A 57671-nucleotide genomic window follows, 5' to 3' on the forward strand; every position below is an offset into this window, starting at 1 on the left:
TGTCCTTCTGTCCGGCAAAGCTCACTTCACGCGCATGAATTTTAAGGAATTTTGCCAAAGCTTCAGCAACAAAACGCGTATTGCAGCCATTTTTCAGAATCCGCACCAACACGTGCTCGCCTTCACCGTCAGGCTCAAAGCCGAGATCCTCAACCACCACAAAGTCTTCTGGGTTCGCTTTTAGCAGCCCCTGAGCCAGCGGTTTTCCATGCAGATAAGTGAGTTCGTCAAACGCAATCATTTGTCAGCCTTACGCAATAGCGCCACCGCTTCACAAGCGATGCCTTCACCGCGCCCGGTAAAGCCCAGCTTTTCGGTCGTCGTGGCTTTGACGTTAACATCGTCCATATGGCAACCCAGATCTTCTGCGATAAAGACGCGCATCTGCGGGATATGCGGCAGCATTTTCGGTGCCTGGGCGATGATGGTGACGTCGACGTTGCCAAGGCTATAGCCCTTCGCCTGAATCCGCCGCCACGCTTCGCGCAGCAGCTCGCGGCTATCGGCTCCTTTAAAAGCCGGGTCAGTGTCCGGGAAGAGCTTGCCAATATCGCCCAGCGCAGCCGCGCCCAGTAGCGCGTCGGTTAGCGCATGCAGCGCCACATCGCCATCGGAATGTGCCAGCAGCCCTTTTTCATAAGGCACGCGCACGCCACCGATAATGATTGGGCCTTCACCGCCAAAAGCGTGTACGTCAAAACCATGTCCAATTCGCATTAAGCCTTCTCCTGGTGTCGGGAACGGGTAAGGTAAAATTCGGCCAGCGCCAGGTCTTCCGGGCGCGTCACTTTAATATTATCAGCTCGTCCGGCAACCAGTTCAGGATGGAAGCCGCAGTACTCCAGCGCCGAGGCTTCATCAGTAATGGTCGCCCCTTCATTGAGCGCGCGCGTCAGGCAATCAACAAGCAGCTCACGAGGGAAAAATTGCGGCGTCAGCGCATGCCATAAATCGTTGCGCTCGACGGTATGGGCGATAGCGACTTTGCCCGGCTCCGCGCGCTTCATGGTATCGCGAACCGGAGCGGCCAGAATGCCACCCACACGGCTGGTTTCACACAGCTGAAGCAGGCGGCTGAGGTCGTCCTGATGTAGACAGGGGCGCGCGGCATCGTGCACCAGCACCCAATCGGCCTCATCCAGCGCCTTCAGGCCCGCGAGGACGGAGTCCGCGCGCTCGGTGCCGCCATCAACGACGATAATTTGTGGGTGATTCGCTAACGGAAGTTGGCTAAAACGCACATCGCCGGGGCTGACGGCGATGACCACCCGCTGCACGCGCGGGTTCGCCAACAGCGCAGCAACCGCGTGTTCGAGAATCGTTTTGTTACCGATTGAGAGATATTGTTTCGGGCATTCCGTTTGCATGCGGCGGCCAAAACCGGCTGCCGGCACCACGGCGCAAACGCCCGGAAAAGTGGCTGCCATGTCGTAATCCTGGGCCTGTCTATCGATTATTCTGCTGTTGTCCCGCCGCCTGGTTGCGTTTTGACGCATCCGGCACCAGACGATAAAACGTTTCGCCCGGGCGGGTCATACTGAGCTCATTGCGCGCACGTTCTTCGATAGCTTCCTGGCCGCCATTGAGGTCGTCAATTTCGGCGAACAGCTGATCGTTGCGTGCTTTTAATTTGGCATTGGTTGCCTGCTGAGCGGAGACATCGTCATTAACCCGGCTATAGTCATGCAGACCATTTTTGCCGAACCAAAGCGAGTACTGCAGCCAGACCAGCAAAGCCAATAATAGCAGCGTTAATTTACCCATCCTGCCCCCTGAAAAACGGCATCATCATCCCATAACTCGCCCGAGTACTCTACTCTGGCGCGCGGACGACGCCGCGTAACGCGGGGACTGTACCACATTTTTACCGTTGATACCCAGGCTAGATTCATTCGTAAAAAGGACTATCCCAGCAGCCAGAGGAACAGCAGACCGAACATCAGTCCGACGGTCAAAATCGTCGCACCAACGCTGTAGCGAAGTTTACCGTCCAATAGGGAATGCAGCGCGATCCCGACCACCACGGCAACCGGCATGATTGCCAGGAAGAAGGGCCAGGTATAGAGGAGGAAAAATAGCGTGTTACCGCCATAGATAAGGAAGGGAATACCCAGCGCCAGCAGCCATGAGATAAAACCCACGGCAGCGCCTGACAGAGACCAGGTGGTCTCATCATTAGCCACGGGGGGCGGTTCTGAACGAAAAATAGTAATGTTCTGGGTATTACGCATATCGAATCCTGTTGACCGGGCGACCGGCACCCATCGATGCCGTCGCCGTTTCAGGATCTGATAATATCGCTCTGTCGGAGCAGGTCTAATAGTTGGTGCACCAAATTTGTTACCAATTGTTCACCGTCGAGATGGATTTCCGCTCTCTCCGGGGATTCATATACTGAATCAATCCCGGTAAAATTACGTAATTCCCCCGCCCGCGCCTTCTTGTATAAGCCTTTCGGGTCCCGCGCCTCGCAGATAGCCAGCGGCGTATCGACAAAAATCTCGATAAAGCGCCCTTCGCCTAGCCGCTCGCGCACCATTTGCCGCTCCGCACGATGCGGAGATATAAATGCCGTCAATACAACCAGCCCGGCATCGACCATCAGCTTCGCCACTTCACCCACGCGACGAATGTTTTCTTTGCGGTCATCATCGCTGAATCCAAGGTCGCTACACAGGCCATGACGCACGTTATCACCATCCAGCAAATAAGTGCTCACACCAAGCTGATGCAGCGCCTCTTCCAGCGCACCGGCAACGGTGGATTTCCCCGAGCCCGAAAGCCCGGTGAACCACAGCACCACGCCGCGATGGCCGTGATGCTGCTCGCGCTGCTCCTGGGTCACCGGATGCGCATGCCAGACGACGTTTTCGTCATGCCGGGCCATTATTTGCCTCCCAGCAGGTCGCGAGCGTCCCAGTGCGGGAAGTGTTTGCGAACAAGCTGGTTCAGCTCAAGCTCAAACGCGCTGTACTGCGAAGCGCCCGTTTGCGCCTGCTCGTTCGGTTCGCGTACCATGCCCGCGCCAACGGTGACGTTAGTCAGACGGTCGATAAAGATAAGTCCTCCGGTCACCGGGTTATCCTGGTATTTATCCAGCACCAGCGGTTCGTCAAAGGTCAAATCCACCAGGCCAATACCGTTCAGCGGCAGCGATTCCACTTCTCGCTGGGTCAGGTTATTGATGTCCACCTGATAACGCACGCCATCGATACGCGCACGGGTTTTCTTACCGGCGATTTTAATGTCGTAGCTCTGGCCTGGGGTCAACGCTTGTTCCGCCATCCAAACCACGTCGATGCTGGCACTCTGCACCGCAGGCAGAGAGACCGCTGCATCAACCAGCAGATCGCCACGACTAATATCGATTTCGTCTTTCAGCACAATTGTGATCGCTTCCCCGGCGCCCGCTTGCGGCAGGTCACCGTCAAAGGTGACGATACGCGCGACGCTGGATTCCACGCCCGACGGCAGCACCTTCAGGCGCTGACCGAGCGTCACGGTGCCGGACGCCACGGTACCGGAAAAACCGCGGAAATCGAGGTTCGGACGGTTAACATACTGTACCGGGAAGCGCAGCGGCTGATTTTCGACCACACGCTGAATTTCAACGGTTTCCAGCACCTCCAGCAGCGTCGGGCCGCTGTACCAGCGCATTTTGTCGCTCTGGTTGGCAACGTTGTCCCCATCCAGGGCTGACAGCGGCACAAAGCGAATATCCAGATTGCCCGGCAGCTGTTCGGCGAAAGTCAGATACTCTTCGCGAATGCGGTTAAAGGTCTCTTCGCTAAAATCGACGAGATCCATTTTGTTCACCGCCACCACCAGGTGCTTGATCCCCAGCAGCGTAGAGATAAAACTGTGGCGACGGGTCTGATCCAGCACGCCTTTACGCGCGTCGATCAGCAAGATCGCCAGGTCGCAAGTCGATGCGCCGGTCGCCATATTACGGGTGTACTGCTCATGCCCCGGGGTGTCGGCGATAATAAATTTGCGCTTCTCGGTGGAGAAATAGCGGTAGGCCACGTCAATAGTAATGCCCTGCTCGCGCTCGGCTTGTAAGCCATCTACCAGCAACGCCAGATCGAGCTTCTCGCCCTGAGTACCGTGACGCTTGCTGTCATTGTGCAGCGAAGAGAGCTGATCTTCGTAAATCTGTCGGGTGTCGTGCAGCAGCCGGCCAATCAGCGTACTTTTACCGTCATCGACGCTGCCGCAGGTCAGAAAACGCAGCAGGCTTTTGTGCTGCTGGGCATGCAGGTAGGCTTCGACTCCGCCTTCATCGGCAATTTGTTGTGCAATAGTGGTATTCATGGCGGCTCCTTAGAAATAACCCTGACGTTTCTTCAGCTCCATGGAGCCTGACTGGTCGCGGTCAATCACGCGCCCTTGCCGTTCGCTGGTGGTGGAGACCAGCATCTCTTCGATGATCTCCGGCAGCGTTTGCGCGTTGGATTCCACCGCGCCGGTCAGCGGCCAGCAGCCGAGGGTACGAAAGCGCACCATCTGTTTTTTGATCATCTCGCCGGGCTGTAAATTAATACGATCATCGTCGATCATCATCAGCATGCCGTCACGTTCCAGCACCGGACGCTCTGCTGCCAGGTACAGCGGAACGATTTCAATATTTTCCAGATAGATGTACTGCCAGATATCCAGCTCGGTCCAGTTGGAGAGCGGGAACACGCGGATGCTTTCGCCCTTGTTAATCTGGCCGTTATAGTTATGCCACAGCTCCGGACGCTGGTTTTTCGGGTCCCAGCGGTGGAAACGGTCGCGGAAAGAGTAGATACGCTCTTTGGCGCGGGATTTCTCTTCATCACGACGCGCGCCGCCGAACGCGGCATCAAAGCCGTATTTGTTCAGCGCCTGCTTAAGACCTTCGGTTTTCATAATGTCGGTATGCTTAGCGCTGCCGTGCACGAATGGGCTAATGCCCATTGCTACCCCTTCCGGGTTTTTATGTACCAGCAGCTCACAGCCGTAGGCTTTAGCGGTACGATCGCGGAATTCGTACATCTCACGGAATTTCCAGCCGGTATCGACGTGCAGCAGCGGGAACGGCAAAGTGCCGGGATAAAACGCTTTACGCGCCAGATGCAGCATCACGCTGGAGTCTTTGCCGATGGAGTACATCATCACCGGGTTAGAGAATTCGGCGGCCACCTCACGAATGATATGGATGCTTTCCGCCTCCAGTTGCCGCAGGTGAGTGAGTCGTTTTTGGTCCATAACCGTTCCTTAAGCCAGATTTACCACAGAAGAGTTAAACCCCTCTGCTGTCGTTGTGTGTTGAAACCAGGCGAGCTGTTGATGTAATTGCACCACTTCACCCACCACCAGCAGCGCGGGCATCGGGGCGTCTTTCGCCAGGTTTTCGAGTTGTTGTAATGTGCCGGTCTTCACTTGCTGATCGGCGCGAGTCCCGCGAGAGATGACCGCTACCGGAGTGTCGTGGTCGCGACCATGGGCGATCAACTGAGCGCTAATTTCCGCCGCCTTCAGGCTGCCCATATAAATCGCCAGAGTCTGACCGCTTTGCGCTAACCGCGCCCAGTCGAGTGGAGAGTTTTCCGCGTTGAAGTGTCCGGTGACGAAGGTCACGCTCTGGGCATAATCCCGATGAGTCAGCGGGATACCGGCATAGGCCGTTGCGCCCACCGCCGCCGTCACGCCTGGGACGACCTGAAACGGAATGCCAGCTTCGGTCGCGGCCTGCAGCTCTTCGCCGCCGCGGCCAAAAATAAACGGGTCGCCGCCCTTCAGGCGAATCACCGTTTTGCCCTCTTTTGCCGCGTCCACCAGCATGCGGTTAATTTCCGGCTGGAGCACAGAATTGCCAGCAGCGCTTTTGCCAACGCAAATTAGCTCCGCATCGCGTCGCACCAGCTCGCGCACTTCCGGAGTAACCAGGTTGTCGTAAAACACCACATCAGCCTGCTGAATCGCCTGCAAACCTCGCAGGGTTAACAGTCCGGCATCGCCCGGCCCTGCCCCAACAAGAATAATTTCTCCAGTGCGCTTTTCCGGCTGTTTAAGTTCTTCTTCCAGCGCCTTTTCCGCTTCGGCTTTGTTGCCTGCAAGCATCAGGCTGGCAAAACGGCCGGTAAACACGCGTTCCCAAAAACGGCGGCGTTCGGCGGTGGTTTTAAGGTGAGTTTTGATATGGTGACGCCAGTAGCTTGCCGCTTCCGCCATCCGCCCCAGGTTAGTCGGCAGCAGCGCCTCAATTTTTTCGCGCAAAATGCGCGACAGCACCGGCGCTTTCCCGCTCGAAGAGATAGCCACCATCAGCGGGGAGCGGTCGACGATTGATGGGAATACAAACGAGCACAGCGCCTGATTATCCACCACGTTGACCAGCCGATAGCGTGCGTTAGCCGCAGCAAAAACGCGCTGGTTCAGCTCGTCGTCTTCGGTTGCGGCAATCACCAGGAAAACATCATCAAGCTGCTGCTCTGCAAATTCGGTTGCCCGCCACTGGATTTCCTGGTGCTCAACCTTCCCGGCAAGTTCCGGTATCAGCGCTTCGGCGACAATCTGCACCTTCGCTGCGGCGCGCAGCAGAAAAGTAATCTTGCGTGCGGCAATCTCGCCACCGCCGATAACCAGTACGGGTCTGTCTTTCAATTCGGCAAATATCGGCAAGTAGTCCACAGCGCAACAACTCTCTTACAATCAGTCATAGAGCGACTATAGGGTGCGGGTTAGAGCAAATGAAATTACGAAATGGAATGAGTTGTTACTCAAAGGAATAACGCCCTGGAAAAGCAAATATCAAAAAGTGCTTAACACGCGGTTTTTCCGGGATTTAAGAGCGATTGAAATTGTTTAACCTCGGTCACAGTTTCATACTACGTGGGTAAAATTGTTTTGATCGTGTAAGGACCCCCTATGTTTTCCGCATTGTGCCGTCGCCTGCTTCCCCTGGCGTTGGGCGCAGTTTTTGTCTTCTCCGCCGCCCCGGCATTGAGCGCCCTGGGCGACACCGCCAATGCGCAGGCTCGTCACATCGCTACCGTTTTTCCCGGAAGAATGACCGGCTCGCCCGCCGAAATGCTGTCGGCAGATTATCTGCGCCAGCAGTTCACACAAATGGGCTATAAAAGCGATATTCGCAGCTTTAACACCCGGTACATTTACACCAACAACGATCAGCGCAAAAACTGGCAAAACGTTACCGGCAGCACGGTTATTGCCGCGCATGAAGGTAAAGATCGCCAGCAGATTATTATCATGGCGCACCTTGATACCTACGCACCGCAGACCGATGCCGACGTCGAAAATAACCTTGGCGGCCTGACGTTGCAGGGTATCGATGATAACGCGCTGGGGCTGGGCATCATGCTGGAACTTGCCGAGCAGTTAAAGAACGTCCCTACCCGTTATGGGATCCGCTTCGTTGCGACCAGCGGTGAAGAAGAAGGTCGTCTCGGGGCGCAGAATATGCTCAAACGCATGAGCGAAGCCGAAAAGAAAAATACTCTGCTGGTGATTAATCTTGATAACCTGGTCGTCGGCGACAAACTCTATTTTAATAGCGGTCGCAGCACGCCAGCCTCGGTACGTAAACTGACCCGCGACCGGGCATTGACCATCGCCCGTAGCAAAGGGATTACCGCATCGAGCAATCCCGGTAAGAACCCGGACTATCCGCAGGGAACCGGCTGCTGTAATGATGCCAGCGTGTTTGATGAGGCGGGGATCCCGGTGCTATCCGTGGAAGCCACCAACTGGTCTCTCGGGCGCAAAGATGGCTACCAGCAGCGCGCGAAATCCCGTTCGTTCCCCGACGGCACCAGTTGGCACAACGTGCAACTGGATAACCAGCAGCATATTGATAAAGCCCTGCCGGGCCGGATTGCGCAGCGCAGTCGCGATGTGATGAAGATTATGCTGCCGCTGGTTAAAGAGCTGGCGAAGGCGGAGAAGAAACTTCAATCAAAATAGGCTGTTATTAAAGCCAGGCCACAAGGATTGTCGCCATGATGCACGCTCGTTTTTTCATGCTGTTGTTTCTTTTACTGGCTGTCAGCGGACATTCTGTTGCCGACAGCCAGGTCTATATCTGGCAGCGGGTCTGGAACGCCGGGCATGAAACAGCGCTGCGCCAAAGCCACGATCTTTTTTCCACTTTGCGCGTACTGGGGCTGCAAATTCATCCCCAGGAAGGTGCGCGCATTGCCCGGGTCGACACACCATTATTACAGCAGGATGGCCGCCCGGTGTGGCTGGTGGTTCGCCTCGACGGTAGCCTGACGCAGCTGGATACGGCGGCGATTTTGCCGCAGATTCAAAGCATCATCGACCGCTGGCGCAGCGCTGGCGTGAACCTCACCGCGATAGAAATAGATTACGATGCGCCCACCTCGCGCCTCGTCGAATACCAGCGTCTACTTGCTGCATTACGCCAGGCGCTGCCTCCAGACATCAAGCTCAGCATCACCGCACTGCCTACCTGGCTCGCTTCATCTCAGCTTCCTGCCCTGCTGGCCGCGGTCGATAGCTCCGTGCTACAGCTGCACAGCGTGCTGTCGCCGCAGCAGGGTTTGTTTGACCCGGTGCAAGCGCTGCGCTGGAGCGGGCAATATGCACTGATCTCCCCACATCCGTACTACCTGGCGCTCCCGGCCTATGGTTCTGCGCTGGTTTCCACGCCCGGACAGCCCGCCCGGGTAGAAAGCGAGTCGCCGCTGGGCATCGCGGGCGAGAAACAAGAACTTAGCGTATCGCCGCCGCAAATCGACGCCTTTACCCGCGAACTCGAACAGCATCCGCCCAAAAACTTTGCGGGCATCGCCTGGTTCCGCCTGCCGCTGGAGAGCGACAGCCGCGCCTGGTCGCTTTCCACCCTGGAAGCGGTTATCCACCACCGGCCATTAAGCTCCCGCTGGCAGTGGCTGGCGGTTCCTGACCAAACGAGCGCCAGCGCAGACTCCACGCTCTACGAACTGGCGATAAAAAATGCGGGCGATATTGATGCGCAGCTCCCGGCAAGCATTACGTTACAGACTGAAGATTGTCTCGCCGTAGACGGTGTGGGCAGCTACCGCTTTGACGAGCAGACATTTTACCTGACCTCCCCGGCACTGCTGCGCGCCGGGCAGACGCGGGCCATCGGCTGGGCAAGATGCCCATCGCCACCACAAGGAGAGTTTCATGTTAACCCGTAAATTACCTCTGGCCGTGCTCCTGACCACCGCGCTGGCCGCCATCAATAGCCATGCCTGTGGGCCGTACTTCCCCAACTATTTACTGCAAAACCGTAACGCCAATCTGCTTTATCTCCCGGAGGGGAGCTTTGATTTAGAGAGTAGCCGCCTGGTGCCTGCCGATCCGCGTCTGCCGCAATGGCGTGATACGTCTGGCGATAAACCCGCACCGCCTTCCGCGCAGGACGTTTTAATCAAAGAGATCCGAGCCAGTGGCTCAGTAGACGCGGCAGAAAAGTTGGCGGTCAGCCTGCCGACAGCAGCACGTCTGTATGTGCTCGGGGCGGTAGCCTTTGCCACTTACGATAATCGGGCGCGCGACTACTTTCGCCAAGTGATAGCGCTTCCTGTAGATCAGCAGGGTGAATGGGGGCTAAAAGCGCGCTACTCGCTGGCCCGGGATTTAATGGGTGACTATCCTGCGCCTCGCTCTGAGAGCGGATATCCGCTTTCCAGCAAAGATAATTCTCACGGTAGCGAGCAGGAGCTGCGTGAAGCTTTCGAGCTTTATCAGCAAATTATCGACGCTGTGCGCAATGGACAAGAAGACCCGGAGCTGCTCTCGCTGGCAAGCCTCGGTCAGCAGGGACGCATCAAACACTGGCAGAGCGAACCGCTTGCCGCGGCCCACCTCTACGCCCAGCAAGCGGCTCAGGGTTCGCCCACCGGCAGCCTCTCCTTACGCTATACCGCCGATATTCTGAGCCATCCGGAAAACGAGAACTTCCTGCAACCGGGCATTGACGATCCGGTTATTCAGCAACTGCTTATTGTGAGTTTTTTCACGCGATCTTCCAATTCCTTGTTCGAGCCAGAACCCAGACCCAATAACGAGAAAGAGATCAAAAATTACCATAATGAGGTGATAGCTAAGCTGGCGCAGAAAATAAATTACGACATGCCCGGCAGCGATCGTCTGATCGCCCTTGCCTACCGCAATGGCCAGTATCCTCTGGTGACCCTGCTGCTGAAAAATGCTAAAGAAAATGGGCTAACCGCATGGGTGCAAGCCAAAATGGCGCTGCGAGAGGGAGATGTAAAAGCCGCGACCGCATGGTATGCAAAAGCCGCCGCGTCGTTTCCAGTAAACGAAGTATGGGGTCCCCAGCCTGATAATAGTGAGATTGTTGGCGATGAGTTTGTTATTCCGTCCTGTCGTATCAATGCCGAGCAGGCGATCCTGGCGTTAAACCGTAACGACTATCTGGAGGCGATGCGCTTAATGTACAAAGCCAAAGACAGCTACTGGCCGGACTTAGCGCAGATTGCCGAACAGGTGCTGACGGTAAAGGAGCTTATCGCGTTTGTGGATAAATATGTCCCCGCGCCGAATCCTCCTTTACTCAATCAGCCTGAAAATACCGCACGCTATAGCGCTGACGTCAGGCTGCGCGCCCTGCTCGCCCGCCGTCTGATGCGTGAAGGTCAGTATCAAAAAGCGCTGACTTATTTTGCCATTCCCGAGGATCGAGAAAGGGCTCTCTCATTTATTAATACCGTGCCAAAAAAAGGGCAAAAAATAGCGACAGCGCAGGCCTGGTGGCAGGCCGCGCTAGTTCTGCGCAATCAAGGAATGTGGCTGACTGGCTATGAGATGGCCCCGGATTTTGCACTCTTCGACGGCGGGTATTCCTGGCCATATTACGACTGGGGCCCGGAAGAAAATCCGGCGACCAAATCGTGGATTAGCGCTGGTGAGCGCTATCGCGTTCAGCTCTCGCAGCCCAAACAGGATAACCATTTTATGCACTATCGCTGGCAGGCGGTGAAGCTTGCAGAGAAAGCCGCCGATTTATTGCCGCGCAAATCACAGGCCTATGCCGCCGTACTGTGCAATGCGACAGGCTGGATATGGGCTCAGGACCCCCAATCAGCACGACGTCTGTACAAGCGCTACGTGAAAAACGGCGCACCGTTCCCGTGGGCAGAAAATTTTGGTCAGAATTGCCCGAAGCCGGAGTTTACCGCACTCAACAATAACGAAAAAATTTAGAAAGGCACCGAATAACTCATTAATCATTTACGTAAAAAAATCCCGGCAGCGCCGGGATTCATATTAATCTTTCAACCTTCGTGCAACCCGCACTCTCTTTTCAACCCAAAGAACCGCGTTTCTTCTTCCGCCATTCCCGGTTCCCATTTGCGGGTGGTATGGGTATCTCCCACCGACAAATAACCCTGATCCCACAGCGGGTGGTATTTCAGGCCGTGTTTTTGCAGATACTGATAGACGGTGCGGTTGTCCCAGTCGATGATCGGCAGAATCTTAAATACGCCGCGTTGGATTGCCAGCACTGGTAAATGTGCGCGGCTACCGGACTGCTCGCGGCGCAGGCCCGCAAACCAGGTTTGCGCGTTCAGCTCTTCCAGCGCCCGGTTCATCGGCTCAACCTTGTTGATGTCATTGTATTTCTCAATGCCTTCAACGCCCTGCTCCCACAGCTTGCCGTAGCGCGCTTCCTGCCAGGCGGCGCTCTCCTTTGCCCGGTAGACCTTCAGGTTCAGATTGAGTTTGTCCGTTAACTCGTCGATAAACTGGTAGGTTTCCGGGAACAGGTAGCCAGTGTCGGTCAGAATGACCGGAATATCCGGGCGAACCTGACTGACCAGATGCAGGCTTACCGCCGCCTGAATACCAAAGCTCGAAGAGAGCACGTATTCGCCCGGCAGGTTTTCCAGCGCCCACGCAACACGCTCTTCCGCGCTCAGCTTTTCCAGCTGGCTGTTGGTTTCCGCCAGTTGCAAAACGCGATCGACCTTCGGTAATTCGTTAAGCACGTTTAGATCGAGTACGGACATAAAGACCTCATTTGTTTGTTCCCCTCACCCCGGCCCTCTCCCCAAAGGGGCGAGGGAGAAAAGACAGCTCCGGTGGCCTACTAGCCCCGTAGGAACGGGGAGAGAAAAGACGGCAACGAACTATCCCCTCTCCCCCACGGGGAGAGGGTTAGGGTGAGGGGTGACGGTGTTATTCCCAGAAATCCCGGGCTGGGTCGAGCACCGGGCGAATGATGCCCGCACGCACCGTAAAGTCGCCGAAGCCTTCACCCGCTTCGCGCTCTTTCGCCCAGCGCCCTACCAGTTCGTCAAGAGAGTCGAGAATTTCCGACTCGGTAATATTTTCCCGATACATGCGCGGAATACGCGTCCCGCTGCGGTTACCCCCGAGGTGCAGGTTGTAGCGGCCCGGCGCTTTACCCACCAGACCCACCTCCGCCAGCATCGCGCGGCCGCAGCCGTTCGGGCAGCCGGTCACGCGGGTGACGATATGCTCATCAGCGACGCCATGCTTGCTCATCACTCCCTCAACTTTATCGGTGAACGATGGCAGGAAGCGTTCGGCTTCGGCCATCGCCAGCGGACAGGTCGGAAACGACACGCAGGCCATGGAGTTTTCACGCTGCGGCGTGACGGCATTCATCAGACCGTGATCGCGGGCCAGCTTCTCGATCTTCGCCTTCTGATCGTCAGGAACACCGGCAATGATCAGGTTCTGGTTGGCCGTAATGCGGAATTCACCTTTATGGATCTTCGCAATCTTCAACAGGCCAGTTTTCAACGGACGCCCCGGGTAATCAAGGATACGACCGTTTTCAATAAACAGCGTCAGGTGCCAGTTATTGTCGATACCTTTTACCCAACCGATGCGATCGCCGCGGCCGGTAAACTCGTAAGGGCGAATCGGCTCAAACTTGATCCCCGCCCGGCGCTCCACTTCCGCCTTGAAGGTCTCAACGCCGACGCGCTCAAGAGTATATTTGGTTTTGGCATTTTTACGGTCGGTACGGTTACCCCAATCGCGCTGGGTGGTCACCACCGCTTCCGCCACCGCCAGAGTGTGCTCAATCGGCAGATAGCCGAATTCGCTCGCCGTGCGGGCGTAGGTTTTCTTGTTGCCGTGCTCGATGGATAAACCGCCGCCAACCAGCAGATTAAAGCCCACCAGCTTGCCGTTTTCGGCAATCGCTACGAAGTTCATATCGTTAGCGTGCAGATCGATATCGTTCTGCGGCGGGATCACCACGGTCGTTTTGAACTTACGCGGCAGATAGGTCTGACCGAGGATCGGCTCTTCATCGGTGGTGGCGACCTTCTTCTGATCCAACCAGATCTCTGCATAAGCGCGAGTACGCGGCAGCAGGTGCTCGGAGATCTTCTTCGCCCATTCATAGGCTTCAGCATGAAGCTGAGACTCGTTCGGGTTAGAGGTACACAGCACGTTACGGTTCATATCGTTAGCGGTCGCCAGCGCATCCAGCCCGACCGAATGCAGCATCTGGTGCACCGGCTTGACGTTCTTCTTCAGAATGCCGTGGAACTGGAAGGTCTGACGGTTGGTCAGACGGATGCTGCCGTAAATGGTGTTATCGGCAGCGAATTTATCGATCGCCTGCCACTGTTTAGTGGTGATCACCCCGCCCGGCAGGCGGCAGCGCAGCAGCATCGCATGGCGCGGTTCCAGCTTCTGTGCCGCACGCTCGGCGCGAATATCGCGATCATCCTGCTGATACATGCCGTGAAAGCGGATCAGCAGGAAGTTATCGCCTTTAAAACCGCCGGTCAGACCGTCGTTCAGATCTTCCGCAATGGTGCCGCGCAGGTAGTTACTTTCGATCTTCATGCGCTCGGCATCGACCAGTTTACCTTCGACCACCAGCGGGCCTGGATGTTTTTCGCTCATTAGTAGACATCTCGCTGATAACGGCGCTCAACGCGCAGCTCACTTAAAAATTCGTCCGCCGCTTCGGCGTCCATCGCGCCAAATTCGGCAATCACTTCCAGCAACGTCTGCTCAACGTCTTTTGCCATACGATTGGCATCGCCGCAGACATAAATATGGGCACCGTCGTTAATCCAGCGCCACAGCTCTGCGCCCTGTTCGCGCAGTTTGTCTTGTACGTATACTTTTTCTTTTTGGTCGCGAGACCAGGCCAGGTCGATGCGGCTCAGTACGCCCTCTTTGACGTAGTTCTGCCACTCCACCTGGTAGAGGAAATCTTCGGTAAAGTGCGGGTTGCCGAAGAACAGCCAGTTCTTGCCTTCTGCTCCTTCTGCCGCGCGCTGCTGCATAAAGGCGCGGAACGGCGCGATGCCGGTACCCGGGCCAATCATGATAACTGGCGTCTCTGGGTTAGCAGGCAGACGGAAGTTATCGTTATGCTCGATAAAGACGCGAACTTCGCCATCTTCTTCGACGCGGTCGGCAAGGAAGCTGGAAGCGCCGCCGGTGCGGGCGCGGCCTTCGATGTCATAGCGGACAACGCCGACGGTAACGTGCACTTCGTTTTCGGTTTCCGCCTGCGAAGAGGCGATAGAGTACAGGCGCGGCGTCAGCGGGCGCAGCAGGTCAATCACTACCTGAGCATCCAGTTGCGCCGGAGAGAAACGCACCATGTCGACGATCGGCGTGGTCGCGGCGTAATGCTGGAGCTGTGCCTTATCGCCCACCATCGGCAGCAGAGATTCGCTGCGGGTTAAGGTGGCGTAGTTCTCAACGATATTGCCGGTGTTAACCGTCAGCTCGAAGTGCCACTCCAGCGCTTCAGCAAGCGGCAGGGTTTTACCGTCAACTGTCACCGGTTCCGTGCCCTGCAGCCACAGCAGCTCCACCAGTTCTTTGACCAGAGCAGGGTCGTTCTGGTACCAGACGCCCAGCGCATCGCCCGGCTGGTAGCGCAGGCCGGAGTCGCCGAGGTCGATTTCAATATGGCGCACATCTTTTTCTGAATCGCGACCGGTGATTTTTTGATTCGCGGCGAGCGTCGCGGTCAGCGGCGCTTCTTTGGTATACGGGCTGGTGTGAATCTCATTCACCGCCCCGCTGGTCACCAGTTGGGACGGCGCGGCAGCAGGCGCGCGGGCTTTCAGCGCCTCAACCACGCGGGCACGCCATTCAGCGGCGGCACCCTGGTATTCCACATCAGAGTCAACCCGGTCGAGCAGGCGTTCACCGCCCAGTTCGGCCAGTTTGTTATCAAAATCTTTACCGGACTGGCAGAAGAATTCATAGGAGGTATCGCCAAGGCCAAATACGGCAAACGCAGTATCGGTCAGCTTCGGCGCTTTTTTCGAAAACAGGAACTTATGCAGCGCGACGGCTTCTTCCGGCGGCTCACCTTCGCCTTGCGTTGACGTCACGACAACCAGCAGTTTCTCGGAGGCAATTTGTTTGAATTTATAGTCGCCTGCGTTAACCAGCTTCACGTTCAGTTGCGCGGCCTGCAAATCGTCACGCAGCGCTTCAGCGACGCGGCGGGCGTTGCCGGTTTGCGATGCCGAAATAAGGGTAATGGAAGGGACTTCAGCTGCCTGGGCTGGAGCGACAACCGCCGCGCCGGGCTGCTGGTTCAGCACGCCCCAGAAATAGCCGGAAACCCAGGCCAGCTGGGTTGGCGTGAAGTCAGTCGTGGCCGCCTGAAGGCGCGCCATTTGCTCCGGGTTAAGCGGTAGCAAATTAGAAGGTGGGGCCTGTGTCGTCATGCGTCGTTATGTTCCAGTAAGCAAAGCTGTTAGTCGCAGCCTGTCAGCGCGATAAAACAAAAGAGAATGTGTTCACTCTAAATAATTCGAGTTGCAGGCAGGCGGCGACGCAGCGAATCCCCGGGAGCTTACATAAGTAAGTGACTGGGGTGAGCGAGTAAAGCCAACGCACATGCGGCTCGAAGTATGACGAGTGATAAGGGTAACGGTGCAGATAGTAACAATTAAAGAAGGGATGGAAATAACAAATAACCAAATGGACTAACCTGTTTTAGTTATAGTTATTAACAACAAAATCGATTAAATAACCCCATGATATATAATAATTTAATTCCAATAAACCAGATGAATATGTCCATTTTCTGCTCAGGGCCGTTTTAGTTAATGCGAAAAAAGGTGCTTTCCGGTACCCTACGGCGGTTTTTTTGCCATATTGAGAATAAAAGATGTCCACCACGCTGTTTAAAGATTTCACCTTCGAAGCCGCTCACCACCTGCCGCATGTACCGCAAGGGCATAAGTGCGGTCGCCTGCACGGTCACTCTTTTATGGTGCGCCTGGAGATTACCGGTGAAGTCGATCCCCATACCGGGTGGATCATGGATTTTGCCGAGCTTAAGGCCGCATTTAAGCCGACTTACGACAGGCTGGATCACTACTATCTGAACGATATTCCGGGACTAGAAAATCCTACCAGCGAAGTGCTGGCAAAATGGATCTGGGATCAGATGAAACCTCTGGTTCCGCTACTGAGCGCGGTGATGATTAAAGAGACCTGCACAGCGGGCTGCGTCTATCGCGGCGAGTGATTAAAGCGTTTGTGTCGGCGGTCAATATTCCTTAAATAACGTCATGTTAGCTTATGCGCTCTGGATATCTGGGGCGCAATATGGCTGACGATTTTGATATTATTATCATTGGTGCAGGGATGGCTGGCACCGCTTGTGCTTTACGCTGTGCGCGGGCAGGACTTTCCGTTCTGTTGCTTGAACGCGGAGAACTTCCCGGCAGTAAAAATCTTTCCGGCGGGCGGCTGTATTGCCATGCGCTTGCCGAACTCCTTCCTCATTTTCAGCAATCCGCTCCGCTTGAACGCCGCATAACCCAGGAAAGTCTGGCCCTGATGACCGCAAACGGCGCAACGACGTATTCCAGCCTGCAACCCAACGGCGACTCCTGGAGTCTACTGCGCGCCCGCTTCGATCCGTGGTTTGTCGGCCAGGCCGAAGATGAAGGCGTCCAGTGTATTACCGGGGCGACGGTCGAGGCGCTGTATCGTGAAAATGGTCGGGTCTGCGGCGTTATTTGCGATAATGAAACCCTGCGCGCCCGCTACGTCGTACTGGCGGAAGGGGCTAACAGTGAGCTGGCGGAGCGGCATGGTTTAGTGCCTCGCCCTTCCCCATCGTCAATGGCGTTAGGGATTAAAGCGGTGCTGGCGCTGGAGCAAAAAACGCTGGAAGATCGCTTTCGCCTGGAAGGTAACGAGGGGGCGGCGATGCTCTTCACCGGCGGCGTCTGCGGAGATTTGCCCGGCGGCGCGTTTCTTTATACCAATCAGGATACCCTCTCATTCGGCATTGTTTGCCCGCTCTCCTCGCTGGGAAAAGGCGCGGCTCCGGCCTCTGAACTGCTGGAGAATCTCAAATCACATCCGGCCCTGCGCCCTTTGCTACGTGGGAGTGAAACGCTGGAGTATGGCGCGCATCTGGTGCCCGAAGGCGGTCTGCATAGCATGCCCGTGCAGTACGGCGGAGACGGCTGGCTACTGGTTGGCGATGCGCTGCGCACCTGTATCAATACCGGCTTTACCGTGCGCGGGATGGATATGGCGCTCATCGGTGCTCAGGCGGCAGCGCAAACGTTGATTCGAGCCTGTCAGCAAAGCGCGCCGCAAAACCTGTTTGCACAATATCACCAGGACGTTGAGCGCAGCCTGCTGTGGGAGATTCTTCAGCGCTATCAGCATGTACCCGCGCTGCTGCAACGCCCCAGCTGGTATCGCCAGTGGCCTGCGTTAATGGAAGACATTTCCCGCGAACTTTGGCTGCAGGGCGCGAGCCCGGTTCCGCCGCTGCGCCAGATAGTCTGGCGTCAGCTTCGCCGTCACGGCCTGCGCCATCTGGCAGGCGATCTTGTCAGGAGTTTACGATGTCTGTAGCCCGCAACGTCTGGCGTCCCGCCGACAGCCCGCATATTGTTCCATCCGCTTCACCGACTCCGGAAATCGCCGAGTTGCTGATTCAATCCTGCCCCGCCGGGCTTTTCTCACGCACGGCGGAAGGTGAGCTGCGGGTCGACTATCGCGGCTGCCTGGAGTGCGGCACCTGCCGGTTGTTATGCGATGAGGCAACGCTGAAAGAATGGCGCTATCCTGACTCTGGTTTTGGTATTACATTCCGTTTTGGGTAATAAAGCTGAAAGGCTAATACATTGTTATGTAATAAAAAACGCCAGCAGAACGGTTCCCTCTCCCCTTCGGGGAGAGGGAGAAAACCGTACCAGCAGCTTGAAGTATGACGAATAAAATACAAAGGACACACCATGCCCCTGCTACACCTGCTCCGACAAAATCCGGTCATTGCGGCCGTCAAAGATAACGCCAGCCTGCAATTAGCCATCGATTCCGAATGCCAGTTTATCTCCGTGCTGTACGGCAATATCTGCACCATCAGCAACATCGTCAAGAAGATCAAAAACGCCGGTAAATATGCGTTTATTCATGTCGACCTGCTGGAGGGCGCGTCTAATAAAGAGGTGGTGATTCAGTTTTTGAAGTTGGTTACCGAGGCGGACGGCATCATCAGCACTAAAGCGCCGATGCTCAAAGCGGCCAGAGCGGAAGGCTTCTTCTGCATTCATCGTCTGTTTATCGTCGACTCTATTTCCTTTCACAATATTGATAAGCAGGTGGCGCAGTCTAATCCGGATTGCATTGAAATCCTGCCTGGCTGTATGCCGAAAGTCCTAGGATGGGTAACGGAGAAAATTCGCCAGCCGCTGATCGCCGGGGGATTGGTTTGCGATGAGGAAGATGCGCGCAATGCGATGAAAGCGGGCGTCGCGGCTCTTTCAACCACCAATACCAACGTCTGGAAATTAGCAAAACAGCTTAATTAATTTATCGGCTTTGTTCCCGGGTCGCGGCGTAAACGCCATACCCGGGCTACCGGACCTGTTTTAGATATTGTGCTCGCGTCTTTGCCGGGCGGCGGCTGACGCCTCGCCCGGCCTACAAAACCACTCTCCCACAAAGCGCACGATCTGTAGGCCGGATAAGGCGCTAGCCGCCATCCGGCAGAATGGTTGGCACTATGCTTCTACGCAGGCGACCAGTTCCTCAAGCACCGGTAGCCAATCGTCAACAATACCAACATCCGCCTGAGAGAATACCGGCGCGCTGGCATCATGATTGATCGCCACAATAAACCGGCTATCCCGAACGCCTGCCATCAGCGCCGCCGCGCCCGATGCGCCCACCACAATGCAGACATCCGCCGCCAGAAGATGGCCTGAGATGCCAATCAGGCGATCGGCATCATAGCCGCCGTTCATCACCCGCGCACGGCTGTATCCCGCTTCCGCCCCCAGACGTTGCGCGATAGCCGCTATTTTTTCGGCATCAACGACCTCACCGCCCTGCCCGACAACCAGCACCTGATTCGCCTCCTGCAAGGGATGATCTCCCGAGCGCTCCACGCTTTCAACACTGATTAACCAGTTGGGTAAAACCGTCGGCGCAATATGGCGTGTCGTCAGATCGGCGGGAAAATCACCAGTCACGCTACCGCCGGCTTGCCGCGCCAGAGACAGGCACAGCGGTCGGGCGCTAAACCCCAGGGTAGCCGTCAATGCATTGCCCCAATGAGATTTGGTCACTCTACCCTCTTGCGCATTGACTGACAGCACCTGACATACGCTGCCGCCTTGTAAACGCCAGGCCAGCCTTGTTGCCAGCTCATCGCCCAAAATCCCGGCTGGAAATATCAACATATCGACCGGCGTCTGCCGCCACTGGACGACCAGCGCATCAAGAAGCTGCTCAGCAACTTCCGGTTCGGCATCAATAATCCAGCGTTCCACCTCCGCCTGACCAGGCTCATTTGTCGCCAGCCAGTGTCCCATCGCGGCGCGATCACCCGCTGTCATCACCATCGCTATCTTCATGGCTGCATCCTCTGGCGTAGATAACTCTCCCATAGCATCCTGGCTTTCTCCTGCGCCGTTGCCCCCTCGACAATAACCGCGCTGCGCCGCGGTTCCGGGCGAGTCAGACGCAAGCACTGAACCGCGGGCATCACCTCAGCGCTGACCGCCTGACGCACGACATCCGCCTTTGCCGCCGCCAGACGTTGGCGCATACCGGGCACCGCAAGCGCTACCTCACCGCACTGCCTGACGGCAATGACCACCGGTAGCCGCACCTTGCAACGGCGGATACCGTGGGTTGTTCGCTGCTCGATAACGATAAAAGGCGGCTCAAGGGTAAAGCGCTCGACCTGGGTGAAACAGGGCCAGTCCAGCATTTCCGCCAGCAGAAACGGCGTCTGGCCATTCTGCCCTTCGCTGCTCTGACAGCCGGTGACGATCAGCTCAGCACCGTGGCTGCGCTGCCAGTCGGCAATTTGCCCGGCAATAAACGATGGCGTAAAGCGTAAATCCGCAGCCACCTCCAGCAGCACCCGCTGATCAAATCCCAGCGCTGCGAAGTAGCACAGCCAGTGCAGCGCGCGTTCATCGCCAATGCTTAAGGCGGTCAGGTTCATCTCGCAGCCTGCATTGCGCTGGGCCAACAACAGCGCAGCCGCGGCCTGTTCATCGGCACCGATAGTGCAACGCAATAGCGAGACATCAGGGCCGCAGGTATCCCGCCCGGCGGCCTGCCAGTCCTTTTCAGCCAGCATGCTGGCATCAGGTTCCGGCTTAAACGCCAATAGAATGTTCATTTTTACCTCCTTGTCTTTGGTCGCCGCTTCCGGCCGCCACCAGCGGCAGCGCTTTGGTTTCCGGCGCCCACAGCCAGGTCACCACGAAGCCAACCAGCAATACCCCGGCCAATAGCAGCAGCGTCACCGTCATCCCCCATTGCGCCAGGGTCCAGGGCAGCAGGCCGGTGCTGATTGCGGCGCCGAGTCGGCTCATAGCGGTGGCGAATCCAACGCCCAGCGAACGAATGTCTGTCGGAAAACTTTCTGCGGGTAAAATCCCTACCAGGTTACTCACCGCCGAAATCGTGGTGCTGAATAAGACAAAAAGCAGCAACGTCCAGTGACTACCTTGAGGTAAGCAGGCCATCACGATTAATGTCGCCGCAAGCAGCAGAAAGCTGCCGAGCAGGAAATGGCGATGGGCCAGCAGATGGGTCAATACCAGGCCCAGCAGCGCGCCAACAATCAGCAGCGCATTCAGCATCAGGCTGGCGGTCAATGCATCTTCAAGGCCGATGGTTTCAGCAATGGTGGGAAGCCAGGTGTAGATAACGAACCATGGGATCACCAGACAGACAAAAAAGATGCTATTAAAAGCCGTGCGCCGCCAGTAGCGGGATGAGAACAGGGTTAGGATATGTTTATTCGTCTCTTTCGTTACCTCATCGCCCAGTTGTACGTGCATACCAAAACAGCGCTGCACCACGGCATGGGCTTCAGCAAACCGCCCCTGACGCATCAACCAGCGTGGGGATTCCGGCGTTCCCCAGCGCAACAGTGTGATGAGCAGTGCTGGCAGGGCTGACGATGCCAGCAGCCAGCGCCATGCATCCGGGTTTTCACTAATAAAATGATGTCCGGCAAGGCTTGCCAGGACGTAACCGACGGTCCATACCACGCTAAACGAACCGAGCAGAATCCCCCGGTGTTTGCGCGGCGAGAACTCGGCCAGCAACGTGTGGCCCACGGAGTAATCTCCGCCAAGGCCGATCCCTATCAGGACTCGCAAACCAATCAGCTGTTCGGGTGTGGTGGCAAAAAATTGCAGAAATGAAGCGACGGTAATCAGCACAAAGCTGAAGTTGAAAATTTTCTGGCGGCCAATATGATCCGAAACCCATCCCAGAACCAGGCTGCCGATAAAAAGCCCAAGCAGCGCCGCCCCGCCAATCATCCCGGCCATAAAAGGCGTCAGATGCATAGCAGGGGTCAGTTGAATAATGGCGTAACCGATAACGCCGAGGACATAGCCGTCAACCAGATGTGCGCCGAAGGTCAGCGCGGCAATGCGGCAGTGAAAACCGTTAAGCGGTAAATCGTCCATTCGCACCGGTGAAGTGTTCATTTCTATCCCTTCATGGTCCGATAAAAACGGCTTCCCGGTTGAGAAGCCGTGTCACTCTTATTTTTCAATCGGATAAATCGTTCCGGTATTCATGATACCGTTTGGATCAAACTGCTTCTTCAGCCCTTCCAGCAGCGGCCAGGCGCTACCGTGTTCCAGCTTGCTCCAGTGAACGCGATGTTTACCAATCCCGTGGTGATGCACCATCGAACCGCCGAGACGAATCGTCTCTTCGCAGATAATCTTGTTCAGCGGGTTGTGGTACTTATCGATTTCCTCTTCCGGCTTGCAGTCCACCACGTTGTAGTCGTAGACGAAGTACATGTTGGTGCCGTTCATGTAGCTATGTGAAGAGTGGCCGCCCAGCATGGTGATATCGTCCGCGTGAGGAAATTCGGTGCGGATGCGGTTGATCACGCTTTCATAGATTTCATGGATGCAGCTCCAGCAGCCGGAAACCTCGGTAGTGAAGCCCATATTGCCGGTTTTGAGGATCTGCACACGTTCAGCAGCCACTTTTTCCGGGCCCCAGTTCAGGTGATTAAACCAGGCTTCGATCAGCTTGCTGTCCACGCGCTGGCACTGTGGATAGCGCGCAACCACTTCCGCAATCCCTTCACCGGTCGCTTTCGCCATCAGCGGGTTGCCTTCCGCCATAAAGATCAGAACGCATTTGCCATCGGCAAAATGGGTAAAGTGTTGGGTGCCATCTTCTGCATCGTAAAGGCGAGCAATTGACGGGCGATACCCTTCCACCATCACTTCGCGCAGGATATTGAATCCAACCTTCATGTCATCCAGGATAAAGCCGTAGAACAGGTTATTTTCTGGGGTAAATTTGAAGATTTTCACTGTGACTTCAGTGATATAGCACAGCGCACCTTCGTTGCCGATAATGATGTGGCGAATGTCCGGCCCGGCGGCGCGGCGCGGAACGTTTTTGATGCGGGTGACGGTGCCGTCCGGCAGCACGGCTTCCAACCCGACCACCATATCTTCAATCGCCCCGTACAGCGTGGAAAACTGGCCGATGCTGCGGGTTGCCACCAGGCCGCCCATCTGTGCCAGCGGTTTAGACTGCGGTGAGTGTCCGGTGGTATAGCCTTTAGCCCGCAGCGCGTTTTCCAGAATTTCGAGCGGTACGCCACACTGCGCGGTCGCCTGCATATTCTCAATATCAATATTGAGGATTTGGTTCATTCCAGCGCCGTCCAGCACCACGGAATTTTCCACCACGGTTTCCAGGCCGCCTTCGGTCGCGGATGCACCGGTACGCGGAACGCCGTTGATTTTATGCTGGTTCATAAACGCCAGCACGTTGGAAACCTGTTCGGTCGAGCCTAACTTAACCACTGCGGCAGGCAGCGGCAGTGTAAAAACGCCATGGATGTCCGCATATTTACGAAAACGGTCAATACTATTTCGCTTTAAAACGGTTTCATCAGTAATAACGCGATCGGAGCCAACAATTTCTTTTAATTGGTCAACAATCGCTTCACGGGATAGAGACATAGTAATTCCTTCCTGATAATTAATTCGGAATATACACGTCATCCTTCAAACTGCCTCTTTGTTGGCTGCGCTCATAAACCCCAGTCACATAGTCATCTATGCTCCTGGGGATTTAATTCCCTTGCCGCCTCGATGCATCTTGAATGATTTTGTGTAATATAATAAATGGAAACAGAAACCACCGGTTACAAATTAACGCACCAGATAACCACCATCGACGACCAACAGATGACCGTTAACATAATTTGATGCCTGACTGGCTAAAAATACGGCTGCCCCCATTAAGTCCTGAGTATCACCCCAGCGATTTGCCGGGATATGATCGAGCACCCGTTGATTAGTTTCAGGATTGCTACGGGTAGCCAGAGTAATATCGGTAGCGTAATAACCCGGAGCGATACCATTAACCTGAATATTATACTGCCCTAATTCATCACAATATGCTTTTGTGAAACCGGCAAGCGCATGTTTAGTTGCTGAATAAGCCGGAGACCACTGTCCGCCAAGGTAAGAGAATAAAGAACAAATATTGATTATTTTTCCGCTGTTTTGCGGAATCATAATTTTTGCCGCTTCATAGCTCAGCTCAAATGGCGCCGTCAGGTTAACGTCAATCATCGGATCCCAATCCGCACGACCGAAGTCCAGAACCTTGTTCAGCTTACAAATCCCGGCGTTGTTGACCAGGATATCTACCGTGCCAAAGCGCTCGCAACAGGCGGCGATGATCTGCTGCGGGGCACCTTTAGCGGTGATATCCACTTGCATGAATTCAACCTCAACACCCTGTTTTTCAATCATTTCTTTTGTTTCACCGTTATCCTTCACAAAGCTTGGGATAAACAGATTTGCTCCGGCTTTCGCCAGCGCCATGGCAAAGGCCTGACCCAGCCCGCTATTGCCGCCAGTGACAATCGCCGTTTTACCTTTCAGTGAGAAGAAATCCATTGAGAATGCATTAAGAGATTCGATCGACATAGTTAAGCTCCAAATTCCTTTAGGCAAAAAAAAAGAAAGGCAACTTCCCCCGCAAGAGGGAAGTCACCTTTCTCATTATCTCTGGTAACTGGGGTAAATTTTTAACACAACGCTTAAGCATCTAATGTGATCGTAATCACAGATGAATCTTTCACTTCACAATCGAGCGTAAAACTACGAATCGTGATTATTCTCACACTAAATGTCAAGCTGACATGCTATTTCTAGTCACAATTACTAGAGACCTGAGAAAAGTAATCCACCTGAACAAGGCGGGTTTACTTTTCTCTTTTTTTCGTCTATACAAAATGAGATTACGATATGCAACAAACCTCATATCGCCGCTGGATAACGCTTGCCATTATTAGTTTCAGCGGTGGCGTCAGTTTCGACCTTGCCTATTTACGCTATATCTATCAAATTCCAATGGCTAAGTTTATGGGATTTAGCAATACCGAGATCGGCTTAATAATGAGCACATTCGGTATTGCCGCCATTATTCTTTACGCGCCCAGCGGGGTTATTGCCGATAAATTCTCCCATCGCAAAATGATTACTTCAGCGATGATTATTACCGGACTACTGGGTTTATTAATGGCGACTTATCCGCCGCTGTGGGTCATGCTTTGTATTCAGGTCGCCTTTGCTATAACCACTATTCTGATGCTGTGGTCAGTGTCAATTAAAGCGGCCTCTCTGCTTGGCGATCATAGCGAGCAGGGGAAAATCATGGGCTGGATGGAGGGGCTGCGCGGCGTCGGCGTGATGTCGCTGGCGGTATTTACCATGTGGGCATTTTCCCGCTTCGAGCCTGATGACAGCAACAGCCTGAAGACGGTCATCATCATCTACAGCGTGGTCTATATCCTGTTGGGAATCTTGTGCTGGTTCTTCGTTAGTGACGCTCCTCAGCACAGCAATGCGGAAAAAGAAGAGAAAAAAGCGTTCCAGCTCAGCGATATTCTCGCCGTTCTGCGTATTAGCACCACCTGGTACTGCAGCATGGTGATTTTTGGCGTCTTTACTATCTACGCCATTCTCAGCTACTCCACCAACTATCTGACGGAAATGTACGGTATGTCGCTGGTGGCCGCGAGCTATATGGGAATTGTGATCAACAAGATCTTCCGCGCCTTCTGCGGCCCGCTGGGCGGCATTATCACGACTTATAGCAAAGTAAAATCGCCGACCCGGGTCATTCAATTACTGTCAATTGTTGGAGTCGTAGCGCTGATCGCGCTGTTGGCAACCAACTCAAACCCACAATCCGTTGCCATGGGTATCGGCCTGATTCTGCTGCTGGGCTTCACCTGCTATGCCTCACGCGGGCTCTATTGGGCCTGCCCTGGCGAAGCGAGAACGCCAAATTACATCATGGGAACCACCGTCGGTATCTGCTCGGTCATTGGCTTCCTGCCCGATGTTTTTGTCTATCCGATTATCGGCCACTGGCAGGACACCCTGCCCCCGACAGAAGCCTACCGCAATATGTGGTTGATGGGCTTAGTCGCACTATGCATGGTGATCCTCTTTACCTTCCTGTTGTTCAGAAAAATACGTAGCGCCGATGCCACACCAGAAAACGAAACATCGCTGGCCGCTAACGCTACTGGCGAGTGATGGTGAAAATTTAAAGGAGAATAATAATGTCAAAGAAATACATCATTGGAATTGATGGCGGAAGCCAGAGTACCAAGGTCGTGATGTACGATCTGCAGGGAAACGTGGTCTGCGAGGGAAAAGGCTTGTTGCAGCCGATGCACACCCCGGATGCCGATACGGCTGAGCACCCTGACGACGATTTATGGACCTCTTTATGTTTCGCCGGAAAGGACTTGATGAGTCAATTCGCCGGACATAGAGAAGATATTGTCGGCATCGGACTGGGCTCCATCCGCTGCTGCCGCGCGTTACTGAAAGCCGATGGTACGCCCGCAGAGCCGCTTATTAGCTGGCAGGACGCCCGCGTTACCCGGCCCTATGAGCATTCCAATCCCGATGTTGCCTGGGTTACTTCGTTTTCGGGCTATTTGTCGCACCGCTTAACCGGCGAGTTCAAAGACAACATCGCTAACTACTTTGGCCAATGGCCGGTGGATTATAAAACCTGGGCGTGGAGCGACGACGACGAGGTGGTGAAGAAGTTTAATATTCCACGCAAGATGCTATTCGATGTGCAGATGCCGGGCACCATCTTAGGCCATCTTACCGAGCAGGCGGCTCTCTCCACCGGCTTCCCGGCTGGGCTGCCGGTGATCTGCACTACCAGTGACAAACCGGTTGAAGCGCTCGGCGCAGGGTTACTGGATGACGAAACGGCGGTGATTTCGTTAGGTACCTATATCGCCCTGATGATGAACGGCAAGGCGTTGCCAAAAGACCCGGTTGCCTATTGGCCAATCATGTCTTCCATTCCTGAAACCCTGCTGTACGAAGGATATGGCATTCGCAAGGGGATGTGGACGGTTAGCTGGCTACGGGACATGCTGGGTGAGTCCTTAATCCAGGATGCTCAGGCGCAGGGTCTGTCGCCGGAAGACTTGCTCAATAAAAAAGCCTCCGTCGTGCCTCCGGGCTGCAACGGTCTGATGACCGTGCTGGACTGGCTGACCAATCCCTGGGAGCCCTACAAACGCGGCATCATGATCGGCTTTGACTCCAGCATGGATTACGCATGGATTTACCGCTCTATTCTGGAGAGCATTGCGCTGACGTTGAAAAACAACTACGACAATATGTGCAATGAAATGAACCACTTCGCCAAACATATCATCATTACCGGCGGTGGTTCGAACAGCGACCTGTTTATGCAAATCTTTGCCGATGTGTTCAACCTGCCGGCCAGACGCAACGCCATTAACGGCTGCGCGAGCCTGGGGGCGGCAATTAACACGGCGGTTGCACTGGGCTTATATCCCTCTTATGAGAAGGCGATTGAAAACATGGTCCGGGTAAAAGATGTATTTATGCCGATTGAGAACAATGCCAGCCGGTATGAGGCATTGAATAAGGGGATCTTCAGGGATTTAACTCAACACACCGATGTGATTTTGAAAAAATCATACGAAGTTACCCACGGTAATCTGGATAACGTCGACGCGATTCAAAGCTGGTCGAACGCGTAATGGTACGCCGGGCGGATTGGGTATCCACCCGGCGAAATATCTAGGCAATATTCAGATATTTATGCGTCTGCATGGAGAGACGCCAGTTGCGGGCAATACAGGTTTCGATGCACAGGCGGGTCGCATCGTCCTTTTGGCTGATGGGTTGCAGCGCAATAATCCGTGGTTTGTCGTCAGCCAGCGTTTCCAGCAGTTCATCCAGCGCTTCGATATCGCGCACGCGCCCAACCGGATGTTTAATCTCATCCGCTCGCTGTAGCGCCTGAGACAGCACATCATAGCCACCGCGCATATTCACCTTTGGCGATACCGTCACCCAGGTATGGGGCGTACAGCGCACCTCGTGTGTGCCGCTGGTTTCTATCTGACAGCTAAACCCGTTTTGCTCCAGTAGCGAGGTTAACGGCGTTAAATCATGGATGCAGGGCTCGCCGCCCGTAATCACCACGTGGCGGGCAGTCCAACCCTGACGCCCGATGATCGCCAGCAGATCCTCGCCGCTTGCCGGACCCCACTTATCGCTCTCTTTGGTTTTTGCCAGAATGCTGAACAGCGACACTTCCCGATCGGCAAGCTTATCCCAGGTATGTTTGGTATCGCACCAGGCGCAACCAACCGGGCATCCCTGTAGACGAATAAAAATGGCGGGAACGCCGGTGAAGTAACCCTCGCCTTGCAAGGTCTGGAACATCTCGTTAATCGGGTACTGCATAATCGTCTCTGTCTGGGGTTATGAGCGCGCATTATCGCAGATCGCTGATAGTCAGGCAAAACTGCTTTGCTTTGCCTCTGATACGCTCAGTATCTTTACTGATACATTTATTTGGACAATTACTCGCTAAAATTCAGAAAATAATTAGATAAAATTATAACCACCGCGCTTAATATAGTTTTACAGAGCAATAACTCAAAAGGATATGACATGCTCAGAATATTCGTTGTTTTTATATTTATAGTGAACTTATCCGGCTGCGGCTATAACGACATCCAGGCCTATGATGAACAAACCAACTCAGCCTGGTCGGAGGTTCTTAACCAGTATCAGCGCCGCGCAGACCTTATCCCCAACCTGGTTGCCAGCGTTAAGGGTTACGCCAGCCATGAAAGTGAGGTACTGGAGGAGGTTACGCTGGCTCGCGCTCAGGCCAATCTCGCCAGCGGAAAATTACAACAGGCCCCCGACGACGCACAAAAATTAGCAGACTGGCAGCAGGCGCAAAGACAATTAACCCGCTCGCTTGGGCAATTAACCATTATCAGCGAACGTTATCCTGAATTAAAAGCACAAGAGTTATATAAGGATCTGATGACTCAACTGGGAGGCAGCGAAAACCGCATTGTTGTCGCCCGCGGTCGTTATATTAAAGCGATTGAAAAATATAACGTCACCATCCGCCAATTCCCTGCCGTCATGACGGCGAAGGTTATGGATTACCAGCCGAAGAAGAATTATCTGCCGGATGACGTTGCGACCATCAGCAAAGCGCCGACTGTTGATTTCAGCCAGCATTAACAGGAGGTTAAGCCGTGCGCGTCATCATATTTTTATTGATTGTCTTTAGTTTTCAATCATTCGCCGAACCTGTTCCTGTACCGGAACTGCGCTATCAGGTGACGGATTTAACCCACACGCTCAGCGAAGCGCAGACCAACGTTCTGACACAAGAGGTTCACGCAATACCCGGTCAGGCGGCCATTCTGGTGGTACCGACCAGCGGCGAAGAAACGATTGAGCAATATGCCACCCGGGTTTTTGATGCCTGGAAACTGGGCGACCAAAAGCGCGATGACGGCATTTTACTGCTGGTCGCCTGGCAGGATCATACGGTCCGTATCGAAGTGGGATACGGGTTGGAAGGCACCCTGACCGATGTGCAGGCTGGGCAAATCATCCGTCAGAAGATTATTCCGGCGTTTAAAAACGGCGATCTGATGGCGGGCCTGCAACAAGGGGTTGCCGCGATTGGCGCACATCTTGCCAGTGGCGAACAACTGCCGGTATCAACAAGTGCGCCAATGCCGTTCAGCGGGGGCTGGGCGCTACTAATTTGGGCGGTAGTGCTGTTATTCATTGCCATCAGAGGCGGGCTCAAAACGCTGGGCGTCATTTGTACGGTTGCCATTATTCTGGCGTTTGCGCTGCCCATTTCAGGCCATGCCGCTGGCTGGGGAAAACTGTTTGCCCTGCTTAGCTTCGCCACGCCGTTTATCGTGTTTTTGATTCTCATGATAACGCCGACCGCCGCCGGAAGAGCCTTCAGGAAAATAGTCCGGGCATCAAACACCGCGAAAGAACAAAAGAACGGTAGATCTTCAGGCCGTAGCGGCATTCGTGCCGGCCGCTCATCGCGTGATAATTTTCGCGGCGGCGGTGGGTCTTCAGGCGGCGGTGGCGCGTCCGGGCGCTGGTAACATTACTCCACGCAAGGGAATCATAATGCGTATTCTTCTTTTATTGCTGGCGCTGTGCGGATTGCCTGCGTTTGCTGACCAAACGCCGCCAATTTCCGATCTCACCAGTACGTTGGCGGCGGCAGAACAAATGCCCACTCGCCAGACTGAGATCGGGGGCGACATCTTTGAAGCATTAGCAGATCATTTGCTCGCTAAGCCGAAGCTGACCCTCCCCTGCTTCACCTTCACGCTGCTGATGATGGTTATCATCGTCGCCTTGTACCGATTCGGCTGTAGCAAAACGATTATTGCCGCGATTTCACTGATCACAATGTGTATGTGGTCCTTCGTTCTTCGAGAAGACGCTATCATGCGACAGATTGGGAACATTAGTTTCAGCCTGTTGATATTTATGCCATTGTTATCGCGTCTACGTAATATTTTCGTTAACGGCCGCATAATAATCGCGTCAATAAGCGATGTCGTGAAGGGCAAAAAAAAGAAGAACCCCTCCAGGGCAGGAAAAAAATCTCATGCATCGTCACCCGCTTCCGATTTAATTGAAAAGTCCAAAAGCAGAAAAAAAATAGCGGGCATCGTGCTGTTCATCGTAGTCGCATTAATTATCCTTGCCCTCTACCTGGATACCGAATGGTTAGCAAATGCCGCGAGTCGGTTCGTAGAATTTATCATCGCAGTCCTGGCGATTGTCGTCATTGTTCTCGGCGGTGGCTTTAAATCCGGAGGGGGCGGAGGCTCATCGTCCGGCGGTAGTTTTCGCGGTGGCGGCGGCTCTTCAGGGGGAGGCGGTGCATCCGGGCGCTGGTAGTCATGTCTTATTCAGGAGCAACAAATGCATATTAATCATTTTTTAGCCCAGCACCCCAGGCTATGTAAGTTTATTTTCGGTGCACTCTATTTTGCTGCCAGTATTTATCTGATCAAGGATATGGGCGCGAATCATTGGGGAACGCCTGTTCTGGCGATGCTGATATCGCTTATCGCTTTTGATGTACTTATTTACTTTTGTATTTATAGCTTAATCAACCCCACTCCCGAGAGAAAGGATCTCCGATGGGATTATAAGGTCTGGCAGCGAAAACGTATGAGCTTTCGCAATGTATCTCTCGACGACTTTGTCTCATATGTTACAAACGGTAGAAAATTCATCAGGATAATGATTATTGTGGGAATGGTGGTAATGAATATCGTGGTACTACGCGACCTGATGAAACAGTCCTTTTAATACCCGGGTATGCTGCTACCCCACTAAATATGACACCCCGCTGGTGCGGGGCACACCTAAATATATACCCTTTTTTATAATACTATTTTTACAAGACAACACTCTACCAACGTAATCATTACAAACATGCATTATTGAATAGCATCTAACCACATTATTTTAAATGATAAAAAATCAGACACTCATATTCTCGTGAAGTTTACCAAAATAGTGTACTTTCTGTACCAAAGTTGAAATTTCTGCATATCATCGGATAACAACAAAAGATACGAAAAATACGCCGAACCACCAGGGAGGATTTCCACGATATCGGTATGCGCCTTCCAGAAGAAACGTTGTCATACATTACTCATACATTTAAGGAAAGGCAGTAGAAACATGTTAAATGCATTGCATGGTTAATCCAGAGCCTAATTAGCTGAGTAATAGTTATGCTGACAACAAATTTAATATAGTTTTATTTTTGATGTAACAAAATATTAAAAAAACAGAAATAGAAATAAATACCTCAAAAATAAAAAAGCTTACATATCACTATTATACAAATTGATACATGAAATTATGAATTTATTGTCATTACCCGAAGTCCAACTTAATCCACTGAATCACGCAAGCTTAAGACAACCTTAACACACTGAAAAACATCTAATTTTTCATTTACCTTCCGTTTAATCCCCTGCACCTAGAATCCGTAAACCAACCATGACGAGATTGAACTCATGAATACATTGTTAATCACAGGCGTGACCGGATTTCTGGGCGGGGCAGTTTTAGAAAATATTCTTAATCAGGAAAATAGATTTAATCTGCTACTGCTTGTTCGCGCCAATGATGATGCAGCCCCACTTGAACGGGTAAAGGAAAACCTGCGTAAATTCAATATTGCAGAAGAGAAGCTGGCAGCACTGAATTCACGGAGCATTCTGCTGGGTGATTTGGCGGATCCAGAAGTATTTCTTACCGACCCTCGCCTGGATCAGGTCACTCACGTTATCAACTGCGCCGCCGTCGCCTCCTTTGGCAACAACCCGCTCATCTGGAAAGTGAATGTCGAGGGAACGCTTAAGTTTGTCCGGAGAATGGCGCAGGTCATCAGCCTTCAGCGCTTCCTGCATGTAGGCACGGCAATGTCGTGTTCACCTGAACAGGATTCACTGGTGTCGGAAAACGCAGAGTTCCGTGAACGCGCCGAGCATCTGGTCGAGTACACCCACTCTAAATCAACCATAGAACGCCTGATGCAGCAGGAGTGCCCAACGCTGCCACTGGTTATTGCCCGCCCCTCGATTGTGGTTGGTCACACTCATCACGGCTGTCAGCCTTCCAGCAGCATCTTCTGGGTATTCAGCATGGGTCTGATGCTACAAAAATTTATGTGTTCGATGGAAGACCGCATTGACGTTATCCCCGTCGATTACTGCGCCGATGCGCTGCTGATGCTGCTCAACAGCCCGCTTGCTCGCGGAGAGATAGTGCACATTTCGGCAGGTGAAGAAAATAGCGTGAGATTTGCGGATATCGACAGCGCTATGGCATCGGCGTTGGAACAGGCTCCGGTTGGCAATAAATACGCCCAGGTCAGCTATGAGACGCTGGTTAAAATGCGCCGCGAGCTGAAGGATATCTTTGGCCCCTGCAACGAGCGTCTGATGCTAAAAGCTATGCGCCTGTATGGTGCGTTCGCCACGCTTAACGTGCGATTCAGTAACGACAAGCTGCTGAGTATGGGGATGCCAAAACCGCCGCGCTTTACCGATTATATCGACCGCTGCGTGCAGACCACGCGCGGGCTTTCTATTCCGCAGCAAATGGCGGTAGATTTTAAGTAGCTGCTTTTGTAAAGGCAAAAAAATGCCAGCCCGAAGGCTGGCATTTTCATATCAGATAAAGACAGGCTTATGCCTGGCCTTTGATCTCTTTACGACCATTGTACGGTGCTTTTTCGCCCAGAGCTTCTTCGATACGAATCAGCTGGTTGTATTTAGCAACGCGGTCAGAACGGCTCATAGAACCGGTTTTGATCTGGCCTGCAGCGGTACCAACAGCCAGGTCAGCAATGGTAGCGTCTTCAGTTTCGCCTGAACGGTGAGAGATAACGGCAGTGTAGCCAGCGTCTTTCGCCATTTTGATCGCAGCCAGAGTTTCGGTCAGAGAACCGATCTGGTTGAATTTGATCAGGATGGAGTTAACGATGCCTTTGTCGATACCTTCTTTCAGGATCTTGGTGTTGGTTACGAACAGATCGTCACCAACCAGCTGGATTTTGTCGCCCAGTACTTTAGTCTGGTATGCGAAACCATCCCAATCAGATTCGTCCAGACCGTCTTCGATAGACACGATCGGATACTGTTTGGTCAGGTCTTCCAGGAAGTGAGTGAATTCTTCAGAGGTGAACGCTTTGTTGCCTTCGCCAGCCAGAACGTATTTACCGTCTTTGTAGAATTCGGAAGCTGCACAGTCCATCGCCAGGGTGATGTCGGTGCCCAGCTCGTAGCCAGCAGCTTTAACAGCTTCAGCGATAACAGCCAGTGCTTCAGCGTTGGAACCCAGGTTCGGCGCATAGCCGCCTTCGTCACCAACTGCAGTGTTCATACCTTTAGCTTTCAGAACTTTAGCCAGGTTGTGGAACACTTCAGAACCCATACGTACGGCTTCTTTCAGGGATTTAGCGCCAACTGGCTGAATCATAAATTCCTGGATGTCGACGTTGTTGTCTGCGTGCTCGCCACCGTTGATGATGTTCATCATCGGAACCGGCATGGAGTATTTGCCCGGGGTGCCGTTCAGTTCAGCGATGTGCTCATACAGCGGCTGACCTTTAGAAGCAGCAGCGGCTTTGGCGTTAGCCAGAGATACGGCCAGGATTGCGTTCGCACCGAAGTTAGATTTGTTTTCAGTACCGTCCAGGTCGATCATGATTTTGTCGATGCCAGCCTGATCTTTGGCGTCTTTGCCAAGGATTGCCTGAGCGATCGGGCCGTTAACCGCGCCAACAGCTTTCAGTACGCCTTTACCCATGAAACGGGATTTGTCGCCATCACGCAGTTCCAGCGCTTCGCGGGAACCAGTAGAAGCACCTGACGGAGCAGCTGCCATACCGACGAAACCACCTTCCAGGTGTACTTCAGCTTCAACAGTCGGGTTACCACGGGAGTCGATGATTTCACGACCGATGACTTTAACGATTTTGGACATTAGGTTTTCCTCAGTACAAGTTAAACTAAAACTCCAGACAAACAATGCACCCGGATGGGTGCATTGCCGTTCTAACTCTTTTACTTCGCCTGACGCTTCTGGTACTCGGCTGCGGCTTTCACAAAGCCAGCAAACAGCGGGTGACCATCACGCGGCGTCGAAGTAAACTCCGGATGGAACTGACAGGCAACAAACCACGGATGATTCGGCACCTCGATGATCTCGACCAACTGATCATCCCCGGAACGTCCCGCAATACGCAGGCCCGCATTTTCAATCGGTTTCAACAGCATGTTGTTGACTTCATAGCGGTGGCGATGGCGTTCGGTAATGGTTGGTTCGCCGTACAGCTGGCGCACCAGACTATCGTCACCCAGTTGGCACTGCTGCGCTCCAAGGCGCATCGTGCCGCCGAGGTCGCTCTTATCAGAACGGACTTCGACATTACCTTCTTCATCACGCCATTCGGTAATAAGGGCCACAACCGGGTACTTACAGTCTGGCACAAATTCCGTGGAGTTGGCGTTTTCCATCCCCGCTACGTTGCGCGCGAACTCAATCAGCGCAACCTGCATACCCAGGCAAATTCCCAGATATGGAATATTGTTTTCACGTGCATAGCGCGCAGTGGCAATCTTACCTTCAACCCCGCGATAGCCGAAGCCACCAGGAATCAGGATAGCATCTAAATTTTTCAGAATTTCGACGCCGCGCGTTTCTACATCTTGCGAATCGATCAGCTTGATGTTGACGGTAACGCGGTTTTTCAGACCACCGTGCTTCAGCGCTTCAATCACCGATTTGTAGGCATCTGGCAGTTCAATGTACTTGCCGACCATACCAATGGTGACTTCACCTGCCGGATTGGCTTCTTCGTAAATAACCTGTTCCCATTCGGCCAGGTTCGCTTCCGGACAGCTTAAGCTGAATCGTTTACAAATATAATCGTCCAGCCCCTGAGATTTCAACAGGCCTGGAATTTTATAAATAGAATCGACGTCTTTCATCGAAATAACGGCTTTTTCTGGCACATTGCAGAACAATGCAATTTTGGCACGTTCGTTCGCCGGAATGGCGCGATCGGAACGGCAGACCAGAATATCAGGCTGAATACCGATGGAGAGCAGTTCTTTAACGGAGTGCTGGGTCGGCTTGGTTTTGACTTCACCCGCAGCGGCCAGGTACGGCACCAGAGTCAAATGCATAAACAGTGCGTTTTCACGACCGATATCCACCGCCAGCTGGCGAATCGCTTCGAGGAACGGCAGCGACTCGATATCGCCAACGGTACCACCAATTTCAACCAGCACCACATCATGGCCTTCGCCGCCCGCCAGCACGCGCTCTTTGATAGCGTTGGTGATATGCGGAATAACCTGTACGGTTGCGCCCAGATAATCGCCACGGCGCTCTTTACGCAGAACGTCGGAGTAGATACGACCCGTAGTGAAGTTGTTACGGCGGCTCATTTTGGTGCGAATGAAACGCTCATAGTGGCCAAGGTCCAGATCGGTTTCAGCGCCGTCTTCAGTAACGAACACTTCCCCGTGTTGGATTGGGCTCATGGTGCCTGGATCGACGTTGATGTACGGATCCAGTTTCATCATGGTCACGTTAAGCCCACGGGCTTCAAGAATGGCTGCCAGGGAAGCTGCGGCAATGCCTTTACCCAGAGAGGATACGACCCCGCCGGTCACAAAAATATAGTTCGTTGTCATGCTGAACCTGAGAAGTTAGGTTTAAAAGACGATGGAATAACCAAGACGGGAAAGCAGTATACCCGATCATGACTAACGCCACAAACTTTCATTATCCCTCCTTTTCATCAGGCCCACACAACGCAGGGAGTGAGAAAATAGCCGCTTTCGGCGAAATGTTTTTGACGTAAATCAAGCGCTTGTTATTTAAAAAATCACACAAATAGCGCTTGATCACGAAAACCCTTTAGAGATCAGTTTCCTGGCGTTTTACCTCTTGCCACACATCTTCCATGGTAGCGAGGTCAACACCGGTCATTTCCAGGCCCCGCGCGGCGACAATCCGCTCAACTTCACGGAAACGGCGCTCAAACTTGAGGTTCGCTTTTTGCAGCGCAACTTCGGCTTTCACTCCTAAATGGCGGGATAAGTTGACCGTCGCGAACAGCAGGTCGCCGACTTCCTCCTCCAGTTTAGCTTCATCAATCACCGCCTGCTGCGCCTCGTGCATGACTTCATCAATCTCTTCGTGCACTTTGTCCAAAACCGGGCCAAGCGAAGTCCAGTCAAAACCTACTGCCGAGCAGCGTCGCTGGATTTTATGCGCGCGCATCAGCGCGGGCAGGCTATGCGGAATATCGTCCAGTGCAGAGTGCTGGGACTTTTCGGCTCTCTCTGCGCTTTTAATTTGTTCCCAACGCGCCAGTACTTCGCTGCTGTTACCCGCTGAAGCATCGCCGAAAATATGCGGGTGACGGCGCTCCAGCTTGTCGCTGATGGCGGCGCAAACATCATTAAAATCAAAACGCCCCTCTTCCTGTGCCATCTGAGCATAGAACACGACCTGGAATAGCAGATCGCCCAGCTCGCCGCGCAGATCGTCGAAATCTTCCCGGGCAATAGCATCAAGTACTTCATAGGTTTCTTCGAGGGTATAGGGGGCGATGGTGGCAAAAGTCTGCTCTTTGTCCCACGGGCAGCCGCTTTCCGGGTCGCGCAGGCGCTGCATAATACCGAGCAGCCGGTCGATTTGGGTCATGGGTCTTTCCTGATTAAGAGAAGCCGGGTGGTGGCTTTCACCTGACCCGGCTTATAAAGAATGGCGATCTTAACCGCCGTGAAGACGACGGGCGTCAATCACATCCGGTACCTGATTCAACCGGCCAAGCACACGGCCCAGCACCTGCAGGTTGTAGATCTCAATGGTCATATCGATTGTGGCAAGCTGCTGTTTGGTATCACTGCGGCTGGCAACGCCCAGCACGTTGACCTTCTCGTTGGCAAGAATGGTGGTGATATCGCGCAGCAGGCCGCTACGATCGTTAGCCTGAACACGCACGACCAGCGAGTAGCCCGCCGAGTAGCTTTCGCCCCACACCGCGTCCACAATGCGCTCCGGGGCATGTGATTGTAATTCCGCAAGCTGATCGCAATCCGCACGATGCACCGAGATCCCACGTCCCTGAGTAATAAAACCGACAATCTCATCGCCAGGAATTGGCTGACAGCAGCGCGCAATATGGTGCATCAGGTTACCAACGCCCTCAACCACCACCCGGCCGTTATCTTTGCTGCGGTTATTCTGTGGCGTATAGGTTTTCTGCTGCAGCTGTTTCAGCGCGGCGGCATCCTGCTCCTCGGCGCTCGGTTTATTGAACTGCGCTTGCAGGAAGTTGACCATTTGGTTAAGACGAATATCACCGCCGCCAATCGCTGCCAGCAGTTCGTCCTGCTCATTAAAGTTGTAACGCGGCAACAGATGTTTTTCCGCATCCTTCAGGCTGATACCCAGATGTTCGAGCTCGTCGTCGAGAATCTGCCGCCCGGCAAGAATATTCTTATCGCGATCCTGCTTGCGGAACCAGGCATGAATTTTGGAACGCCCACGGCTGGTCGTGACGTAGCCAAGGTTCGGGTTCAGCCAGTCGCGGCTCGGGTTCGGCTGTTTCTGGGTGATGATTTCAATCTGGTCGCCCATTTGCAGCTGATAGGTAAAAGGTACGATGCGCCCGCTGATTTTCGCCCCAATGCAGCGGTGTCCGACATCGCTGTGAATATGGTAGGCAAAATCAAGCGGCGTTGAGCCAGCAGGTAAATCCACAACGTCGCCCTTTGGCGTAAAGACGTAAACCCGGTCATCAAAGACCTGGCTGCGAACCTCATCCAGCATTTCGCCGGAATCCGCCATCTCTTCTTGCCAGGCGATCAGCTTACGCAGCCAGGCAATGCGATCTTCGTAACCGCGCGCGCCGCTGGCCCCCGCGCTGGCGCCCTCTTTATACTTCCAGTGCGCAGCCACGCCCAGCTCAGCATCTTCATGCATCTGTTTAGTACGAATTTGAATTTCTATCGTTTTGCCGCCGGGACCCAGCACCACAGTGTGAATCGACTGATAGCCATTGGGCTTAGGATTGGCAACATAGTCGTCAAACTCATCCGGCAGATGACGGTAGTGAGTATGTACAATGCCCAGCGCGGCATAACAATCCTGCAAACGCTCGGCGACAATGCGCACCGCGCGCACATCAAACAGCTCGTCAAATGCGAGGTGCTTTTTCTGCATTTTGCGCCAGATGCTATAGATATGTTTTGGTCGCCCGTACACTTCGGCTTTGACGCCCTCGGTTTTCATTTCCGAGCGTAAATGGCCCACAAACTCGTCGATGTAATGTTCACGATCGATACGCCGTTCATGCAGCAACTTAGCAATGCGTTTGTATTCCGCCGGATGCAGATAGCGGAAGCAGTAATCTTCCAGCTCCCACTTGAGCTGACCGATCCCCAGGCGGTTAGCCAGCGGCGCGTAGATATTGGTACACTCTTTCGCCGCCAGCACGCGCTCATCTTCCGGCGCATCTTTCACTTCGCGCAGATGGGCAATCCGCTCGGCAAGTTTGATAACCACGCAGCGGAAATCATCGACCATCGCCAGCAGCATGCGGCGAATGTTGTCCACCTGTTCAGAAGAGACCGAGTCGGTATGGGTGGCTTTAAGCTGGCGTATGGCGGCCATATCCCGCACGCCGTGAATGAGGGTAACGACGGATTTACCTACGCTCTCCTGCATGACTTCTTCGCTGACGACGTTGACGTCCGCCAGCGGGAAAAGCAACGCAGCCCGCAGCGTGTCGATATCCATGCTGAGCATGGAGAGAATCTCCACCATCTCCACGCCGCGCCACAACAGCAGATCTGCCTGCGGGTGTCCCTGCGTTTTCTCTCGACAGTAATCCCAGGTTTCGGCTAAGCGTTCACACGACTGCTGGCTGGAAATTCCCAGACTCGCGATCCATTTCTTCGGGTCAAATTCACCAGCTTTATTTAGATGTGCACTTCTTACCGCAACCATTGTCCTCTCCTTAAGGGACCGGCCTGCCGAAGTCGGCAAGCCTCAACTAATTTTTATGCTCAAACAACACCATTGATTCCAGATGTCCGGTATGGGGGAACATATCCAGCATCGCCAGGCGTTGAATGGTATATCCCGCCTGTAATAAAACGTCGCTATCGCGCGCCAGCGTCGCCGGGTTACAAGAAACATACACCACCCGGCGCGGGGCTAACTTTATAATATGTAAAATTACGCCCGCAGCACCGGCTCGCGCCGGGTCGAGCAAAATTTTATCAAAACCGTGTTTCGCCCAGTCCTGGCGGGTGACATCCTCTTCCAGGTTTTCATGAAAGAACGTCACGTTGTGCAACCCGTTAAGCGCTGCGTTTTCGCGGCCCTTTTCCACCAGCGCGGGAACCCCCTCAACGCCGACGACCTGCGCCGTGCGTTTCGCCAGCGGCAGAGTAAAGTTGCCCATTCCGCAAAACAGGTCCAGCACCCGGTCCTCTGGCTGAAGATCCAGCCACTCCAGCGCCGTGCGCACCATTAACTGGTTCACACCGTCGTTCACCTGGATGAAATCGCGCGGACTGAACACTAAGCGTAGACCGTCAGATGTGTACCAGGGAGATTCCCCGCTAATATGCTCCAGTATCTCGCTTTGCGGTGCCAGATACAGGGAAAGACCGTGAGATTGCGAAAAGCGTTCCAGTTTTTCTTTATCTGCCGCAGAAAGGGCGGCGGTGTGGCGCAATACCATCAGCGGGCCGTTATCCGCCAGCACCAGCTCGACATGACCAAGCTGACGAGCCGCCTTCAGCCCCGACAAACACTCACGGACGGCAGGCAATAACGCACCAAGAGCGGGCACCAAAACAGGGCACTGCACCACATCGACAATTTCGTTAGAATTAGCCTTCCGGAAGCCTATCTGTAATTGTTGGGTCTTTGGCTGATAATTCAAGCTCAGCCGCGCCCGGCGACGGTAGCCCCAGGGTGAAGCGGCTATAATGTCATCGACATCGCGTTTCATTAGCCTGGCAAGTGCAGCGCGTTTACTCTGTTGCTGCAGGTCGATGCTGGCGTGCTGTTGCTGGCATCCTCCGCAGACGCCAAAATGCGGGCAGCCCGGTGTTTGTCGTTGCGGGCTGTCGCTAAGACGGCGTTTAACCTGTGCGCGGGCATACTGTTTTTTATCTTCGACCAGGACAACTTCCGCCTGCTCTTGCGGTAATAAGCCGCTGACAAACAGCGCTTTACCCTGATGACGCGCAACGCCTTGACCAAAAGGGTCAAGGTCATTGACTGTAACGGTTATGATCTGGCGCGTCGTCACACGCCGTTTTGCAGAGTAGAATTGCGCCATCGTAGAGATTTGTCTCAATTAAATATAACGAGATCGTTCAGAGATGCGTCGGCGGCAAGCAAGTGCAGCCGACATGAAAGCAGCCTGAAGGATAATTTATATATTCTCCCATAATGGAACCGCATGACCAACTACAGCCTTCGTGCTCGCATGATGATTCTAATTCTGGCGCCCACCGTTCTGATCGGTTTGTTGCTCAGCATTTTCTTCGTCGCACACCGCTATAACGACCTTCAGCGCCAGCTGGAAGATGCTGGAGCCAGTATTATTGAGCCGCTGGCGGTTTCCAGTGAATATGGCATGAATCTGCAAAACCGCGAGTCAATCAGGCAGCTTATTAGCGTTTTGCACCGCCGCCATTCCGATATCGTGCGCGCAATTTCTATCTACGACTCGCATAACAAGCTGTTTGTCACCTCCAACTTTCAGCTTGATCCCGGCGAACTTCAGCTTCCCAAAGGGGCTCCTTTCCCTCGGCGCTTAAGCGTGATTCGCAATGGTGACTTGATGATTTTGCGCACCCCGATCGTCTCGGAAAGCTATTCACCAGATGAATCACCGGGAACTGACGCCAAAATGCCGGACAACATGCTGGGCTACGTGGCCCTTGAGCTGGATCTCAAATCGGTGCGATTGCAGCAGTACAAAGAGATTTTCATCTCCAGCGTGATGATGCTGTTCTGTATTGGTATTGCGTTAATTTTCGGCTGGCGTCTGATGCGCGATGTCACCGGCCCGATTCGCAATATGGTGAACGCCGTCGACCGCATTCGCCGCGGTCAGCTTGATAGCCGCGTCGAGGGCTTTATGCTCGGCGAACTGGATATGCTCAAAAATGGCATTAACTCGATGGCCATGTCGCTGGCGGCCTATCATGAAGAGATGCAGCATAACGTCGATCAGGCCACGTCCGACCTGCGTGAAACGCTTGAGCAGATGGAGATTCAGAACGTCGAACTGGATCTGGCGAAAAAGCGTGCTCAAGAAGCCGCGCGAATTAAATCCGAGTTTTTGGCCAATATGTCCCACGAGCTGCGCACCCCGCTCAACGGCGTCATCGGCTTCACGCGCCTGACGCTGAAAACCAACTTAAATACCACTCAGCGCGATCACCTGACCACTATTGAGCGTTCAGCCAACAATCTGCTGGCGATCATTAACGATGTTCTGGACTTCTCTAAGCTCGAAGCGGGCAAGCTGATTCTGGAAAGTATCCCATTCCTGCTGCGCAACTCGTTGGATGAAGTGGTCACATTATTGGCCCATTCGGCGCATGATAAAGGCCTGGAGCTGACGCTGAACATCAAAAATGATGTTCCGGATAACGTGATTGGCGACCCGCTGCGCCTGCAGCAAATTGTGACTAATCTGATGGGTAACGCCATTAAATTCACCGAGCACGGCAATATCGACGTCCTGGTGGAACAGCGCGCAATCAGCAACTCCAGAGTGCAGATTGAGGTACAAATTCACGATACCGGTATTGGTATTCCTGAGCGCGATCAATCGCGCTTGTTCCAGGCTTTCCGTCAGGCCGACGCCAGTATTTCACGCCGCCACGGCGGCACCGGGTTGGGACTTGTCATCACCCAGCGCCTGGTGAAGGAGATGGGCGGCGATATTTCATTCCACAGCCAGCCGAATCGCGGCTCAACGTTCTGGTTCCATATCAGCCTCGATCTTAACCCCAACGCCGTCCCCGATAGCGTGTCAACCGACTGTCTGACAGGCAAAAAGCTGGCCTATATTGAAGCTAACGCCACGGCGTCGCAGTGCACCATGGAACTGCTGGCAACAACGCCGTTAGAGGTGGTCTATAGCCCAACCATGTCCGCCCTGCCTGATGCACATTACGATATCCTGTTGGTCGGAACCCCAGTGTCGGTGCGTGACCTGGGACTACATCGAGATAAACTTGCAAGGGCCTGCAAACTTGCGGATCACCTGCTGCTGGCGCTGCCGTGCCACGCCCAGGTCAGCGCCGAAGCGCTGAAACAAGATGGCATTACGGCCTGCCTACTCAAGCCGCTAACCTCAACGCGCTTGCTCCCCGCGCTGACGGCCACCTGTCAGGCTCAACCCGCTATGTTACCGGTGTATTCAGACAGTAAAAAACTGCCGATGACGGTGATGGCGGTCGATGATAACCCGGCAAACCTGAAGCTCATCGGTGCGCTACTGGAAGACCTGGTTCAGCACGTCATCCTTTGCGACAGCGGCCAGCATGCCGTCGAAGAGGCTAAAGAAAAGCAGCAGGATCTGATTCTGATGGATATTCAGATGCCAGAAATGGACGGTATTCGCGCCTGCGAACTGATTCGCCAGCTTCCTCATCAACAGCAAACTCCGGTCATTGCCGTGACCGCGCACGCGCTGGAAGGCCAGCGCGAAAAGCTCCTGAGCGCAGGAATGAATGATTATCTGGCGAAACCGATTGAAGAAGACAAGCTCTATAGCCTGCTGTTGCGCTATCAGCCGGGCAAGCATGTTGCACCGCTCGCGGTAAAAGAGCCTGTCGAACTGCCGATCGATCATAACGTCACTCTGAACTGGCAGTTAGCGCTACGCCAGGCGGCAATGAAGCCAGATCTGGCGCAGGAAATGCTGCAAATGCTGATCGCCTTTATGCCGGAAGTTCGTAATAGAGTGGAAGAGCAACTGGTCGGCGAGCAGCCGGAAGGGTTGCTGGATTTGATTCATAAACTCCACGGCAGCTGTAGCTACAGCGGCGTTCCTCGCTTGAAGAAATTGTGTCAGACCATCGAAAGCCAGCTACGGGCGGGCACCGTCGCCGAGGAGCTGGAGCCGGAGTTTCTGGAACTGCTGGATGAAATGGATAACGTCGCACGCGAAGCATGCAAGCTGATGGGCATTTAAAACGTCATCCCCGGTCTACGCTGCACGACCGGGGAAAACTTATATCACTTGCCCCATTTTCAGCACCGCGGCGACGTTTCTCGCCGTCATGCGCACGTTTTCGGCGGCATTTTCAAGTGCCTCATCAAGCGTGCAAATGGAATAAATCACGCTGAATACCGCATCCAGACCATGATCGTGCACCACGCCAACGTCCGCCGTCAGGCTGCCGGCAATGCCAATCACCGGAAGATTGTAACGTTTAGCCACCCTCGCCACGCCAACCGGCACTTTACCGTGAATCGTCTGGCTGTCGATACGCCCTTCACCGGTAATCACCAGGTCCGCATCCGCTACGATATCGGCAAGATGCAACGCATCGGTGACAATCTCAATTCCTGGTCGCAGTTTCGCACCGCAAAAGGCGTACAAGCCTGCGCCCATACCGCCCGCCGCGCCGCCACCTTCAAGGTTCAGCACGTCGAGATCTAAATCGCGGTGAATAATCCCGGCAAAATGGGCCAGCGCCTTATCCAGGCTGACAATCATTTCCGCCGTCGCCCCTTTCTGCGGACCAAATACCGCCGTTGCCCCTTGCGGGCCAGTCAGCGGATTAGTCACATCGCAGGCGACATCAATACGGCATTTAGCCAGACGTTCATCAAGCTCGCTGATGTCAATACGCGCCAGGCTATCCAGCGCACCGCCGCCGAGCGCAATCTGCTGGTTGTCGTGGGTCAGAAGCTTCGCCCCCAGCGCCTGTACCATTCCGGCTCCGCCATCGTTAGTGGCGCTGCCGCCGATGCCGATAATAATCTGCTTCACGCCTGCGTCCAGCGCATGACGAATAAGCTCTCCCGTCCCCCATGACGTAGTCAGCAGGGGGTTACGTCGCGCCGACGGCACGCTCTCCAGACCGCTCGCCGCCGCCATTTCGATAAAAGCGCACTGCTTGTCGCCTGAAAGTCCGTAAAAAGCCGCGACAGGTTCACCAAGCGGCCCGGTGACGGTGACCTCAACCTGATACCCCTGAGTCGCTGCAACCATCGCTTCGACGGTTCCTTCACCACCGTCCGCAACCGGCAGTTTGACATACTCCGCGTCCGGATAAATTTCCCGAAAACCCTGCTCTATCGCGGTTGCAACATCCAGCGCACTCAGGCTCTCCTTGTATGAATCCGGTGCGATCACTATCTTCATAAGCTGTCCTTAAAATGAGCATTTACCCGGTAACGCGAATATGCCGGTCCCCGCAGGAACCGGCGTTTTCTTAGCGCACCATGCACGGACGCTTGTTGTCAAACGTCCAGTTTGGGATCAGATACTGCATCCCCATGGCGTCATCGCGCGCGCCCAGACCGTGTTTCTGATACAGCTCGTGGGCTTTCATCACCTGATCCATGTCGAGCTCTACACCCAGACCCGGTTTCGCCGGTACCTGCACCATGCCGCCTTTAATTTCAAACGGCTCTTTGGTCAGGCGTTGGTTGCCTTCCTGCCAAATCCAGTGGGTATCGATGGCGGTGATCTTACCCGGTGCCGCAGCCGCGACATGGGTGAACATCGCCAGCGAAATATCAAAGTGGTTGTTAGAGTGCGAGCCCCAGGTCAAGCCGAACTCATGGCACATCTGCGCCACGCGAACTGAGCCCTGCATGGTCCAGAAGTGCGGGTCCGCCAGCGGGATATCAACCGATTGCAGCGACAGCGTATGCCCCATCTGACGCCAGTCGGTGGCGATCATATTGGTCGCGGTCGGCAGGCCGGTAGCACGACGGAATTCCGCCATCACTTCACGTCCGGAGAAGCCCTGCTCTGCACCACACGGATCTTCTGCGTAAGCCAGAGAGCCTTTCAGGTACTTACCAATTTTGATCGCTTCATTGAGCGACCACGCGCCGTTTGGATCCAGCGTCACACGCGCCTGTGGGAAGCGTTTCGCCAGCGCAACAATGGATTCCGCCTCTTCTTCCCCAGCCAACACACCGCCTTTCAGTTTAAAGTCGTTGAAACCATATTTCTCATACGCCGCTTCCGCCAGGCGCACCACCGAATCCGGGGTCATCGCTTCATCATGACGCAGGCGATACCAGTCACATTTCTCATCCGGCTGGCTCTGATACGGTAGCGGCGTCGCTTTGCGGTTGCCGACGAAGAACAGATAACCGAGCATTTCGACTTCGTTACGCTGCTGACCATCGCCCAACAGAGAAGCGACGTTTACGCCCAGATGCTGGCCGAGCAGGTCAAGCATTGCGGCTTCAATGCCAGTGACCACATGAATAGTGGTACGCAGATCGAAGGTCTGCAAACCGCGCCCACCGGCATCGCGATCGGCAAACTGGTTACGTACCGCGTTCAGCACATTTTTATATTCACCAAGCGTTTTACCCACTACCAGCGGAATCGCATCTTCCAGGGTCTGGCGAATTTTCTCGCCCCCGGGAATTTCGCCGACGCCGGTGTGCCCGGAGTTATCTTTGATAATCACAATATTACGCGTGAAGAACGGGGCATGTGCGCCGCTCAGGTTCATCAGCATACTGTCGTGGCCCGCAACGGGGATCACCTGCATCGCGGTAACAACTGGAGTCGTAAATTGAGTGCTCATAATTCAATCCTTATTGCGTAATCAGTGACGGCCGAAAACAGGGCGTTTACGGTCAAAAGTCCATCCAGGGATCAGATACTGCATCGGGCCCGCGTCATTACGCGCGCCGCCGGGCAGTCTCTTGTAGGCTTCATGAGCCTTGTTAATCTGATCCCAGTCCAGCTCCACGCCCAGTCCAGGCGCATCCGGAACAGCAATTTTCCCGTTCTTAATCTCCAGCGGATTTTTGGTCAGGCGGCAATCGCCCTCCTGCCAGATCCAGTGGGTATCGATAGCCGTAGGCTTACCGGGCGCTGCTGCACCAACATGGGTAAACATCGCCAGCGAAATATCAAAGTGGTTGTTCGAGTGGCAGCCCCAGGTCAGGCCCCAGTCATCGCACAACTGCGCCACGCGCACTGCGCCGGAAAGCGTCCAGAAGTGCGGATCGGCCAGCGGAATATCCACCGAGTTAAGCATCACCGCATGACCCATTTCGCGCCAGTTTGTGGCAATCATGTTGGTCGCCACGGGCAAACCGGTCGCACGGCGGAACTCCGCCATCACTTCGCGACCAGAGAAACCTTGTTCGGCACCGCAAGGATCTTCGGCGTAGGTCAGCACATCGTTTAGCCCTTTACACAGTGCGATAGCTTCATCCAGCAGCCAGGCTCCGTTGGGGTCAACCGTAATACGCGCGTCCGGGAAGCGTTTTTTCAGCGCACGGGCGGTTTCAATTTCCTGCTCGCCAGGCAGCACGCCGCCCTTGAGTTTGAAGTCTTTAAAGCCATAGCGATCCTGCGAGGCTTCCGCCAGACGCACTACCGCCTCGCTGTTCATCGCTTGCTGATGGCGCAGGTGATACCAGTCATGATTGCCCGGCGTCGTCTCCAGATAAGGCAAATCAGTCTTCGTGCGATCGCCTACGTAGAATAGATAGCCCAGCACGGTGACCGCATCGCGCTGCTTGCCCGGCCCTAGCAGTTCGCAAACTGGCACGTTGAGCGCTTTGCCCAGCAGGTCGAGCAGCGCCGCTTCCAAAGCGGCTACCGCGTTCACCCGCAGTTCAAAGGTCCAGGCGCCTTTGCCAAAAGTATCAAAGTCGGCGGCCTGATTACCTTTATGCACCTGCTGTACCACCTTATTCAGGCGGGCGACTTCCTGGCCTAATACCATCGGGATAGCATCGACTAGCGTCTGATAAATCACTTCACCGCCCGGCGCTTCACCGACGCCGGTATTCCCGGCATTATCGGTAAGTACCACGATATTGCGGGTAAAGTACGCGTTATGCGCGCCGCCGATGTTGAGCAACATGCTGTCATACCCGGCCACCGGGATAACCTTCATGTCGGTGATAACGGGGCTCGATTGTGTTGTCATGATGATTGTCCTGCGACAGGTTTCAGTTCGATACGCTTAATATCGCCCACCAGCACCAGATAGCTCAGCACCGCAATCAGCGCATGGACACCGACGTAGATCAGCGCGCCGTTGAACGAACCGGTGGTGCCAACGATGTAGCCGATGGCAATCGGCGTGACGATACCGGAAATGTTACCGAACATATTGAACAGACCGCCGCTGAGGCCGCTGATCTCTTTCGGCGCGGTATCCGCCATGACTGCCCAGCCCAGCGCACCAATGCCTTTACCAAAGAAGGCCAGTGCCATAAAACCGATGATCATCCACTCCACGTTGACGTAGTTACAGAACACCATCACCATCGACAACAGCATCCCCATGACGATTGGCGTTTTACGCGCAATATTCAGCGAGCCGGTACGACGCATGAGCCAGTCGGAAATAATTCCGCCAAGCACGCCGCCGACGAAGCCGCAGATAGCCGGCACCGAAGCGACAAAACCCGCTTTCAAAATCGACATCCCGCGCGCCTGCACCAGGTAGACCGGGAACCAGGTGATAAAGAAGTAGGTCAGAGCGTTAATACAGTACTGGCCGATATACACGCCAATCATCATGCGTGAACCCAGCAGTTGTTTGATTTGTCCCCACTTCACGCTAAACGGTACTTTGGCTTTGGCTACGGCCTGATCCATGTTGATCAGCGCGCCGCCTGCGGCGATGTAATCCAGCTCTTTTTGGTTTACGCCTGGATGCTGGTTCGGTTCATGAATCACCTTCAGCCAGACAAAGCTGATAATGATCCCGAGGCCACCCATAAAGAAGAACACGTGCGACCAGCCCACTTCGTGAGTCAGCCAACCCATGATTGGCGCAAAGATAACGGTGGCAAAGTACTGAGCAGAGTTAAAAATCGATACCGCCGTGCCCCTCTCCTGTGCCGGGAACCACGCCGCGACTATGCGACTGTTGCCGGGGAAGGAAGGTGCTTCAGCTAAACCGACAAGGAATCGCAACGTAAACAGCGCGATGATAATGCCGAAGCCGCTAAAGATATCGACGAAGCCTTGCAGCAGGGTAAACATGGACCAAATAAAGATGGACCAGAAGTAGACGCGTTTTGAACCAAAGCGGTCGAGCAACCAGCCGCCGGGGATCTGGCCGATAACATAAGCCCATGAGAACGCAGAGAAAACGTACCCCATACCGACAGCATCAAGGCCAATATCTTTGGCCATCTCCGAACCGGCAATAGATAAGGTGGCGCGGTCACCGTAGTTGAAGGATGTGACGATAAACAGCATCACCACTATCCAGTAGCGAGCATTGGTGCGCTTTTCAGCGCCGCTCGCCGCCTGACTTAATGAACTCATTGTTGCACTCCTGAATCATAGCGTTAGCTACGTTCATTCTGAACAGCACAACCTGTAGGGTACTCAGAATGACGTGTTAGTGTTTTTTCATAATTGTCGTTATATCTGGCACTGCATTTGTAACTGGCAGGAAAAGTATAAAAAGAGGGGGGTGACGGGCTCACCGTGCAAATACACAGCTTTCATTGCAGTAGTAAATCTGATTTGTGGCTTATGCCTAACGGGATGGGGGATAGTTCACGGAAATGAAAAGCAAAGCCTGTTCTGAAGGGGAAATAGCGGCACAAAAGACAGGAGTGTGAATCAACTCTCTTGACCCCGTGAAATAGCCCGGTAAAGACCCTGATGTGGTAGAGGTTTTAAGGCAAATGCCCGAAGCCGGGACGGCAGAGAATTGTTACGATCTTTTTGGCCGTTAATCCGGCCACTGGCACTGAAAATAAGTAAAAAGGGACGCCCTCTGCGTAGGGAGAGGGCGAAACTTTTCGAGCCTACCCCATCAGGAGTTATTGGCGCAGACAGTTTGAACGCGGACAGCGCGGAAGAACCGGAGCGTACACGTAGTACGTGAGGATTCTGAGCACTGCCCAGGTTCAAAATGGCAAGTAAAATAGCCCTGATGGGATAGGATCTTAATCCAGCAGCGTCGCCCACTGCTCTACCCAAGGGTTAGAGACGCTTTCGGGCTCAGGATCTTCACTGGCGTCAATCATTAGCATCTCGCCAATTCGCTTACCGCCCTGCTCCTGTAATAACGCATCAAACTTCATACCGCCGCCGCAAAAGTTGGCGTAGGTGCTATCGCCCAACGCAATAATTCCATAGCGCAAATGCGGCTGATACATGTCTTTGATGCCTTCGTACAATTGCACAATATTATCCGGTAAATCACCCTGCCCAGTGGTCGATGTCACAACCAGCGCGTATTTCCCGGTATATGATTCCCAGTCTTTGACCTCTGGATCTTCAAACACTTTTGCTTGATGCCCCAGTCCGCTCAGAATGGCCTGCGCCTCTTCAGCGACCAGGAGCGAATTTCCATACATCGTGCCGACAAAAATTCCGACTTCCGCCATGATTATCTCCCTGGATTATCCTCAACACTCTCATCCTGACCGCTGTCGTCGGCAAACTCAACCCTTTCATTTAGCGGGAGAAGGCCGCGCCAGCCAAACTGCGACAGCGCGCGCATCCAGACGTCGTCCAGACCAGCGCGAATCACCAGCGGCTCGCCGGTAAAGGGATGCGTTAACGATAGCTGGCTGGCGTGCAGCATTAGCCGCTCGCAGCCAAAATGCTCCGCCGCGCTGCGATTTTGCCGCAGATCGCCATGTTTACTATCGCCAATAATCGGATGGCGAAGATGGGAGAGGTGGCGGCGTAACTGGTGTTTACGCCCGGTTTTCGGTTCAAGCTCCACCAGACTATAGCGAGTCGTGGGATAGCGCCCGGTTGCCACCGGCATTTCTACCGTCGCCAGGCCACGATAATGCGTCACCGCTGGCTGCGGGTCTTTATTTTCGCGGGCGAATTTGTCGGCAATTTTATCCAGTTCCTCAACCAGCGGGTAATCAAGCACCGCTTCTTCACTCAGCCAGCCGCGAACTATCGCATGATAGCGTTTCTGCATTTGATGCTGCTCGAACTGCTGCGACAACAATCTTCCCGCTTCGCTCGATAGCCCCATCAGCAGCACGCCGGAGGTGGGTCGGTCGAGGCGGTGTGCGGTAAACACGTGCTGGCCTATCTGATCGCGCACGGTTTGCATCACCACCACTTTTTCATCGCGATCCAGCCAGCTACGATGCACCAGCCAGCCTGAAGGTTTGTTCACGGCCACCAACCACTGGTCCTGATATACAATCTCCAGCATCAGACCTCACCGCCCGCAAACAGCGTATCCAGCAGGACCAGTTCCGCCAGTACCTGCTCACGTACCGGATGGGCATTATCCAGAGCCATCTCATAATAGGGGGCGACGGCGAAATTCTGCGGTAGCGGCATCTCGCTTTCCAGAAGCTGATGCATACGCGGGATTAATACCCACTGCAACCACTCCAGCGGTTCCATGGTGTCAAGGCAGAACGGTTGATCGCTGGCGAACGCACGGCTCTCTGGCGCATTTTCCTGCCAGTGTTCCGTTTCGCGCAGCAGCGCTTCAATGGCGAGCAGGCGCTCACGCACGCGATGGTGAAGAGTCATGGGGAACCTCAGTGAGTTGTAAACCGGCGCAGAATAGCAAATTCAGAAGAGAAATAAAAAAAGGGAGCACTGTATAAACAGTGCTCCCGGTTCGTTTTGCAGCAGTCCAGCTACATTGGTGCTCCCTGCTCATCCTTGAAAACTTTTCCTGAGGTCTCCTGACCATGTTCATCCGTAAACTGTTGCATCCTGCTTTCACACCACCCCGATGTGAAATAACTCATCCGTAAGTCTATCCTGATCTTCCTGATCCACCGAACATCCCGACCGGCTCTCGTTCTCCCTCCTGGAGGTGTCCCTTTACGCTATCCTGCGTTATCCTGTGCTTCATCCTGAAGCCTGTCCTTGCTACGCCATCCCGGCGGGTCCTGTAGAAGTGTCATCATCCTGATGTTCACTTCATCTCTCGACTCCCTGTCGATGTGTATAGAATCCCTGATTCCGCCTCGTCTTACAACCCTTCTTGAGACAATATCTTAAGATTTATCGCTATTAGCAAGAATCGAAAAATATATAATCACTTGAATAATATTGATTTTATAAAAACAAGGGTAGTAACGGATCGGCTTAAATGATGACGATCTCTTACAGGTCTTGTAAGAGATCTCTCACAAAGTTTTGGGTAGTTTGGATTACAGACCAGGCTTAAGGGAACTAAGGAAACTCGCAAGCGAGGGAGAAAGGGTGGTCCGTTTACGGGTTCCGAGCGTTTCTTTGATCACTTCACCGCTCATATTACAAACCGAAATCACATCCAGTTCGCTGTCCAGCGTGGCGATAAACAATGTGGGCGACAGCTTCAAACGCTTTTGCACCAGCAGATGACCAATTAAATTCTCCTGCACCCGCTGGAAGTCATCCGGGCTCCAGGTTTGCAGCAGCGTCATGGCCTCATCGGCAAAGCGCGCCGTCATATCACCCGCAAACTGAGTGGTATAATAAGCATGAAGCGGCTGTTGTACCACAATATCCAGCGCCCGTTCAACTGCGCTAATGTTGGGCTCTAAAGAAAACGGCTGCGGCTGCCAGAAAACGCCATCATCATCCGTCGCGCTAATGCACGGCGACGGGATGCCGTAAAGATCCTCGCTACGCGGCAGGCTGGAGTATTGCTGCTGCCACGCATCGCAATAACGTTGAGTAAATGCTTGCAGCGCTTCTGCGGTTTGATGGTCCACCGGTTTCTCTCTTCACGTTAGACAGGATACACTTGGCATATAGTGTAACCGCTTTAACTATGGTGAAACATGTCTTCTTACGATAATCATCAGGCGCTGGCTGGCCTGACGCTCGGTAAATCAACTGATTACCGCGATACCTACGACGCCAGCCTGCTTCAGGGCGTCCCGCGCAGCCTGAATCGCGATCCGCTGGATCTGCACGCCGATAACCTGCCGTTTCACGGTGCCGATATCTGGACGCTGTATGAACTCTCCTGGCTGAACGCCAAAGGTCTGCCGCAGGTTGCCGTGGGCCACGTTGAGCTGAACGACACCACCGTGAATCTGGTGGAATCAAAGAGTTTTAAGCTTTATCTCAACAGCTTTAACCAGACCCGCTTCGCCGACTGGCAGGAAGTACAGGCGACGCTGGCGCGCGATCTTAGCGCCTGCGCACAGGGCGAAGTGAAGGTGTCACTGTATCGCCTCGAGGAACTCGAAGGCCAGCCGGTGGCGCATCTGCACGGCACCTGCATCGACAGTCAGGATATTGAAATCGACAACTACCAGTTTAACGCCGACTATCTACAGGGCGCGGCTTCCGGCAAAGTGGTCGAAGAGACGCTGGTTAGCCATCTGCTGAAGTCCAACTGCCTGATTACTCACCAGCCGGATTGGGGTTCGGTGCAGATTCAGTATCGCGGGGCGAAAATCGATCGCGAAAAGCTGCTGCGCTACCTGGTGTCATTCCGCCACCACAACGAGTTCCACGAGCAGTGCGTTGAGCGCATCTTCAACGATATTCAGCGTTTCTGCCAACCGGAATCCCTTTCCGTTTATGCTCGCTACACGCGACGTGGTGGTCTGGATATCAATCCGTGGCGCAGCAATAGCGAATTTGTCCCGGCCATCGCTCGCCTCGCCCGTCAATAGTAAACATTTTCACAATTTGCGTGCGTTAACGCGCGCGCAAGGTTGTGAAAACGCCGTCAGCAGGGCTATTGTAATCACAGGAAGACGATAATCGTCCTGTAAGGAGTTCACTTGATTACACATGTTAGCCCGCTTGGTTCAATGGATATGCTGTCGCAGCTGGAAGTGGATATGCTTAAACGCACCGCCAGCAGTGACCTGTATCAACTCTTTCGCAACTGCTCGCTTGCTGTGCTCAACTCGGGGAGCCTGACCGATAACAGCAAAGAGCTCCTGTCTCGTTTTGAAAACTTCGATATTAACGTGCTGCGTCGCGAACGCGGCGTGAAGCTGGAACTGATCAACCCGCCGGAAGACGCTTTCGTTGACGGACGTATTATTCGTTCCCTGCAGGCCAACCTGTTTGCCGTACTGCGCGATATCCTGTTCGTCTACGGCCAAATCCACAACACCGTGCGCTTCCCAAATCTTGATCTGGAAAGCTCGGTGCATATCACCAACCTGGTCTTTTCTATTCTGCGTAACGCCCGTGCCCTGCACGTCGGCGAAGCGCCAAATATGATTGTCTGCTGGGGCGGCCACTCGATTAACGAAAATGAGTATCTGTACGCCCGCCGCGTCGGCACACAACTGGGTCTGCGCGAGCTGAACATCTGCACCGGCTGCGGGCCGGGCGCGATGGAAGCGCCAATGAAAGGCGCCGCCGTCGGCCACGCGCAGCAACGTTACAGAGACAGCCGCTTTATCGGCATGACCGAGCCGTCTATTATCGCCGCCGAGCCGCCGAACCCGCTGGTGAACGAATTAATCATCATGCCGGATATCGAAAAACGCCTTGAAGCGTTCGTGCGTATCGCCCACGGCATCATCATCTTCCCGGGCGGCGTGGGGACGGCGGAAGAGCTGCTCTATCTGCTCGGCATTTTGATGCATCCGTCGAACAAGTCGCAGGTGCTGCCGTTAATCCTTACCGGACCAAAAGAGAGCGCCGATTATTTCCGCGTGCTGGATGAGTTTATCGTGCATACGCTGGGCGAATCCGCGCGCCGTCACTATCGCATTATCATTGACGACGCCGCAGAAGTGGCGCGGCAGATGAAAAAAGCGATGCCAATGGTGAAAGAGAATCGCCGCGAAACCGGTGATGCCTATAGCTTCAACTGGTCTATCCGCATCGCCCCGGATCTGCAAATGCCGTTCGAACCGACGCATGAGAATATGGCCAATCTCAAGCTCTACCCGGATCAACCGGTGGAAGTACTGGCCGCCGATCTCCGTCGTGCCTTCTCCGGTATCGTCGCCGGTAACGTAAAAGAAGTGGGCATTCAGGCTATCGAGAAGTTCGGTCCGTATAAAATTCATGGCGATCAGGCGATGATGCGCCGCATGGATGACCTGCTGCAGGGCTTTGTTGCTCAGCATCGTATGAAACTGCCTGGCGGTACCGCCTACATCCCCTGCTACGAAATCTGCTCCTGAGTTCTTTTATCCCGGACAGCGGCTAACGCATTGTCCGGGCTACCTTCCAGTAGATGTCTGTAAACCTGTAGCCTGGCTAAGCGCAGCACGAGCCGGGAAGAAGCCGCGGTGATGTCTCAGGTCCGGCACATTTCCCGGAGGCGATGCTGCGCATCTGTCCGGGCTACCGGACGGCAGTCGGTGATGCACCTGTAGCCCGGGTAGGCGCATCGCGCCGCCCCCGGGAGCAGAGCGCAGAGGGGCTGAGTTTCCCGAAGGTATCCGGGCTACCCTTCCTCACAAACCGGTAAAGCCTCACTCTGCACAAAAGCCCTGTTCTCTCGTCCATTAATCAGTCCGCATGCTTTCCAATAAATTCTATTTCTTTATGAATCTTTTAAAACATTTTTGCATAGCCAATCGTTTGCGTTTCCAAAAAAAGCAATAAATATCACTATAAAAAATACTTTTTAACGCAAAAACGTCGAGAACATCGTGTTTCCACAGTAAAAACCTCGTTATTACGCAAGCCTACTATTATCTCATATGCTGAAAATGATAGCCTCCGCGCCACAAATAACTAGCTGACAACCACAAACAGGCTGTTGAACTAAAAATACGCACATTAAAAGTGGATTATTGCATTTGGGATCGCGATCACTGATGAATTCACCATATAAATGTATCTTCCCGCACCAATTGTTACGGAGAAAATGCCTAAAAAACCGTAAACAAACGAATTTCATATTATTCAGTCGTTTTTCTTCATTAGATTTTGTTGCTTCCTCCAGGAGATACAGATGGAAACCACTCAAACCAGCACCATCGTTTCGGATGCTACCCGTAGCGGTTGGCGTAAAACGGACACCATGTGGATGCTGGGCCTGTACGGCACGGCTATCGGCGCGGGCGTACTTTTCCTGCCGATCAACGCGGGCGTAGGCGGTTTGATCCCGCTGATCATTATGGCGATTCTGGCCTTTCCGATGACCTTCTTCGCCCACCGCGGTATGACTCGTTTTGTGCTGTCCGGTAAAAATCCGGGTGAAGACATCACCGAAGTGGTCGAAGAGCACTTCGGCGTCGGCGCAGGCAAGCTGATTACCCTGCTCTACTTCTTCGCTATCTACCCGATTCTGCTGGTGTACAGCGTGGCGATCACCAATACCGTCGAGAGCTTTATGTTGCACCAACTGCACATGACGCCGCCGCCGCGCGCCATTCTTTCCCTGATTCTGATTGTCGGCATGATGACCATTGTGCGCTTCGGCGAACATATGATCGTCAAAGCGATGAGCGTGCTGGTGTTCCCGTTCGTTGTGGCGCTGATGATTCTGGCTCTGTACCTGATCCCTCAGTGGAACGGCTCTGCGCTGGAAACCTTGTCCTTGAGTAGTGCAGCCTCTACCGGCAACGGCCTGTGGATGACTCTGTGGCTGGCGATTCCGGTGATGGTGTTCTCCTTTAACCACTCGCCGATCATCTCCTCCTTCGCCGTGGCAAAACGCGAAGAGTACGGCCAGGACGCAGAGAAAAAATGTTCAAGCATTCTGGCGCGCGCGCACATCATGATGGTGCTGACCGTGATGTTCTTCGTCTTCAGCTGCGTACTGAGCCTCTCTCCGGCAGACCTGGCGGCAGCGAAAGATCAGAACATCTCCATCCTCTCTTACCTGGCAAACCACTTTAACGCGCCGGTTATCGCCTGGATGGCCCCGATCATTGCGATGATTGCTATCACCAAATCCTTCCTCGGCCACTATCTGGGCGCTCGTGAAGGCTTTAACGGCATGGTGATTAAATCCCTGCGCGGTAAAGGAAAATCCATCGAAATCACCAAACTGAACAAGATCACTGCTCTGTTCATGCTGGTCACCACCTGGATTGTGGCGACCCTGAACCCGAGCATCCTCGGGATGATCGAAACCCTTGGCGGCCCGATTATTGCGATGATTCTGTTCCTGATGCCGATGTACGCCATCCAGAAAGTCCCGGCAATGCGCAAATACAGCGGCCACATCAGCAACGTCTTCGTGGTGCTGATGGGCCTGATTGCTATCTCCGCGATTTTCTACTCCCTGTTTAGCTAATATCCCCTCGCGCCGCCTAACGGCGGCGCAGACAGCACTGGATGCATCATGATCAGCGTATTCGATATTTTTAAAATCGGCATTGGCCCTTCCAGCTCCCACACCGTTGGACCGATGAAAGCGGGCAAACAATTCACGGACGATCTTATTGAGCACGGGCTGCTTCCCGAGGTAACCAAAGTCATCGTCGACGTCTACGGCTCCCTTTCCCTGACCGGTAAAGGCCACCACACCGACATCGCGATTATTATGGGCCTGGCGGGCAACCTGCCGGATACCGTCGACATCGACGCTATCCCTGGCTTTATCCAGGACGTCAACACCCATGGCCGTCTGATGCTGGCAAACGGCCAGCAGGAAGTCGCGTTTCCGGTCGATCAATGCATGAATTTCCATGCCGACAACCTGTCGCTGCATGAGAACGGCATGCGGATTACCGCCCTGGGCGGCGACCAGGTTCTCTACAGCCAGACCTACTACTCTATCGGCGGCGGCTTTATCGTCGACGAAGACCATTTCGGCCTGACCAACGACGCGTCGGTCGCCGTCCCTTATCCCTACAAAAACGCCGCCGATTTACAGCGCCATTGCCAGGAAAGCGGGCTGTCGCTTTCTGGACTGATGATGCAAAACGAGCTGGCGCTGCACAGTAAAGAAGAGCTGGAACAGCACTTCACTGCGGTCTGGGAAGTGATGAGCGGCGGGATTGAACGCGGAATCACCACCGAAGGCGTCCTGCCGGGCAAGCTGCGCGTACCGCGTCGTGCCGCCGCGCTGCGCCGGATGCTGGTAAGTCAGGACAACACCAATAGCGACCCAATGGCGGTGGTGGACT

Annotated in this window: 50 protein-coding genes (2 of these 50 running past the window's edge); 19 read left to right on the forward strand and 31 right to left on the reverse strand. The window is 54.0% G+C overall.

Going from position 1 to position 57671, the window contains the following annotated elements:
- The 9 genes from truD to cysG all read right to left on the reverse strand — a co-directional run.
- On the reverse strand, window positions 1–241 hold the start of the coding sequence (truD, locus tag HV127_RS00870) for a tRNA pseudouridine(13) synthase TruD (RefSeq protein ID WP_182234510.1). Its footprint begins 809 nt before the window's first position; the window shows 241 of its 1050 coding nt (coding positions 1–241); it begins with the start codon at window positions 239–241; its stop codon lies beyond the left edge, outside the window.
- Window positions 238–717 carry a 2-C-methyl-D-erythritol 2,4-cyclodiphosphate synthase gene (gene ispF / locus HV127_RS00875; RefSeq protein ID WP_110275843.1) on the reverse strand — a complete coding sequence of 160 codons (480 nt, stop codon included), beginning with the start codon at window positions 715–717 and terminating at the stop codon, window positions 238–240. The genes truD and ispF overlap by 4 nt, the downstream gene beginning before the upstream one ends.
- Window positions 717–1427: a 2-C-methyl-D-erythritol 4-phosphate cytidylyltransferase gene (ispD, locus tag HV127_RS00880; protein ID WP_182234512.1), complete on the reverse strand. Its 711-nt coding sequence runs from the start codon at window positions 1425–1427 to the stop codon at window positions 717–719. The genes ispF and ispD overlap by 1 nt, the downstream gene beginning before the upstream one ends.
- Before the next feature lie 19 nt (window positions 1428–1446).
- Entirely contained in the window at window positions 1447–1764 is a 318-nt protein-coding gene (gene ftsB, locus HV127_RS00885) for a cell division protein FtsB (protein ID WP_004104977.1), read from the reverse strand.
- 140 nt (window positions 1765–1904) lie between these two features.
- Window positions 1905–2231 (reverse strand): DUF3561 family protein, encoded by a 327-nt coding sequence (locus tag HV127_RS00890; RefSeq protein WP_110275845.1) that lies wholly within the window; start codon window positions 2229–2231, stop codon window positions 1905–1907.
- A gap of 50 nt (window positions 2232–2281) precedes the next feature.
- Window positions 2282–2887 carry an adenylyl-sulfate kinase gene (gene cysC / locus HV127_RS00895; protein WP_182234514.1) on the reverse strand — a complete coding sequence of 202 codons (606 nt, stop codon included), beginning with the start codon at window positions 2885–2887 and terminating at the stop codon, window positions 2282–2284.
- Complete coding sequence (gene cysN, locus HV127_RS00900; protein WP_182234516.1) at window positions 2887–4314, reverse strand: sulfate adenylyltransferase subunit CysN; 1428 nt, start codon at window positions 4312–4314, stop codon at window positions 2887–2889. Before cysN ends, cysC begins: the two co-directional genes overlap by 1 nt.
- Window positions 4315–4323: 9 nt before the next feature.
- Window positions 4324–5232, reverse strand: a complete 909-nt coding sequence (gene cysD, locus HV127_RS00905; protein ID WP_112213858.1) for a sulfate adenylyltransferase subunit CysD — start codon at window positions 5230–5232, stop codon at window positions 4324–4326.
- 9 nt (window positions 5233–5241) lie between these two features.
- Window positions 5242–6648, reverse strand: coding sequence for a siroheme synthase CysG (gene cysG, locus HV127_RS00910; RefSeq protein ID WP_182240515.1), 1407 nt, complete (start codon window positions 6646–6648; stop codon window positions 5242–5244).
- Window positions 6649–6894: 246 nt separating this feature from the next.
- Here cysG and HV127_RS00915 point away from each other — a divergent pair, with 246 nt between their 5' ends.
- Genes HV127_RS00915 through HV127_RS00925 form a run of 3 tightly spaced genes read left to right on the forward strand, consistent with a single transcriptional unit; the run spans window position 6895 to window position 11205 of the window.
- Window positions 6895–7950, forward strand: coding sequence for an aminopeptidase (locus tag HV127_RS00915; RefSeq protein ID WP_182234518.1), 1056 nt, complete (start codon window positions 6895–6897; stop codon window positions 7948–7950).
- A 35-nt stretch (window positions 7951–7985) separates the two neighbouring features.
- Window positions 7986–9173: a DUF3142 domain-containing protein gene (locus HV127_RS00920; protein ID WP_182234520.1), complete on the forward strand. Its 1188-nt coding sequence runs from the start codon at window positions 7986–7988 to the stop codon at window positions 9171–9173.
- The gene (locus HV127_RS00925; RefSeq protein WP_182234522.1) at window positions 9160–11205 is read left to right on the forward strand and encodes a hypothetical protein; all 2046 of its coding nucleotides are present in this window, start codon (window positions 9160–9162) and stop codon (window positions 11203–11205) included. The genes HV127_RS00920 and HV127_RS00925 overlap by 14 nt, the downstream gene beginning before the upstream one ends.
- A 71-nt stretch (window positions 11206–11276) precedes the next feature.
- Here the strand turns inward: HV127_RS00925 and cysH are convergent, their stop codons facing one another.
- The 3 genes from cysH to cysJ all read right to left on the reverse strand — a co-directional run bounded on the left by cysH (window position 11277) and on the right by cysJ (window position 15692).
- A complete protein-coding gene (cysH, locus tag HV127_RS00930; RefSeq protein ID WP_182234524.1) occupies window positions 11277–12011 on the reverse strand; it encodes a phosphoadenosine phosphosulfate reductase in 735 nt (244 codons plus the stop codon).
- A 169-nt stretch (window positions 12012–12180) separates the two neighbouring features.
- Complete coding sequence (cysI, locus tag HV127_RS00935; protein WP_182234526.1) at window positions 12181–13893, reverse strand: assimilatory sulfite reductase (NADPH) hemoprotein subunit; 1713 nt, start codon at window positions 13891–13893, stop codon at window positions 12181–12183.
- Window positions 13893–15692, reverse strand: a complete 1800-nt coding sequence (gene cysJ / locus HV127_RS00940) for an NADPH-dependent assimilatory sulfite reductase flavoprotein subunit (protein ID WP_182234528.1) — start codon at window positions 15690–15692, stop codon at window positions 13893–13895. The genes cysI and cysJ overlap by 1 nt, the downstream gene beginning before the upstream one ends.
- A gap of 446 nt (window positions 15693–16138) precedes the next feature.
- Here cysJ and queD point away from each other — a divergent pair, with 446 nt between their 5' ends.
- The 4 genes from queD (at window position 16139) to HV127_RS00960 (ending at window position 18812) form a co-directional block, all read left to right on the forward strand.
- Window positions 16139–16501, forward strand: coding sequence for a 6-carboxytetrahydropterin synthase QueD (queD, locus tag HV127_RS00945; protein ID WP_182234530.1), 363 nt, complete (start codon window positions 16139–16141; stop codon window positions 16499–16501).
- 80 nt (window positions 16502–16581) lie between these two features.
- Window positions 16582–17853, forward strand: a complete 1272-nt coding sequence (locus HV127_RS00950) for an FAD-dependent oxidoreductase (protein WP_182234532.1) — start codon at window positions 16582–16584, stop codon at window positions 17851–17853.
- Entirely contained in the window at window positions 17844–18104 is a 261-nt protein-coding gene (locus HV127_RS00955) for a ferredoxin family protein (RefSeq protein WP_181485108.1), read from the forward strand. Before HV127_RS00950 ends, HV127_RS00955 begins: the two co-directional genes overlap by 10 nt.
- Before the next feature lie 132 nt (window positions 18105–18236).
- The gene (locus HV127_RS00960; protein WP_181485107.1) at window positions 18237–18812 is read left to right on the forward strand and encodes a glycerol-3-phosphate responsive antiterminator; all 576 of its coding nucleotides are present in this window, start codon (window positions 18237–18239) and stop codon (window positions 18810–18812) included.
- A gap of 192 nt (window positions 18813–19004) precedes the next feature.
- On the opposite strand, the gene HV127_RS00965 is transcribed toward HV127_RS00960, so the two are convergent.
- The 5 genes from HV127_RS00965 to HV127_RS00985 form a co-directional block, all read right to left on the reverse strand.
- Window positions 19005–19859, reverse strand: coding sequence for an electron transfer flavoprotein subunit alpha/FixB family protein (locus HV127_RS00965; RefSeq protein WP_220471435.1), 855 nt, complete (start codon window positions 19857–19859; stop codon window positions 19005–19007).
- On the reverse strand, window positions 19856–20638 hold the full coding sequence (locus HV127_RS00970; RefSeq protein ID WP_182234536.1) for an electron transfer flavoprotein subunit beta/FixA family protein: 783 nt from the start codon (window positions 20636–20638) through the stop codon (window positions 19856–19858). The genes HV127_RS00965 and HV127_RS00970 overlap by 4 nt, the downstream gene beginning before the upstream one ends.
- Window positions 20616–21965: an MFS transporter gene (locus HV127_RS00975; protein WP_228727440.1), complete on the reverse strand. Its 1350-nt coding sequence runs from the start codon at window positions 21963–21965 to the stop codon at window positions 20616–20618. The genes HV127_RS00970 and HV127_RS00975 overlap by 23 nt, the downstream gene beginning before the upstream one ends.
- A gap of 57 nt (window positions 21966–22022) precedes the next feature.
- Complete coding sequence (locus HV127_RS00980) at window positions 22023–23477, reverse strand: FAD-binding oxidoreductase (protein ID WP_182234538.1); 1455 nt, start codon at window positions 23475–23477, stop codon at window positions 22023–22025.
- A 192-nt stretch (window positions 23478–23669) separates the two neighbouring features.
- A complete protein-coding gene (locus tag HV127_RS00985) occupies window positions 23670–24455 on the reverse strand; it encodes an SDR family oxidoreductase (protein WP_110275863.1) in 786 nt (261 codons plus the stop codon).
- 321 nt (window positions 24456–24776) lie between these two features.
- Here HV127_RS00985 and HV127_RS00990 point away from each other — a divergent pair, with 321 nt between their 5' ends.
- Both HV127_RS00990 and HV127_RS00995 read left to right on the forward strand, forming a co-directional pair.
- Window positions 24777–26075, forward strand: coding sequence for an MFS transporter (locus tag HV127_RS00990; protein WP_182234540.1), 1299 nt, complete (start codon window positions 24777–24779; stop codon window positions 26073–26075).
- 26 nt (window positions 26076–26101) lie between these two features.
- Entirely contained in the window at window positions 26102–27580 is a 1479-nt protein-coding gene (locus HV127_RS00995; RefSeq protein ID WP_182234542.1) for an FGGY-family carbohydrate kinase, read from the forward strand.
- 40 nt (window positions 27581–27620) lie between these two features.
- Here the strand turns inward: HV127_RS00995 and queE are convergent, their stop codons facing one another.
- Complete coding sequence (queE, locus tag HV127_RS01000; protein ID WP_181485099.1) at window positions 27621–28292, reverse strand: 7-carboxy-7-deazaguanine synthase QueE; 672 nt, start codon at window positions 28290–28292, stop codon at window positions 27621–27623.
- Window positions 28293–28502: 210 nt separating this feature from the next.
- Between queE and HV127_RS01005 the strand changes: the two genes are divergently transcribed.
- The 5 genes from HV127_RS01005 to HV127_RS01025 all read left to right on the forward strand — a co-directional run bounded on the left by HV127_RS01005 (window position 28503) and on the right by HV127_RS01025 (window position 33049).
- Window positions 28503–29093, forward strand: coding sequence for a LemA family protein (locus HV127_RS01005; RefSeq protein ID WP_182234544.1), 591 nt, complete (start codon window positions 28503–28505; stop codon window positions 29091–29093).
- Window positions 29094–29107: 14 nt separating this feature from the next.
- A complete protein-coding gene (locus HV127_RS01010) occupies window positions 29108–29992 on the forward strand; it encodes a YgcG family protein (protein WP_182234546.1) in 885 nt (294 codons plus the stop codon).
- Between the two features lie 25 nt (window positions 29993–30017).
- Complete coding sequence (locus HV127_RS01015; RefSeq protein ID WP_182234548.1) at window positions 30018–30803, forward strand: hypothetical protein; 786 nt, start codon at window positions 30018–30020, stop codon at window positions 30801–30803.
- Between the two features lie 24 nt (window positions 30804–30827).
- Window positions 30828–31220: a hypothetical protein gene (locus HV127_RS01020; RefSeq protein ID WP_228727441.1), complete on the forward strand. Its 393-nt coding sequence runs from the start codon at window positions 30828–30830 to the stop codon at window positions 31218–31220.
- A 719-nt stretch (window positions 31221–31939) separates the two neighbouring features.
- The gene (locus HV127_RS01025) at window positions 31940–33049 is read left to right on the forward strand and encodes an SDR family oxidoreductase (protein WP_182234550.1); all 1110 of its coding nucleotides are present in this window, start codon (window positions 31940–31942) and stop codon (window positions 33047–33049) included.
- 67 nt (window positions 33050–33116) lie between these two features.
- Here the strand turns inward: HV127_RS01025 and eno are convergent, their stop codons facing one another.
- The 5 genes from eno to rlmD all read right to left on the reverse strand — a co-directional run bounded on the left by eno (window position 33117) and on the right by rlmD (window position 40809).
- Entirely contained in the window at window positions 33117–34415 is a 1299-nt protein-coding gene (gene eno / locus HV127_RS01030) for a phosphopyruvate hydratase (protein ID WP_110275870.1), read from the reverse strand.
- A gap of 80 nt (window positions 34416–34495) precedes the next feature.
- Window positions 34496–36133 (reverse strand): CTP synthase (glutamine hydrolyzing), encoded by a 1638-nt coding sequence (gene pyrG / locus HV127_RS01035; RefSeq protein ID WP_182234552.1) that lies wholly within the window; start codon window positions 36131–36133, stop codon window positions 34496–34498.
- A gap of 226 nt (window positions 36134–36359) precedes the next feature.
- Window positions 36360–37151 (reverse strand): nucleoside triphosphate pyrophosphohydrolase, encoded by a 792-nt coding sequence (mazG, locus tag HV127_RS01040; protein ID WP_182234554.1) that lies wholly within the window; start codon window positions 37149–37151, stop codon window positions 36360–36362.
- A gap of 69 nt (window positions 37152–37220) precedes the next feature.
- Window positions 37221–39461, reverse strand: coding sequence for a GTP diphosphokinase (relA, locus tag HV127_RS01045; RefSeq protein WP_182234556.1), 2241 nt, complete (start codon window positions 39459–39461; stop codon window positions 37221–37223).
- A 46-nt stretch (window positions 39462–39507) separates the two neighbouring features.
- Window positions 39508–40809 carry a 23S rRNA (uracil(1939)-C(5))-methyltransferase RlmD gene (gene rlmD, locus HV127_RS01050; protein ID WP_182234558.1) on the reverse strand — a complete coding sequence of 434 codons (1302 nt, stop codon included), beginning with the start codon at window positions 40807–40809 and terminating at the stop codon, window positions 39508–39510.
- Window positions 40810–40932: 123 nt separating this feature from the next.
- Here rlmD and barA point away from each other — a divergent pair, with 123 nt between their 5' ends.
- Window positions 40933–43686 (forward strand): two-component sensor histidine kinase BarA, encoded by a 2754-nt coding sequence (barA, locus tag HV127_RS01055; protein WP_182234560.1) that lies wholly within the window; start codon window positions 40933–40935, stop codon window positions 43684–43686.
- 39 nt (window positions 43687–43725) lie between these two features.
- Here the strand turns inward: barA and HV127_RS01060 are convergent, their stop codons facing one another.
- The 8 genes from HV127_RS01060 to syd all read right to left on the reverse strand — a co-directional run bounded on the left by HV127_RS01060 (window position 43726) and on the right by syd (window position 52373).
- A complete protein-coding gene (locus tag HV127_RS01060) occupies window positions 43726–44865 on the reverse strand; it encodes a glycerate kinase (protein WP_182234562.1) in 1140 nt (379 codons plus the stop codon).
- Between the two features lie 70 nt (window positions 44866–44935).
- The gene (gudD, locus tag HV127_RS01065; protein WP_182234564.1) at window positions 44936–46276 is read right to left on the reverse strand and encodes a glucarate dehydratase; all 1341 of its coding nucleotides are present in this window, start codon (window positions 46274–46276) and stop codon (window positions 44936–44938) included.
- A gap of 21 nt (window positions 46277–46297) precedes the next feature.
- On the reverse strand, window positions 46298–47638 hold the full coding sequence (locus HV127_RS01070; protein WP_182234566.1) for an enolase C-terminal domain-like protein: 1341 nt from the start codon (window positions 47636–47638) through the stop codon (window positions 46298–46300).
- Window positions 47635–48993: a galactarate/glucarate/glycerate transporter GudP gene (gene gudP, locus HV127_RS01075; RefSeq protein ID WP_182234568.1), complete on the reverse strand. Its 1359-nt coding sequence runs from the start codon at window positions 48991–48993 to the stop codon at window positions 47635–47637. The genes HV127_RS01070 and gudP overlap by 4 nt, the downstream gene beginning before the upstream one ends.
- Window positions 48994–49625: 632 nt before the next feature.
- Window positions 49626–50069: a flavodoxin gene (locus tag HV127_RS01080; protein WP_181485085.1), complete on the reverse strand. Its 444-nt coding sequence runs from the start codon at window positions 50067–50069 to the stop codon at window positions 49626–49628.
- A gap of 2 nt (window positions 50070–50071) precedes the next feature.
- Window positions 50072–50866 (reverse strand): tRNA pseudouridine(65) synthase TruC, encoded by a 795-nt coding sequence (truC, locus tag HV127_RS01085; protein WP_182234570.1) that lies wholly within the window; start codon window positions 50864–50866, stop codon window positions 50072–50074.
- Window positions 50866–51195, reverse strand: coding sequence for a YqcC family protein (locus tag HV127_RS01090; protein WP_182234572.1), 330 nt, complete (start codon window positions 51193–51195; stop codon window positions 50866–50868). Before HV127_RS01090 ends, truC begins: the two co-directional genes overlap by 1 nt.
- Before the next feature lie 632 nt (window positions 51196–51827).
- Window positions 51828–52373 carry a SecY-interacting protein gene (gene syd / locus HV127_RS01095; RefSeq protein ID WP_182234574.1) on the reverse strand — a complete coding sequence of 182 codons (546 nt, stop codon included), beginning with the start codon at window positions 52371–52373 and terminating at the stop codon, window positions 51828–51830.
- Between the two features lie 69 nt (window positions 52374–52442).
- On the opposite strand from syd, the gene queF reads away from it, so the two are divergent.
- The 4 genes from queF to HV127_RS01115 form a co-directional block, all read left to right on the forward strand.
- The gene (gene queF, locus HV127_RS01100; RefSeq protein ID WP_182234576.1) at window positions 52443–53288 is read left to right on the forward strand and encodes an NADPH-dependent 7-cyano-7-deazaguanine reductase QueF; all 846 of its coding nucleotides are present in this window, start codon (window positions 52443–52445) and stop codon (window positions 53286–53288) included.
- 111 nt (window positions 53289–53399) lie between these two features.
- Window positions 53400–54767, forward strand: a complete 1368-nt coding sequence (ppnN, locus tag HV127_RS01105; protein ID WP_110275885.1) for a nucleotide 5'-monophosphate nucleosidase PpnN — start codon at window positions 53400–53402, stop codon at window positions 54765–54767.
- 779 nt (window positions 54768–55546) lie between these two features.
- Window positions 55547–56836, forward strand: a complete 1290-nt coding sequence (locus tag HV127_RS01110; protein ID WP_182234578.1) for an HAAAP family serine/threonine permease — start codon at window positions 55547–55549, stop codon at window positions 56834–56836.
- A 48-nt stretch (window positions 56837–56884) separates the two neighbouring features.
- Window positions 56885–57671 carry the 5' portion of an L-serine ammonia-lyase gene (locus HV127_RS01115; protein WP_182234580.1) on the forward strand. It continues 581 nt past the right edge of the window, so only the first 787 of its 1368 coding nucleotides appear in the window; the start codon lies at window positions 56885–56887; the stop codon falls past the right edge of the window.

It is taken from the genome of Klebsiella sp. RHBSTW-00215 (genome assembly GCF_014103785.1).
Taxonomy (GTDB): Bacteria; Pseudomonadota; Gammaproteobacteria; order Enterobacterales; family Enterobacteriaceae; genus Klebsiella.

What these genes read in the sequence shown, in the direction of transcription:
- HV127_RS00915 (WP_182234518.1), top strand. Translation starts at nt 6,895, where the DNA reads ATGTTTTCCGCATTGTGCCGTCGCCTGCTTCCCCTGGCGTTGGGCGCA.
- HV127_RS00975 (WP_228727440.1), bottom strand. Translation starts at nt 21,965, where the DNA reads ATGAACACTTCACCGGTGCGAATGGACGATTTACCGCTTAACGGTTTT.
- HV127_RS00925 (WP_182234522.1), top strand. Translation starts at nt 9,160, where the DNA reads ATGTTAACCCGTAAATTACCTCTGGCCGTGCTCCTGACCACCGCGCTG.
- HV127_RS00965 (WP_220471435.1), bottom strand. Translation starts at nt 19,859, where the DNA reads ATGAAGATAGCGATGGTGATGACAGCGGGTGATCGCGCCGCGATGGGA.
- relA (WP_182234556.1), bottom strand. Translation starts at nt 39,461, where the DNA reads ATGGTTGCGGTAAGAAGTGCACATCTAAATAAAGCTGGTGAATTTGAC.
- HV127_RS01005 (WP_182234544.1), top strand. Translation starts at nt 28,503, where the DNA reads ATGCTCAGAATATTCGTTGTTTTTATATTTATAGTGAACTTATCCGGC.
- HV127_RS00980 (WP_182234538.1), bottom strand. Translation starts at nt 23,477, where the DNA reads ATGTCTCTATCCCGTGAAGCGATTGTTGACCAATTAAAAGAAATTGTT.
- HV127_RS00970 (WP_182234536.1), bottom strand. Translation starts at nt 20,638, where the DNA reads ATGAACATTCTATTGGCGTTTAAGCCGGAACCTGATGCCAGCATGCTG.
- ispD (WP_182234512.1), bottom strand. Translation starts at nt 1,427, where the DNA reads ATGGCAGCCACTTTTCCGGGCGTTTGCGCCGTGGTGCCGGCAGCCGGT.
- mazG (WP_182234554.1), bottom strand. Translation starts at nt 37,151, where the DNA reads ATGACCCAAATCGACCGGCTGCTCGGTATTATGCAGCGCCTGCGCGAC.
- cysH (WP_182234524.1), bottom strand. Translation starts at nt 12,011, where the DNA reads ATGTCCGTACTCGATCTAAACGTGCTTAACGAATTACCGAAGGTCGAT.
- cysN (WP_182234516.1), bottom strand. Translation starts at nt 4,314, where the DNA reads ATGAATACCACTATTGCACAACAAATTGCCGATGAAGGCGGAGTCGAA.
- gudD (WP_182234564.1), bottom strand. Translation starts at nt 46,276, where the DNA reads ATGAGCACTCAATTTACGACTCCAGTTGTTACCGCGATGCAGGTGATC.
- HV127_RS00955 (WP_181485108.1), top strand. Translation starts at nt 17,844, where the DNA reads ATGTCTGTAGCCCGCAACGTCTGGCGTCCCGCCGACAGCCCGCATATT.
- HV127_RS01070 (WP_182234566.1), bottom strand. Translation starts at nt 47,638, where the DNA reads ATGACAACACAATCGAGCCCCGTTATCACCGACATGAAGGTTATCCCG.
- HV127_RS00995 (WP_182234542.1), top strand. Translation starts at nt 26,102, where the DNA reads ATGTCAAAGAAATACATCATTGGAATTGATGGCGGAAGCCAGAGTACC.
- gudP (WP_182234568.1), bottom strand. Translation starts at nt 48,993, where the DNA reads ATGAGTTCATTAAGTCAGGCGGCGAGCGGCGCTGAAAAGCGCACCAAT.
- HV127_RS01110 (WP_182234578.1), top strand. Translation starts at nt 55,547, where the DNA reads ATGGAAACCACTCAAACCAGCACCATCGTTTCGGATGCTACCCGTAGC.
- queF (WP_182234576.1), top strand. Translation starts at nt 52,443, where the DNA reads ATGTCTTCTTACGATAATCATCAGGCGCTGGCTGGCCTGACGCTCGGT.
- cysJ (WP_182234528.1), bottom strand. Translation starts at nt 15,692, where the DNA reads ATGACGACACAGGCCCCACCTTCTAATTTGCTACCGCTTAACCCGGAG.
- HV127_RS01090 (WP_182234572.1), bottom strand. Translation starts at nt 51,195, where the DNA reads ATGACTCTTCACCATCGCGTGCGTGAGCGCCTGCTCGCCATTGAAGCG.
- queD (WP_182234530.1), top strand. Translation starts at nt 16,139, where the DNA reads ATGTCCACCACGCTGTTTAAAGATTTCACCTTCGAAGCCGCTCACCAC.
- pyrG (WP_182234552.1), bottom strand. Translation starts at nt 36,133, where the DNA reads ATGACAACGAACTATATTTTTGTGACCGGCGGGGTCGTATCCTCTCTG.
- HV127_RS01060 (WP_182234562.1), bottom strand. Translation starts at nt 44,865, where the DNA reads ATGAAGATAGTGATCGCACCGGATTCATACAAGGAGAGCCTGAGTGCG.
- HV127_RS00985 (WP_110275863.1), bottom strand. Translation starts at nt 24,455, where the DNA reads ATGTCGATCGAATCTCTTAATGCATTCTCAATGGATTTCTTCTCACTG.
- HV127_RS00920 (WP_182234520.1), top strand. Translation starts at nt 7,986, where the DNA reads ATGATGCACGCTCGTTTTTTCATGCTGTTGTTTCTTTTACTGGCTGTC.
- cysC (WP_182234514.1), bottom strand. Translation starts at nt 2,887, where the DNA reads ATGGCCCGGCATGACGAAAACGTCGTCTGGCATGCGCATCCGGTGACC.
- eno (WP_110275870.1), bottom strand. Translation starts at nt 34,415, where the DNA reads ATGTCCAAAATCGTTAAAGTCATCGGTCGTGAAATCATCGACTCCCGT.
- HV127_RS01025 (WP_182234550.1), top strand. Translation starts at nt 31,940, where the DNA reads ATGAATACATTGTTAATCACAGGCGTGACCGGATTTCTGGGCGGGGCA.
- ispF (WP_110275843.1), bottom strand. Translation starts at nt 717, where the DNA reads ATGCGAATTGGACATGGTTTTGACGTACACGCTTTTGGCGGTGAAGGC.
- queE (WP_181485099.1), bottom strand. Translation starts at nt 28,292, where the DNA reads ATGCAGTACCCGATTAACGAGATGTTCCAGACCTTGCAAGGCGAGGGT.
- cysI (WP_182234526.1), bottom strand. Translation starts at nt 13,893, where the DNA reads ATGAGCGAAAAACATCCAGGCCCGCTGGTGGTCGAAGGTAAACTGGTC.
- HV127_RS01015 (WP_182234548.1), top strand. Translation starts at nt 30,018, where the DNA reads ATGCGTATTCTTCTTTTATTGCTGGCGCTGTGCGGATTGCCTGCGTTT.
- HV127_RS01080 (WP_181485085.1), bottom strand. Translation starts at nt 50,069, where the DNA reads ATGGCGGAAGTCGGAATTTTTGTCGGCACGATGTATGGAAATTCGCTC.
- truC (WP_182234570.1), bottom strand. Translation starts at nt 50,866, where the DNA reads ATGCTGGAGATTGTATATCAGGACCAGTGGTTGGTGGCCGTGAACAAA.
- rlmD (WP_182234558.1), bottom strand. Translation starts at nt 40,809, where the DNA reads ATGGCGCAATTCTACTCTGCAAAACGGCGTGTGACGACGCGCCAGATC.
- HV127_RS00890 (WP_110275845.1), bottom strand. Translation starts at nt 2,231, where the DNA reads ATGCGTAATACCCAGAACATTACTATTTTTCGTTCAGAACCGCCCCCC.
- ftsB (WP_004104977.1), bottom strand. Translation starts at nt 1,764, where the DNA reads ATGGGTAAATTAACGCTGCTATTATTGGCTTTGCTGGTCTGGCTGCAG.
- HV127_RS00990 (WP_182234540.1), top strand. Translation starts at nt 24,777, where the DNA reads ATGCAACAAACCTCATATCGCCGCTGGATAACGCTTGCCATTATTAGT.
- barA (WP_182234560.1), top strand. Translation starts at nt 40,933, where the DNA reads ATGACCAACTACAGCCTTCGTGCTCGCATGATGATTCTAATTCTGGCG.
- HV127_RS01020 (WP_228727441.1), top strand. Translation starts at nt 30,828, where the DNA reads ATGCATATTAATCATTTTTTAGCCCAGCACCCCAGGCTATGTAAGTTT.
- HV127_RS00950 (WP_182234532.1), top strand. Translation starts at nt 16,582, where the DNA reads ATGGCTGACGATTTTGATATTATTATCATTGGTGCAGGGATGGCTGGC.
- HV127_RS00960 (WP_181485107.1), top strand. Translation starts at nt 18,237, where the DNA reads ATGCCCCTGCTACACCTGCTCCGACAAAATCCGGTCATTGCGGCCGTC.
- cysD (WP_112213858.1), bottom strand. Translation starts at nt 5,232, where the DNA reads ATGGACCAAAAACGACTCACTCACCTGCGGCAACTGGAGGCGGAAAGC.